This window comes from Bradyrhizobium valentinum (assembly GCF_001440405.1).
Taxonomy (GTDB): domain Bacteria; phylum Pseudomonadota; class Alphaproteobacteria; order Rhizobiales; family Xanthobacteraceae; genus Bradyrhizobium; species Bradyrhizobium valentinum.
Genome location: NZ_LLXX01000029.1, coordinates 28,753 through 86,423 on the forward strand (window position 1 = coordinate 28,753; position 57,671 = coordinate 86,423).

At 61.5% G+C, this 57,671-nt stretch carries 51 protein-coding genes and 1 pseudogene (1 of these 52 running past the window's edge); 22 read left to right on the plus strand and 30 right to left on the minus strand.

The window, feature by feature from the left end; translation table 11 throughout:
* The 7 genes from CP49_RS46945 to rpsL form a co-directional block, all read right to left on the minus strand.
* The coding region (locus CP49_RS46945) for a 50S ribosomal protein L4 (protein ID WP_245310496.1) at positions 1–298 on the minus strand (298 nt) is incomplete at its 3' end.
* Between the two features lies 1 nt (position 299).
* A complete protein-coding gene (gene rplC / locus CP49_RS04655) occupies positions 300–1,019 on the minus strand; it encodes a 50S ribosomal protein L3 (RefSeq protein ID WP_057849128.1) in 720 nt (239 codons plus the stop codon).
* 50 nt (positions 1,020–1,069) lie between these two features.
* A complete protein-coding gene (gene rpsJ, locus CP49_RS04660; protein ID WP_002712302.1) occupies positions 1,070–1,378 on the minus strand; it encodes a 30S ribosomal protein S10 in 309 nt (102 codons plus the stop codon).
* Positions 1,379–1,471: 93 nt separating this feature from the next.
* A complete protein-coding gene (gene tuf / locus CP49_RS04665; RefSeq protein WP_057849129.1) occupies positions 1,472–2,662 on the minus strand; it encodes an elongation factor Tu in 1,191 nt (396 codons plus the stop codon).
* 39 nt (positions 2,663–2,701) lie between these two features.
* On the minus strand, positions 2,702–4,774 hold the full coding sequence (fusA, locus tag CP49_RS04670; protein WP_057849130.1) for an elongation factor G: 2,073 nt from the start codon (positions 4,772–4,774) through the stop codon (positions 2,702–2,704).
* Between the two features lie 30 nt (positions 4,775–4,804).
* Complete coding sequence (rpsG, locus tag CP49_RS04675; protein WP_057849131.1) at positions 4,805–5,275, minus strand: 30S ribosomal protein S7; 471 nt, start codon at positions 5,273–5,275, stop codon at positions 4,805–4,807.
* Between the two features lie 15 nt (positions 5,276–5,290).
* On the minus strand, positions 5,291–5,662 hold the full coding sequence (gene rpsL / locus CP49_RS04680) for a 30S ribosomal protein S12 (RefSeq protein ID WP_057849132.1): 372 nt from the start codon (positions 5,660–5,662) through the stop codon (positions 5,291–5,293).
* A gap of 666 nt (positions 5,663–6,328) precedes the next feature.
* Here rpsL and CP49_RS04685 point away from each other — a divergent pair.
* A pseudogene (locus CP49_RS04685) lies at positions 6,329–6,663 on the plus strand (FAD-dependent oxidoreductase); the annotation flags it as partial.
* 25 nt (positions 6,664–6,688) lie between these two features.
* Here the strand turns inward: CP49_RS04685 and CP49_RS04690 are convergent.
* From CP49_RS04690 to rplJ, 7 genes are all read right to left on the minus strand, one after another.
* On the minus strand, positions 6,689–8,722 hold the full coding sequence (locus CP49_RS04690; RefSeq protein WP_057849134.1) for an ABC transporter ATP-binding protein: 2,034 nt from the start codon (positions 8,720–8,722) through the stop codon (positions 6,689–6,691).
* A gap of 164 nt (positions 8,723–8,886) precedes the next feature.
* On the minus strand, positions 8,887–10,941 hold the full coding sequence (locus CP49_RS04695; RefSeq protein WP_057849135.1) for an FAD-dependent oxidoreductase: 2,055 nt from the start codon (positions 10,939–10,941) through the stop codon (positions 8,887–8,889).
* Positions 10,942–11,189: 248 nt separating this feature from the next.
* On the minus strand, positions 11,190–12,287 hold the full coding sequence (locus CP49_RS04700) for a helix-turn-helix transcriptional regulator (protein ID WP_057849136.1): 1,098 nt from the start codon (positions 12,285–12,287) through the stop codon (positions 11,190–11,192).
* A 172-nt stretch (positions 12,288–12,459) separates the two neighbouring features.
* Positions 12,460–16,659 (minus strand): DNA-directed RNA polymerase subunit beta', encoded by a 4,200-nt coding sequence (gene rpoC, locus CP49_RS04705; protein ID WP_057849137.1) that lies wholly within the window; start codon positions 16,657–16,659, stop codon positions 12,460–12,462.
* A gap of 147 nt (positions 16,660–16,806) precedes the next feature.
* Complete coding sequence (gene rpoB, locus CP49_RS04710; RefSeq protein ID WP_057849138.1) at positions 16,807–20,925, minus strand: DNA-directed RNA polymerase subunit beta; 4,119 nt, start codon at positions 20,923–20,925, stop codon at positions 16,807–16,809.
* 367 nt (positions 20,926–21,292) lie between these two features.
* Positions 21,293–21,670 (minus strand): 50S ribosomal protein L7/L12, encoded by a 378-nt coding sequence (gene rplL / locus CP49_RS04715; RefSeq protein WP_057849139.1) that lies wholly within the window; start codon positions 21,668–21,670, stop codon positions 21,293–21,295.
* A 54-nt stretch (positions 21,671–21,724) separates the two neighbouring features.
* A complete protein-coding gene (gene rplJ, locus CP49_RS04720) occupies positions 21,725–22,243 on the minus strand; it encodes a 50S ribosomal protein L10 (protein WP_057849140.1) in 519 nt (172 codons plus the stop codon).
* A gap of 644 nt (positions 22,244–22,887) precedes the next feature.
* On the opposite strand from rplJ, the gene CP49_RS04725 reads away from it, so the two are divergent.
* The 4 genes from CP49_RS04725 (at position 22,888) to CP49_RS04740 (ending at position 25,812) form a co-directional block, all read left to right on the plus strand.
* Positions 22,888–23,265, plus strand: coding sequence for a hypothetical protein (locus CP49_RS04725; protein WP_057849141.1), 378 nt, complete (start codon positions 22,888–22,890; stop codon positions 23,263–23,265).
* Entirely contained in the window at positions 23,258–23,803 is a 546-nt protein-coding gene (locus CP49_RS04730) for a carboxymuconolactone decarboxylase family protein (RefSeq protein ID WP_057849142.1), read from the plus strand. Before CP49_RS04725 ends, CP49_RS04730 begins: the two co-directional genes overlap by 8 nt.
* Positions 23,781–24,668 (plus strand): sigma-70 family RNA polymerase sigma factor, encoded by an 888-nt coding sequence (locus CP49_RS04735; protein WP_156438047.1) that lies wholly within the window; start codon positions 23,781–23,783, stop codon positions 24,666–24,668. The genes CP49_RS04730 and CP49_RS04735 overlap by 23 nt, the downstream gene beginning before the upstream one ends.
* A 145-nt stretch (positions 24,669–24,813) precedes the next feature.
* Entirely contained in the window at positions 24,814–25,812 is a 999-nt protein-coding gene (locus CP49_RS04740) for a hypothetical protein (protein ID WP_057849144.1), read from the plus strand.
* A gap of 18 nt (positions 25,813–25,830) precedes the next feature.
* On the opposite strand, the gene CP49_RS04745 is transcribed toward CP49_RS04740, so the two are convergent.
* The 5 genes from CP49_RS04745 to secE all read right to left on the minus strand — a co-directional run bounded on the left by CP49_RS04745 (position 25,831) and on the right by secE (position 28,911).
* Positions 25,831–26,778, minus strand: a complete 948-nt coding sequence (locus tag CP49_RS04745; RefSeq protein ID WP_057849145.1) for a 2-hydroxyacid dehydrogenase — start codon at positions 26,776–26,778, stop codon at positions 25,831–25,833.
* Positions 26,779–26,910: 132 nt separating this feature from the next.
* Positions 26,911–27,603 carry a 50S ribosomal protein L1 gene (gene rplA, locus CP49_RS04750; RefSeq protein ID WP_057849146.1) on the minus strand — a complete coding sequence of 231 codons (693 nt, stop codon included), beginning with the start codon at positions 27,601–27,603 and terminating at the stop codon, positions 26,911–26,913.
* Positions 27,604–27,609: 6 nt separating this feature from the next.
* Positions 27,610–28,038, minus strand: coding sequence for a 50S ribosomal protein L11 (gene rplK / locus CP49_RS04755; protein WP_057849147.1), 429 nt, complete (start codon positions 28,036–28,038; stop codon positions 27,610–27,612).
* A 130-nt stretch (positions 28,039–28,168) separates the two neighbouring features.
* Entirely contained in the window at positions 28,169–28,699 is a 531-nt protein-coding gene (gene nusG / locus CP49_RS04760) for a transcription termination/antitermination protein NusG (RefSeq protein WP_057849226.1), read from the minus strand.
* 20 nt (positions 28,700–28,719) lie between these two features.
* Positions 28,720–28,911: a preprotein translocase subunit SecE gene (gene secE / locus CP49_RS04765; RefSeq protein ID WP_057849148.1), complete on the minus strand. Its 192-nt coding sequence runs from the start codon at positions 28,909–28,911 to the stop codon at positions 28,720–28,722.
* A gap of 369 nt (positions 28,912–29,280) precedes the next feature.
* Between secE and CP49_RS04770 the strand changes: the two genes are divergently transcribed.
* Positions 29,281–29,472, plus strand: coding sequence for a hypothetical protein (locus CP49_RS04770; protein WP_057849149.1), 192 nt, complete (start codon positions 29,281–29,283; stop codon positions 29,470–29,472).
* Between the two features lie 67 nt (positions 29,473–29,539).
* Here CP49_RS04770 and CP49_RS04775 read toward each other — a convergent pair whose 3' ends face one another.
* From CP49_RS04775 to CP49_RS04795, 5 genes are read right to left on the minus strand one after another with little or no spacing between them, the layout of a single operon-like run.
* Positions 29,540–30,277, minus strand: a complete 738-nt coding sequence (locus tag CP49_RS04775; RefSeq protein ID WP_057849150.1) for a hypothetical protein — start codon at positions 30,275–30,277, stop codon at positions 29,540–29,542.
* The gene (locus CP49_RS04780; RefSeq protein ID WP_057849151.1) at positions 30,274–30,669 is read right to left on the minus strand and encodes a phage holin family protein; all 396 of its coding nucleotides are present in this window, start codon (positions 30,667–30,669) and stop codon (positions 30,274–30,276) included. Before CP49_RS04780 ends, CP49_RS04775 begins: the two co-directional genes overlap by 4 nt.
* Positions 30,666–31,208, minus strand: coding sequence for a hypothetical protein (locus CP49_RS04785; RefSeq protein ID WP_057849152.1), 543 nt, complete (start codon positions 31,206–31,208; stop codon positions 30,666–30,668). Before CP49_RS04785 ends, CP49_RS04780 begins: the two co-directional genes overlap by 4 nt.
* A complete protein-coding gene (locus tag CP49_RS04790) occupies positions 31,205–32,248 on the minus strand; it encodes a DUF3618 domain-containing protein (protein ID WP_057849153.1) in 1,044 nt (347 codons plus the stop codon). Before CP49_RS04790 ends, CP49_RS04785 begins: the two co-directional genes overlap by 4 nt.
* A 42-nt stretch (positions 32,249–32,290) precedes the next feature.
* Positions 32,291–33,145 carry a YihY/virulence factor BrkB family protein gene (locus tag CP49_RS04795; protein ID WP_057849154.1) on the minus strand — a complete coding sequence of 285 codons (855 nt, stop codon included), beginning with the start codon at positions 33,143–33,145 and terminating at the stop codon, positions 32,291–32,293.
* A 1,719-nt stretch (positions 33,146–34,864) separates the two neighbouring features.
* On the opposite strand from CP49_RS04795, the gene CP49_RS49130 reads away from it, so the two are divergent.
* The 8 genes from CP49_RS49130 (at position 34,865) to CP49_RS04835 (ending at position 41,799) form a co-directional block, all read left to right on the plus strand.
* Entirely contained in the window at positions 34,865–35,215 is a 351-nt protein-coding gene (locus tag CP49_RS49130) for a DUF2946 family protein (RefSeq protein ID WP_420807590.1), read from the plus strand.
* A 46-nt stretch (positions 35,216–35,261) separates the two neighbouring features.
* Entirely contained in the window at positions 35,262–37,481 is a 2,220-nt protein-coding gene (locus tag CP49_RS04805) for a TonB-dependent receptor family protein (protein WP_057849156.1), read from the plus strand.
* The gene (locus tag CP49_RS04810) at positions 37,475–37,984 is read left to right on the plus strand and encodes a copper uptake system-associated protein (RefSeq protein ID WP_245310498.1); all 510 of its coding nucleotides are present in this window, start codon (positions 37,475–37,477) and stop codon (positions 37,982–37,984) included. The genes CP49_RS04805 and CP49_RS04810 overlap by 7 nt, the downstream gene beginning before the upstream one ends.
* A 66-nt stretch (positions 37,985–38,050) precedes the next feature.
* On the plus strand, positions 38,051–38,551 hold the full coding sequence (locus CP49_RS04815; protein ID WP_057849157.1) for a copper chaperone PCu(A)C: 501 nt from the start codon (positions 38,051–38,053) through the stop codon (positions 38,549–38,551).
* A 10-nt stretch (positions 38,552–38,561) separates the two neighbouring features.
* A complete protein-coding gene (locus CP49_RS04820) occupies positions 38,562–39,083 on the plus strand; it encodes a YcnI family copper-binding membrane protein (RefSeq protein WP_057849158.1) in 522 nt (173 codons plus the stop codon).
* Between the two features lie 8 nt (positions 39,084–39,091).
* A complete protein-coding gene (locus CP49_RS04825) occupies positions 39,092–40,657 on the plus strand; it encodes a copper resistance CopC/CopD family protein (protein ID WP_057849159.1) in 1,566 nt (521 codons plus the stop codon).
* Between the two features lie 487 nt (positions 40,658–41,144).
* Positions 41,145–41,507, plus strand: coding sequence for a DUF6876 family protein (locus tag CP49_RS04830; protein WP_057849160.1), 363 nt, complete (start codon positions 41,145–41,147; stop codon positions 41,505–41,507).
* A 25-nt stretch (positions 41,508–41,532) separates the two neighbouring features.
* Complete coding sequence (locus CP49_RS04835; RefSeq protein WP_057849161.1) at positions 41,533–41,799, plus strand: hypothetical protein; 267 nt, start codon at positions 41,533–41,535, stop codon at positions 41,797–41,799.
* 182 nt (positions 41,800–41,981) lie between these two features.
* Here the strand turns inward: CP49_RS04835 and CP49_RS04840 are convergent, their stop codons facing one another.
* Positions 41,982–42,392, minus strand: coding sequence for a MerR family transcriptional regulator (locus tag CP49_RS04840; protein WP_057849162.1), 411 nt, complete (start codon positions 42,390–42,392; stop codon positions 41,982–41,984).
* 66 nt (positions 42,393–42,458) lie between these two features.
* Here CP49_RS04840 and CP49_RS04845 point away from each other — a divergent pair, with 66 nt between their 5' ends.
* The 4 genes from CP49_RS04845 (at position 42,459) to CP49_RS04860 (ending at position 48,130) form a co-directional block, all read left to right on the plus strand.
* Positions 42,459–43,139, plus strand: a complete 681-nt coding sequence (locus CP49_RS04845; protein ID WP_057849228.1) for a cation efflux transmembrane domain-containing protein — start codon at positions 42,459–42,461, stop codon at positions 43,137–43,139.
* Positions 43,140–43,162: 23 nt separating this feature from the next.
* Positions 43,163–43,549, plus strand: a complete 387-nt coding sequence (locus CP49_RS04850; protein WP_057849163.1) for a hypothetical protein — start codon at positions 43,163–43,165, stop codon at positions 43,547–43,549.
* A 61-nt stretch (positions 43,550–43,610) separates the two neighbouring features.
* On the plus strand, positions 43,611–44,846 hold the full coding sequence (locus CP49_RS04855) for an efflux RND transporter periplasmic adaptor subunit (protein WP_057849164.1): 1,236 nt from the start codon (positions 43,611–43,613) through the stop codon (positions 44,844–44,846).
* A gap of 38 nt (positions 44,847–44,884) precedes the next feature.
* A complete protein-coding gene (locus CP49_RS04860; RefSeq protein WP_057849165.1) occupies positions 44,885–48,130 on the plus strand; it encodes an efflux RND transporter permease subunit in 3,246 nt (1,081 codons plus the stop codon).
* A gap of 63 nt (positions 48,131–48,193) precedes the next feature.
* Here the strand turns inward: CP49_RS04860 and CP49_RS04865 are convergent, their stop codons facing one another.
* The gene (locus CP49_RS04865) at positions 48,194–48,931 is read right to left on the minus strand and encodes a Mom family adenine methylcarbamoylation protein (RefSeq protein ID WP_063791626.1); all 738 of its coding nucleotides are present in this window, start codon (positions 48,929–48,931) and stop codon (positions 48,194–48,196) included.
* Between the two features lie 964 nt (positions 48,932–49,895).
* Between CP49_RS04865 and CP49_RS04870 the strand changes: the two genes are divergently transcribed.
* Together CP49_RS04870 and CP49_RS04875 are read left to right on the plus strand one after the other, a co-directional pair.
* Positions 49,896–50,822 carry a formylglycine-generating enzyme family protein gene (locus tag CP49_RS04870; protein ID WP_057849229.1) on the plus strand — a complete coding sequence of 309 codons (927 nt, stop codon included), beginning with the start codon at positions 49,896–49,898 and terminating at the stop codon, positions 50,820–50,822.
* A 128-nt stretch (positions 50,823–50,950) separates the two neighbouring features.
* A complete protein-coding gene (locus CP49_RS04875) occupies positions 50,951–52,624 on the plus strand; it encodes an arylsulfatase (protein ID WP_156438059.1) in 1,674 nt (557 codons plus the stop codon).
* A gap of 509 nt (positions 52,625–53,133) precedes the next feature.
* Here CP49_RS04875 and CP49_RS04880 read toward each other — a convergent pair.
* The 3 genes from CP49_RS04880 to CP49_RS04895 form a co-directional block, all read right to left on the minus strand.
* Positions 53,134–54,612 carry an arylsulfatase gene (locus CP49_RS04880; protein ID WP_082645868.1) on the minus strand — a complete coding sequence of 493 codons (1,479 nt, stop codon included), beginning with the start codon at positions 54,610–54,612 and terminating at the stop codon, positions 53,134–53,136.
* Between the two features lie 358 nt (positions 54,613–54,970).
* Positions 54,971–55,612 (minus strand): ParB/Srx family N-terminal domain-containing protein, encoded by a 642-nt coding sequence (locus CP49_RS04890; RefSeq protein ID WP_057849167.1) that lies wholly within the window; start codon positions 55,610–55,612, stop codon positions 54,971–54,973.
* A 463-nt stretch (positions 55,613–56,075) separates the two neighbouring features.
* A complete protein-coding gene (locus CP49_RS04895; RefSeq protein WP_057849168.1) occupies positions 56,076–56,561 on the minus strand; it encodes an endo-1,4-beta-xylanase in 486 nt (161 codons plus the stop codon).
* 17 nt (positions 56,562–56,578) lie between these two features.
* Between CP49_RS04895 and CP49_RS44310 the strand changes: the two genes are divergently transcribed.
* Positions 56,579–56,731, plus strand: a complete 153-nt coding sequence (locus tag CP49_RS44310; protein ID WP_156438051.1) for a hypothetical protein — start codon at positions 56,579–56,581, stop codon at positions 56,729–56,731.
* 155 nt (positions 56,732–56,886) lie between these two features.
* Positions 56,887–57,390, plus strand: coding sequence for a hypothetical protein (locus CP49_RS04900; RefSeq protein ID WP_057849169.1), 504 nt, complete (start codon positions 56,887–56,889; stop codon positions 57,388–57,390).
* Between the two features lie 72 nt (positions 57,391–57,462).
* Here CP49_RS04900 and CP49_RS04905 read toward each other — a convergent pair whose 3' ends face one another.
* Positions 57,463–57,671 carry the 3' portion of a hypothetical protein gene (locus CP49_RS04905; RefSeq protein ID WP_156438053.1) on the minus strand. It continues 67 nt past the right edge of the window, so 209 of the gene's 276 nt are visible here — the last part of the coding sequence; its start codon lies off the right edge, out of view; it ends in the stop codon at positions 57,463–57,465.

Sequence of the window (57,671 nt, forward strand, 5' to 3'; positions counted from 1 at the left end):
GGTCGGTCGCGTGCGAGCGGACCACCGGGCCGAACGCACGGCCACCGCCGCGGAACTGCGGCACGCGGGCCGAGCCGTGACGGGCGCCGCCGGTGCCCTTCTGCTTGTACATCTTCTTGCCGGTGCGCCAGACATCGGCGCGGCCCTGCGTCTTGTGCGTTCCGGCCTGGCGCTTGTTGAGCTGCCATTGCACGCAACGCTGGATGATGTCGGCGCGCGGCTCGAGACCGAAGATCGCGTCCGAGAGCTGGACGGATCCAGCTTCCTTGCCTTCAAGGGTCGTGACTTTCAGTTCCATCTCACGCGCCCTCCTGCTCGGCCGGAGCCTGAGCCTGCTCGCCGCCGGCGACCTTGAACTTGCCTGGCTTCGGAGCTTCCTTCGGCAACGGCTTCTTCACAGCGTCGCGCACCGAGATCCAGCCGCCCTTGGAACCGGGAACGGCGCCTTCGACGAGGATCAGGCCGCGCTCGACGTCGGTCTGCACCACACGCAGGTTGAGCGTGGTGATGCGATCGACACCCATGTGACCGGGCATCTTCTTGTTCTTGAAGGTCTTGCCGGGATCCTGACGTCCACCGGTCGAACCGATCGAACGATGCGAAACCGATACGCCGTGGGTGGCGCGCAGACCGCCGAAATTCCAGCGCTTCATGCCGCCGGCAAAACCCTTACCGACCGAGGTGCCGGTGACGTCGACGAACTGGCCGACGACGAAATGGTCGGCCTGAATCTCGGCGCCAACCGGGATCAGCGCGTCCTCGGACACGCGAAACTCGGTGACCTTCCGCTTGGGCTCGACCTTGGCGACCGCAAACTGGCCGCGCTCTGCCTTCGGCAGATAGACGGTCTTGCGGCTACCGGCACCGAGCTGCAGCGCGACGTAACCGTTCTTCTCGGTCGTGCGGTGGCCCAGCACCTGGCAATTGCCCAGCTTCAGCACGGTCACAGGGATATGTTCGCCGGTCTCCGTAAAGACCCGCGTCATCCCGACCTTTTGTGCGATCACTCCGGAGCGCATCGGCGTGCTTCCTGTTCTTTCTGTCCGCTAACTTCGGACGATCCTGAAATTTAGAGCTTGATCTCGACGTCGACACCAGCGGCCAGGTCGAGCTTCATGAGAGCATCGACGGTCTGCGGGGTCGGGTCGACAATATCGAGAAGGCGCTTGTGGGTGCGCATCTCGAATTGCTCGCGGCTCTTCTTGTCGACGTGCGGTGAACGGTTGACGGTGAACTTCTCGATGCGGGTGGGCAGCGGAATAGGTCCGCGAACCTGGGCACCGGTACGTTTCGCCGTGTTCACGATCTCGCGGGTCGACGTATCGAGAATACGATGGTCGAACGCCTTGAGACGGATGCGAATATTTTGGCCGTTCATTGCCGTTTGTCTTTCTTTGTCGCGTAGGGCGAGTGGTGAGTAGCGAATAGCGAATGGATTAAATCCACTCGCTACTCGCCATTACCTGTTCGCTTATTCGATGATGGCGGCGACGACGCCGGCGCCGACGGTGCGGCCGCCTTCGCGGATCGCGAAGCGCAGCTTCTCTTCCATCGCGATCGGCACGATCAGGTGCACTTCCATCGCGATGTTGTCGCCCGGCATCACCATCTCGGTGCCTTCGGGCAGATGCACGACGCCGGTCACGTCGGTGGTGCGGAAGTAGAACTGGGGCCGGTAGTTGGTGAAGAACGGGGTGTGACGACCGCCCTCCTCCTTGGTCAGGATGTAGGCCTCAGCCTTGAACTTGGTGTGCGGCTTGACCGAACCCGGCTTGCACAGCACCTGGCCACGCTCGACTTCCTCGCGCTTGGTGCCGCGGAGCAGCGCACCGATGTTGTCGCCGGCCTGGCCCTGGTCGAGCAGCTTGCGGAACATTTCGACGCCCGTGACGATGGTCTTCTGGGTGTCGCGCAGACCGACGATTTCGATTTCCTCGCCGACCTTGACGATGCCGCGCTCAACACGGCCGGTGACGACGGTGCCGCGGCCCGAGATCGAGAACACGTCTTCCACCGGCATCAGGAACGGCTGGTCGATCGGACGCTCCGGCTGCGGAATGTAGGAGTCGACATTCTTCATCAGCTCGAGGATCGCGTCGTGACCGAGCGCCTTGTCCTTGTCTTCAAGAGCGGCCAGCGCCGAGCCCTTGATGATCGGGATGGTGTCGCCCGGGAATTCATACTTCGAGAGCAGTTCGCGGACTTCGAGCTCGACGAGCTCGAGCAATTCCGGATCGTCGACCATGTCGCACTTGTTCAGGAACACGACGAGCGCGGGAACGCCGACCTGACGGGCGAGCAGGATGTGCTCGCGGGTCTGCGGCATCGGGCCGTCGGCGGCCGACACGACCAGGATCGCGCCGTCCATCTGCGCGGCACCGGTGATCATGTTCTTCACGTAGTCGGCATGGCCGGGGCAGTCGACGTGGGCATAGTGACGATTGGTCGTCTCATACTCGACGTGAGCGGTCGAGATCGTGATGCCGCGCGCCTTCTCTTCCGGCGCCTTGTCGATCTGGTCGTACGCCGTGAACGTCGCACCGCCGGTTTCAGCCAGCACCTTGGTGATCGCTGCGGTCAGCGAGGTCTTGCCATGGTCGACGTGACCGATGGTTCCGATGTTGCAGTGCGGTTTAGTACGTTCAAACTTTGCTTTGGCCATTTGACTCTCCGTTCAGTCGTTAGCTTGAACCAACGACAATCAGGCAAACTTCTTCTGGACTTCTGCCGACACGTTCGCCGGCGCTTCAGCGTAGTGATCGAATTGCATCGTGAAGGTCGCGCGTCCCTGGCTCATCGAGCGCAGGTTATTCACGTACCCGAACATGTTCATGAGCGGCACCATCGCGTTGATGACGTTGGCATTGCCGCGCATGTCCTGACCCTGGATCTGGCCGCGCCGAGAATTCAGGTCGCCGATGACCGACCCGGTATAGTCTTCCGGGGTCACCACTTCGACCTTCATGATCGGCTCGAGCAGAACGGACTTGCCCTTCTGCAGCGCTTCGCGGAAAGCCGCGCGCGATGCGATTTCGAAGGCCAGCGCCGAGGAGTCGACGTCGTGATACTTGCCGTCGACGAGCTGGACCTTGACGTCCACCACCGGGAAGCCGGCGACCACGCCCGAGCCCATCACGCTGTTGAGGCCCTTTTCGACGCCGGGGATATATTCCTTCGGCACCGCGCCGCCGACGATCTTCGATTCGAACTCGTAACCCTTGCCGGGCTCGTTCGGCTCGACGATGATCGACACTTCGGCGAACTGACCGGTACCACCGGTCTGCTTCTTGTGGGTGTACTTGACTTCAGCGCGCTTGGTGACCCGCTCGCGGAACGCCACCTGCGGCGCGCCGATGTTGGCGTCGACCTTGTAGGTGCGGCGAAGGATGTCGACCTTGATGTCGAGATGGAGTTCGCCCATGCCCTTGAGAATGGTCTGGCCGGACTCCTGGTCGGTCGACACGCGGAACGACGGATCTTCGGCAGCGAGCTTCGCCAGCGCGACGCCGAGCTTTTCCTGGTCGGCCTTCGACTTCGGCTCGATCGCGATTTCGATCACCGGCTCCGGGAATTCCATCTTTTCCAGAATCACCGGCTTGTCGGGATCGCACAGCGTGTCACCGGTGCGCGCTTCCTTCAGGCCAGCCAGCGCGACGATGTCGCCCGCATAGGCTTCCTTGATGTCTTCGCGGTTGTTCGCATGCATCAGCAGCATGCGGCCGATACGTTCTTTCTTCTCGCGGGTCGAGTTCACGACGCCGGTGCCCGACGCCAGGATGCCCGAATAGATGCGGCAGAAGGTGATGGTGCCGACGAAGGGGTCGTCCATGATCTTGAACGCGAGCAGCGACAGCGGCTCCTTGTCGTCCGCCTTGCGCACGACTTCGTTGCCGTCCTCGTCCATACCCTTGATCGCGGGCACGTCGATCGGCGACGGCAGATAGTCGACGACGGCGTCGAGCAGCGGCTGCACGCCCTTGTTCTTGAAGGCCGAACCGCACAGCACGGGATAGAACGCGCCGGTCAGCACTGCTTTACGGATCAGGCGCTTCAGCGTCGCCTCGTCCGGCTCCTTGCCGTCGAGATAGGCGGCCATGGCATCGTCGTCGAGCTCGACGGCGGCTTCCACCATCTTCTCGCGGTATTCCTTGGCCTGATCGACCATGTCGGCCGGGATATCGACGTAGTCGAACTTCGCGCCGAGCGATTCATCGTTCCAGATGATGCCCTTCATGACGACGAGGTCGACGAGGCCCTTGAAGTTGTTCTCGGCGCCGATCGGAAGCTGGATCGCGATCGGCTTGGCGCCGAGGCGGTCGACGATGTCGGCGAGACACTTGAAGAAGTCGGCGCCGGTCTTGTCCATCTTGTTGGCGAAGACGATGCGAGGAACCTTGTACTTGTCGCCCTGGCGCCAGACGGTTTCGGTCTGCGGCTCAACGCCCTGGTTGGAATCGAGCACGCATACCGCGCCGTCGAGCACGCGCAAGGAGCGCTCGACTTCGATGGTGAAGTCGACGTGGCCGGGCGTGTCGATGATGTTCAGGCGCTTGCCGTTCCAGAATGCGGTGGTCGCAGCCGAGGTGATCGTGATGCCACGCTCCTGCTCCTGCTCCATCCAGTCCATCGTCGCGGCACCTTCGTGCACTTCGCCGATCTTGTGGCTCTTGCCGGTGTAATAGAGGATGCGCTCGGTGGTCGTGGTCTTGCCGGCATCGATGTGCGCCATAATACCGAAGTTGCGGTAGTTCTCTATGGCATGAACGCGGGGCATGGGCTGTTCCTTAAAATCCGTGTTTCGCCGTTACCAGCGATAGTGCGAGAAGGCGCGGTTGGCTTCCGCCATCCGGTGCACATCTTCACGCTTCTTGACGGCATTTCCCCGGTTGTTCGACGCGTCGAGCAACTCGGCCGAGAGCCGCTCCGTCATCGTCTTTTCATTGCGCTCGCGCGCTGCAGTGATGATCCAGCGAATGCCCAGCGCCTGACGGCGGACCGAGCGGACTTCGACCGGCACCTGGTAGGTGGCGCCACCGACGCGACGCGACCGCACTTCGATGGTCGGCATGACGTTTTCCAGCGCCTGCTCGAACACCGGCAGCGGACCCTGCTTGGTCTTGGTTTCGATCATGGCGAGCGCGCCGTAGACGATGCTCTCGGCGGCAGACTTCTTGCCGTCGTACATGATCGAGTTCATGAACTTCGTGATGATGACGTTCCCGAATTTCGGATCCGGGTTCACTTCACGCTTTTCAGCAGAATGGCGACGAGACATCGATTCTGTTCCTGATTACTTCGGACGCTTCGCGCCGTACTTCGAACGACGCTGCTTACGGTTCTTGACGCCCTGGGTATCGAGGACGCCGCGGAGGATGTGGTAGCGCACGCCGGGCAAGTCCTTGACGCGGCCGCCGCGGATCATCACCACCGAGTGCTCCTGAAGGTTATGGCCCTCACCCGGGATGTAGCCGATCACTTCGAAGCCGTTGGTCAGGCGCACCTTGGCGACCTTACGAAGCGCCGAGTTCGGCTTCTTCGGGGTCGTGGTGTAGACGCGCGTGCAAACGCCGCGCTTCTGCGGCGACTGTTGCAGCGCCGGCACCTTCTTGCGCGACTTCTGCACCGTACGCGGTTTTGCGATCAGCTGGTTGATCGTCGGCATGTCAGCCTTCACCCTTTAGTTCGCGCGAAACCTTGGAATGGCCCCGCAAATTCTTCTCGGAACTAGCCGTTCCGTTCGGCCCGCCTTGCGTGAAAAAACATCCACGCAAAACGAAATCGCGCCAACCACTCATCGCTGAGCGGAAAGCGCTTCGACGCCACAGAGGACCGCGAGTGAAGACCGATCAGCGGTTGCTGTCCGGCCTGCTTTCGAGGTCATGCATCCGAGTTCACTCTCAAGAGGACGTGCTCAAGAGAACTAAAATCGTCCTGGCATTGCCTAGCAATATGATCGACAGCGTTTGAGCGGCATTCGTCGAGGTTGGTGCCCGTCTCAGTCCAGAAGGATTTGAAAGGGTGTTCCGTTCCGACGCTGGCGTTGCTCACCGCCTGTCGTTAAGTGGCCGTCTTCTATAAGCGGTGGATAGCTAAGTCAAGCGAAACGAGAACGCTGGAAACGCCTATGGCGTCTGCGGATTCAGCGTTTCGCGTGAGCTCGGGAGGTGCGAAACGGCGATGCCCTGCCCTCCGGCGGTGTGCCGAGTCGACTTATTTTTACCCGGATAAATAGGCCCAGAAGGTACCGATCTCCGGTTCCAGCTTTCCCGGCTAGGCCTTTATTTGCCTTTCCGAGCGCAAAACTGCCGCAACATGGCCGGGATTGCCCATGAAATGCACCGACATCGCGATCATCGGCGGCGGCCTTGCCGGCTCGACCACGGCCGCCATGCTCGGACGCGCGGGCATTCCGACTGTTCTGATCGATCCGCATCAGGCCTATACATTCGACTTCGGCGTCGAAAAAATCAGCGGCGACGAGCAACTCGGTCGCTTCTACCAGACCGGAATCGCCGATTCGGTGCTTCGCTCGGCCACCCATGACGGCGAAAACTGGATCTCGCGATTCGGCTACCTGCTCGACAGAAGCCCAGCCGCCAATACGGCATCATGTATGACGCGCTGATCGGCGCGGTCCGGGCGGAGATCGTAGCCCCGACCGAACTCGCGCAGTGGCAAATCGCCCTGCTCACTCCTCGTCATCATCCTCTTCCTCGTCATCGTCTTCATTATCATCGTCGGCCTGAGCGGCGGCGTTGTGCGGTGTGTGGCGGCCCTGGTCGTCCCAGAGCTTGCGGTAGACGCCGTTGGCTGCGAGCAACTGCGCATGCGAGCCGCGCTCGATCGCCTTGCCGCCTGAAATCACGATGATCTCGTCCATCTCGACCACCGACGTCAGGCGGTGTGTCGACCAGATCATGGTGCGCCCCTCCGCCACGTTCAGAAGCGTGCGGTTGATCGCGGCTTCCGTGGTCTGGTCGAGCGCCGACGTCGCTTCATCGAGCAGCAGCAGCGAGGGATTGCGGATGATCGCGCGCGCGATCGCGATGCGCTGGCGCTGGCCACCCGACAGCGTGTCGCCGCGCTCGCCGACCGGCGTGTCGTATTTCTGCGGCAGGCTCATGATGTAGCGGTGAATCTCCGCCTTGCGCGCCGCTTCCTCGACCTCCGCGTCGCTGGCGCCTTCCTTGCCGAGCCGGATGTTCTCCCGGATCGACATGTTGAACAGCATGTTCTCCTGGAACACGATCGCCATGCCCGCCCGCAAGGATTCGCGGGTCACGCGGCGGATGTCGACGCCGTCGATCGCCACCCGCCCCTCGTCCGGCGTATAAAGACGCAGGATCAGGTTGAGCAGCGTGCTCTTGCCCGAGCCGCTGGGACCGACGATTGCGATACGCTTGCCGACGCCAAGCTTGAGGCTGAAATTGTCAAGCACCGGCGTCTCGCTGCCTTCGTATGCGAAAGTGACGCGGTCGAAGGTGATGTCGTTGGTGATGCGTGGCAGATCGGGCGCGCCCGGACGATCAGCACCGCGCGTCGGCTCATCCAGCAGTTCCTGCATATGCCGCACGGCCGCCGCCGACTGGATCGACACCGGAATGAAATGCATCAGATGGGCGATGTTGTAGGATACCTCCCAAAACGCGCTTTCGAACGTGACGAAGGTGCCGATGGTGATCTGGCCCTTGGTGGCGAGATAGGCGCCAATCGCCAGCACCACGAGGTGCAGCAGCAATACTGAAATGGTGACGGTGCGTTCCACCATCGTGGAGAGGAAGACAGCGGACGCGGTCTTGATGCGCACTTCCTGGTTGCGCATGGTGAACCAGCCGAGCGTGCGGCGCTGCAGGCTGAACGCCTTGATCACCGCCTGCGCCGCCACGTTTTCCTGCACGGTGCCGAGCAGCGCCGATTCGTTGAGCTTCTGCTCGTAATTCGCCTGCACCGCCTTCGGCGTCAGGATCCGCGGCCCGATCAGCGTGATCGGAAACACCAGGAGCGCCACGGCCGCAAGCTGCCAGTTCAAAAACAGCATCAGGATGATGCCGGCGATCAGTTCCAGGAACGGCAAGGCAGCGCTGTTGGCGAAGGTCTTGATCGAACCTTCAAAGGCAGCAAGGTCAATCGAGAAGCGCGAGAGGATTTCACCGCGCTTGGTCCGGGCGAAATACGACGCCGGCAGGTTCTGGACGTGCTCGAACAGCCGCGTCCGCACATCGGCAATGATGCACGCCGCCAGCCGCGCATCCCAGCGCTCGTACCAGACCGCAATGATCGAGGTGATGATGCCAGCGACCGCAAGCACGCCAAGGATCTTGTAGAGCGCCTGAAAATCCTCTTCGCCGAGAGCGTCGTCGATCAGGAATTTCAGGCTGAGCGGCATGATGACGTTGAACAGCGTCTCAACGAGAACGCCGAAGGTCACGAAGACGAGCAGCTTCCTGTAATTGCCCAGATACGGCTTGACGAAGCCGTAGATGGTGGCCATCGCGCCGGCGGCTTCCTTGGCGGTGAAGACGACGAGGTCCTCGTCATCATCATCGTCGTCGAGCTCCAGCTCGTCCTCTTCGTCGTCCCGGTCATCATCCTGGGGCACGGCGGTCGCCTTGCCCCCAGCCAGGGGCGCAGCGGCAGCCCCGACAGCGAGCTTCTTCGCAAGCTCAGGATCGTCCGCCGGCGCAGGATTCTGATCATCCGAGGAAGGAGGCTTGGGCGCCATGAAACCAACCGATGCTGCACGGCCGGCATGACCGCAAATCGAACGCGGCAGCGGCGGCCGCTACCGCAAAGGATTCTATGCGATCGGGATGAATTCGGCAAACATTTGGCCGACAGGCTCTGATTCATCAGAGCCTGTCGCGCCGTAATACAACCGGCCGGAGCTCAATCGTCCGATTCGACCTTGTCAAAAAACGAATAGCGCAGGCTGTCGGAGTCGGCGTACCACTGGCCCGGCCCCTTGTTGGCGGCCAGCGTCGCCGCCCACACCGCATCGGTGCAGTCCCGGCGGTGCATCGAGAGGTCGAACCCGTTGCCGAAGAACAATTCAGACCACTCCCACCAGGTGCCGAGCTTCTTCACGCCGCGCAACAGGTCGTAGCGGTCGATCAGCGCGGGCGCCATGTCCGACGTCACCGACCCGAACACGAGTCCGGTCTTCACGACGCGGTTGAGCTCGCGCACCGCCCGCGGGACCTGCTTTTCGGAAATGTGACACAGGCTGGTCTCGAACACGAAATCGAACTCATCGTCCTTGAACGGCATGTCGACGATCGAACCGAGCTTGTTGAACTTCCGCAGCGCCTTCGGCGTTTTGGCGTGGATCGCCCGGTTGTTCTCGATGCCCCAGGCGTCGATGCCGCGCTCGCGCAGCGCGCCGACCAGTTCGCCGCTGGCGGAGCCTGCAACAAGCAGCTTGTAGCCCTTGGCCCTATCCCAGACGATCTTGATCAGGTCAGTGAGATAAGCCGGATCGGTAAACTGGCTCCAGACTTCGCTGTACGGGCCAAGGCCACGGTAATTCTCGAAATAGCCGCGGTCGATCTTGTCGGACGACACCTCGCCCTGCTGTGCACGCGCACGGCGCAACCGCATCATCTCGGTCAGAATGATATCGGTGGCGGCGTCGGAGGAGTCGAGCAGACCGTTTAGCGTCGAATCGAACAGGTAGTCGCCGACCACGACGATCCCCGGATGCTGCTTCGGCTCCGGGCGGTGGTTGGTCATGACGTCACGCACCGGCAGGCCGCCCGGAATCGCGTTGACCGAAGACAACCAGCGGTGGATCTTGCCTTCCAGGAAATGATCGCGCGCATCGCCGAATGAAGCCGGCAGCGACTTGAGCGCGGCATCGATCAGTTCCTGGTCGCTGAGATTGGCAAATGCCAGCGCGTCCGACCCGGCGATCAGCCAGTTGAGCACTCCGTGCTTGCCGACGTCGTGGCGGGCGCCCTCGTTGTAGACGCAGCAGCCGCCGAACGCTTCCGACATGAACCAGGCGCCGGGGATCTTCTCGCCCCAGAACGGTTCGTCGAACAGGATCGAAACCCTCAGATAATGCGCCGGTCGGTCGAAATAGGCGACGTGCTTGACCATCGATTTGCGCAGGTCTTCGCCATCCCAGCGCATGGTGGCGAGCCAGGAATGCGGCAGGCACATTAGGACCAGATCGAAATCCCGTGTTTCCGGCCCCTTCCCGTTCATCATGTTGAGCTGATAGCGGCCGGAGGAGGTCTTTCCGACCTTGAGCACGCGGTGATTGAGCTGGATGTCGGCATCGACTTCCGAGCGCAGGCAGTCGATCAACTGCTCGTTGCCGTTCTGGATCGAGTACAGGCTGATATAGCCGTCGATATCCATCACGAAATTCTTCAGCGCGTTCAGCCCGTTAGTGTTGTGGCTCTCGGTCGCGATATCCGATCGCGCCATCACCTTGAAGAACCGCTTGGCCGTGGGATCGTCGACTTCCTTGTCCAGCACTTCCTCGCAGGTCATGTAGGCCCAAGGATGCTCGTTGTCGTGAGCGCCAACGCCTTCATAATATTCGATTGGCGACACCATATCGCTGCAGCGCTTGCGGAACGCCTCAATCGCAGCCGCGGTCTTCTCGCCATATTTGCGGCGCATGCCCGGCACGTCGTGGAGCAGTTCGCCGTCGATATGCACCTGCTCGGCGTCCATCGGTATCGTCTGCAGGCCGAAATGCTGGATCAGTTCCCGCAGCGGATCCGGGCCAGTCATCGAATAATCGTAGATCTCGGCGACGCCTGCCTCGTACATCGCCGGCGCGGTATCGAATTTGCGCGAAACGATCTTACCCCCGACGCGGTCGGACGCCTCGTAGATCGTGATGCGGCAGAGATCGCCGAGCTTTTTCTTCAAGTACCAGGCGCTCATCAGCCCGCCCGGGCCACCGCCTACGATTGCAAGATCCAACATTTCTTTCCGTCGCCCCCCGGTGCTCCCTGCCTTTAAGAAAGCAACCGGTCTAAATCACAAGCAAAAGCGCTTTTCACCCTGAAGGGAAGATGAACAAAGCAGGTCCCCCGCAACGCAGCAATGAAAGAAAGCAGCAAGAAGGCCGGCTTGCGCCAGCTGTTTGTCTTCGCACCCGTATTCTTGCGGGGGCCGTATTCCGCCGGCGGGAGGGCCAGCGATTTCGCCTCCGGAGGCATGGACATGGCTATCTAGCCGCCTCGGAACGCCTTGCCGGCGAGCAGGCTGACCAATTCCTGCTGGCGCGAGAGGCCGGTCTTTGACAGCACGGCCTTGAGCTGGCTGCGCACCGTTTCTCGATTGACGCCGGTCGCGTCGGCAAGTGCATCAACGGTTTCAGCCTGGCCGATGCCTCGCGCCACGCGCGCTTCCGCCGGCGTCAGGTCGAACAGGCCCTGCAGGACCTCCGCGGTCGGCACCGTAGCGCGATCGACCGGCGTCACCACCACCAGCGCGGTGGCCTGCGTGAAGACATCCCGTGCGGAACCGCGTACGGGGATGATATGCAGCACCATCGGCACGCGGTGTGTCGTCGCAGCGATCGGTATCGACTTCACGGTCCGGCCGCCGGCAAGCGGCAGCGTACCCAGCGCTTCGGCGAGCAGCGCGTCCGCGGCAACGTCCGTGATCATCACGCGCTGGGCGCGATCCTGAAACAGCGAAGGCATCAGCGCATCGAACAGGCCGTTTGCCACGAACACCTGGCCGGGCCCGCGCAGCACCGCGCCCGGCAAGTCCAGCGCCTGCAGTGCGTCAACCTGAGCATGCGCGCGCTCGAAGCCAAGACGGTTTGCTGCGAGGGAAGCCCGGGCCAGATGCGGCCGCAGTCCATCGAGCAGATTGACGACCTCTCGCGGCACCGGACCGTGATCCTGATGCCGTGGCACGACGATTGCGATTGAATCGCCGCTCGGTATCGGGATGATCGTCCCGGCCCGGTAGCCGAGGCCGTGTTTGCGGTAAAAGTTGCAATAGACTTCGTTGGTCGCGATCTCCTCATCCGAGAGAAGATCCTGGTCAGTGACGAAGCCTGCATGATTCAGGGCAATGGCGCGCGGCAGATTGGGATCGCGCTCGCTCCATCCGTCTCCCAAGAAAACCGGCATGAGCTGGTCGTATTCGGGAGAATTGACCGCGCTGGTGTATCCGTCCCGCACGCCGAACAGAAAGCCGCCGTTGCCGCCGACCGCAGCACCGAGTTCGCCAAGCAGGACTGGCCAAAGCGAAGGAACCAGTCCAGCCTCATAAATGCGGTCGATCAGACGTTCTGAATCAATTGATGCGTTCATGGGGAATCGAAGGGACTGTCAACATGGCCAGACATCATGCGGTGATTTGCTAGCACGTATCACCCTTATGGGTGAAGCACGCGTCACCGCCGTTGAAAAAAGGAAAAGCCGGCTTTGCAGCCGGCTTTTTTGTTGATCGGAACTTCTTGTTGGGCAGTTCTTGGCGGAGCCCTTACTCCGCCGGCGGCAAGGCCAGCGGTTCCGCTTCCGGAGCGGTCGGCACGATCGCAGCCTGCTTCTCGCGCTCGTCGAGGATCAGCTTGTCGCGCTTGACCGCGACTTCGCGGATCTTCGCCATCGAGGCGCCGGTGCCCGCCGGGATCAGCCGGCCGACAATGACGTTCTCCTTGAGGCCTTCCAGCGGGTCCACCTTGCCGTTGACGGCAGCTTCGGTGAGCACGCGGGTGGTCTCCTGGAACGAGGCCGCCGAGAAGAACGAGCGGGTCTGCAGGCTCGCCTTGGTGATGCCGAGCAGAACCGGCGTTCCCGTGGCGGGCTTCTTGCCCTCTTCCTTGGCCTTCACGTTGAGCGCGTCGAACTCGATCTTGTCGACCTGCTCGCCCGAGATCATGTCGGTGTCGCCCTGATCGGTGACCTCGACCTTCTGCAGCATCTGACGGACAATCACCTCGATGTGCTTGTCGTTGATGAGCACGCCCTGCAGCCGGTAGACCTCCTGGATTTCGTTGACCAGATAGGCAGCGAGTTCCTCGATGCCCTTGATCGCCAGGATGTCGTGCGGTGCCGGATTGCCTTCGACGATGAAATCGCCCTTTTCGACGATGTCGCCGTCCTGCAGATGGATGTGCTTGCCCTTCGGGATCAGGTACTCGCGCGGCTCCTCGGTCTTGTCCATCGGCTCGATCGAGATGCGGCGCTTGTTCTTGTAGTCGCGGCCGAAGCGAATAGTGCCGGCGATTTCAGCGATGATCGCCGCGTCCTTTGGCTTGCGGGCCTCGAACAGTTCGGCCACCCGCGGCAGACCGCCGGTGATGTCGCGCGTCTTGGCGCTTTCCGTGGAGATACGCGCCAGAATGTCGCCAGCCTTGACCTTGGCACCGACGTCGACCGACAGAATGCCGTCGACCGACAGCATGTAGCGGGCATCGCCGCCACGTGCGAGCTTCAGCACCTTGCCGTCCTTGCCCTTGACGACGATCGCCGGACGCAGATCCGCCCCGCCCCGCGACGCGCGCCAATCGATGACGACGCGCTTGGCGATACCGGTGGATTCGTCCAGCGTTTCCGAGATCGACTGGCCTTCGACCAGATCCTCAAATCCGATGGTACCTTCGACTTCGGTGAGAACCGGACGTGAGTACGGATCCCATTCCGCGATGCGCTGGCCGCGCTTGACCATGTCGCCCTCGTCGACGTGCATGCGCGCGCCGTACTGGATGCGGTGGGTCGCACGCTCGGTTCCGTCGGCATCGGTGATCGCAACGACCATGTTGCGGACCATCGCGATCAAGTGACCTTCGCTGTTCCTGGCGATGGCCTTGTTCTTGATGGTGACCTTGCCTTCGAAATTCGACTCGACGAACGACTGCTCGTTGATCTGCGCCGCGCCGCCGATGTGGAACGTGCGCATCGTGAGCTGCGTGCCCGGTTCACCGATCGATTGGGCGGCAATGACGCCGACCGCCTCGCCGTGGTTGACCGGCGTGCCGCGGGCCAGGTCGCGGCCGTAGCACTTGCCGCAGATGCCGTTGACGAGTTCGCAGGTCAGCGCCGAGCGGATCTTCACTTCCTGGATGCCGGCCTGCTGGATGGCGTCGACATGCGTCTCCTCCATCAGCGTGCCACGCTTGACCACGACCTTGTTGGTCGCGGGATCGCGCAGATCCTCGCCCGCGGTGCGGCCGAGAATACGCGAGGCCAGCGACGCGACGACCGTGCCGGCATCGACGATGGCGCGCATCTTGATGCCGAGCTTGGTGCCGCAATCGTCCTGCGTAATGATGCAGTCCTGCGCCACGTCGACCAGACGGCGGGTCAGGTAACCGGAGTTAGCGGTCTTCAACGCAGTGTCCGCGAGACCCTTGCGGGCGCCGTGGGTCGAGTTGAAGTACTCGAGCACCGACAAACCTTCCTTGAAGTTGGAAATGATCGGCGTCTCGATGATCTCACCCGACGGCTTCGCCATCAGGCCGCGCATACCGGCAAGCTGACGCATCTGGGCCGGCGAACCGCGCGCACCCGAATGCGCCATCATGTAGATCGAGTTGATGTCGGCGTCGGCGCCCTTCGGCGTCTTCTTGGTCGAGGAGATTTCCTTCATCATCTCCTTGGCGATTTCTTCGGTCGCCTTCGACCAGGCGTCGACCACCTTGTTGTACTTCTCGCCATGGGTGATCAGGCCGTCATTGTACTGCTGCTCGAAATCCTTCGCCAGCGTACGGGTGGTGTCGACGATCTTCCACTTTGAGTGCGGCACGACCATGTCGTCCTTGCCGAACGAGATGCCAGCCTTGAACGCATTGTAGAAGCCGAGCGCCATGATGCGGTCGCAGAAGATCACCGTCTCCTTCTGACCGCAGTGACGGTAGACCTGGTCGATCACGCCGGAGATTTCGCGCTTGGTCATCAGCTTGTTGATGATGTCGTACGAAATCTTCGAGTTCTTCGGCAGCAAGGTTCCGAGCATGACACGGCCGGCGGTGGTCTCGATCCAGCGCTTGGTGGCCTTGCCGCTCTCGTCGGTGCCCTCCCACCGGTACTTGATCTTGGTGTGCAGGTGGATGACCTTCGAATGCAGGGCGTGCTCGAGCTCGGCCATGTCGCCGAAGATCTTGCCTTCGCCGGGCAGGCCTTCGCGCATGATCGACACGTAATAGAGGCCGAGCACGATGTCCTGCGACGGCACGATGATCGGCTGGCCGTTCGCGGGGTGCAGGATGTTGTTGGTCGACATCATCAAGACGCGCGCTTCGAGCTGCGCTTCGAGCGACAGCGGGACGTGCACGGCCATCTGGTCGCCGTCGAAGTCGGCGTTGAACGCGGCGCAAACCAGCGGATGGAGCTGGATCGCCTTGCCCTCGATCAGCACCGGCTCGAACGCCTGAATGCCGAGGCGATGCAGCGTCGGCGCGCGGTTGAGCAGCACCGGATGCTCGCGGATCACCTCGTCGAGAATATCCCAGACCTCGGGACGCTCCTTTTCGACAAGCTTCTTCGCCTGCTTCACGGTGGTGGACAGGCCCTTGGCGTCGAGCCGCGAATAGATGAACGGCTTGAACAGTTCGAGCGCCATCTTCTTCGGCAGGCCGCACTGATGCAGGCGCAATTCGGGACCGACCACGATCACCGAGCGGCCCGAATAGTCGACGCGCTTGCCGAGCAGGTTCTGCCGGAAACGGCCCTGCTTGCCCTTGAGCATGTCGGCCAGCGACTTCAGCGGACGCTTGTTGGCGCCGGTGATGACGCGACCGCGGCGGCCGTTGTCGAACAATGCGTCGACGGCCTCCTGCAGCATGCGCTTTTCGTTGCGGATGATGATGTCCGGCGCGCGCAGCTCCATCAGCCGCTTCAGGCGGTTGTTGCGGTTGATCACGCGACGGTAGAGGTCGTTGAGATCCGAGGTCGCAAAGCGGCCGCCGTCGAGCGGCACCAGCGGACGCAGGTCCGGCGGAATCACCGGCACCACGGTCAGGATCATCCACTCCGGCTTGTTGCCGGAATAGCGGAAGGCCTCGACGATCTTCAGGCGCTTGGCCAGCTTCTTGTGCTTGATGTCGGACTCGGTCTCGTGCATCTCGGCGCGCAGGGACTGCTCGAGCTTTTCGAGCTCAAGCCCCTTCAACAGCTCGCGGATCGCTTCCGCGCCGATCATGGCGGTGAAGCTGTCCTGGCCGTATTCGTCCTGCGCCTTCAGATACTCGTCTTCCGACAGGAGCTGACGGTCCTTGAGCGCGGTCAGGCCCGGCTCCAGCACGACGTAATATTCGAAGTACAGGATCCGCTCGAGATCCTTTAGCGTCATGTCGAGCAGCAGGCCGATGCGGGACGGCAGCGACTTCAAGAACCAGATGTGGGCAACCGGCGCGGCCAGTTCGATATGGCCCATGCGCTCGCGCCGGACGCGCGACAGCGTCACTTCGACCGAGCACTTTTCGCAGATGATGCCCTTGTACTTCATCCGCTTGTACTTGCCGCACAAGCACTCGTAATCCTTGATCGGCCCGAAGATGCGGGCGCAGAACAGGCCGTCGCGCTCCGGCTTGAAGGTCCGGTAGTTGATGGTCTCCGGCTTCTTGATCTCGCCGTAAGACCAGGACAGAATCTTCTCCGGAGATGCAATCGAGATCCGGATCTGGTCGAAGACCTGAGCCGGGGTCGTCGGATTGAAGAGATTCATAATTTCTTGGTTCATCGTCTTCTCCTCGCGTGCCGATCGTCACCGGCAGCAAATTCGAAATTCTTCTTTGCGCGCGCCCCGCTCAACGTCCGAGCGAAGCGCGAATATCCGGCCCATGTGCGAAGTTGCCTTCGCGCCGGGCCGGACATGGAATCTTTGACGTTACTCGGCCGCCTCGGACGTCGGCGCCGGTCCCATCTTGGAATTGTGCAGGTCGACGTTGAGGCCGAGCGAGCGCATTTCCTTGACCAGCACGTTGAACGATTCCGGAATACCCGCCTCGAACGTGTCGTCGCCGCGCACGATCGCCTCGTACACCTTGGTACGGCCGGCGACGTCGTCCGACTTCACGGTCAGCATTTCCTGCAGCGTGTAGGCCGCGCCATAAGCTTCCAGCGCCCACACCTCCATTTCGCCGAAACGCTGGCCGCCGAACTGCGCCTTGCCGCCCAGCGGCTGCTGAGTGACGAGCGAGTACGGACCGATCGAACGCGCGTGGATCTTGTCGTCGACCAGATGGTGCAGCTTGAGCATGTAGATGTAGCCCACCGTCACCTTGCGATCGAAGGCGTCGCCGGTGCGGCCGTCATAGACGGTCGACTGGCCGGAGGCGTCGAAGCCCGCGAGCTTCAGCATCTCCTCGATGTCGGCTTCCTTGGCGCCGTCGAACACCGGCGTCGCGATCGGCACGCCGTGGCTCAGGTTCTTGCCAAGCTCCATCAGCTCGTTGTCGTTCAGCGTCTTGATGGTTTCATCGTCGCCATAGATCTTCTTCAGGGTCTCGCGCAGCGGCTTGAGGTCCTGCTTCTGATAATAGCTGTCGATGGTCTGGCCGATGCGCTTGCCGAGGCCTGCGCAGGCCCAGCCGAGATGCGTCTCCAGAATCTGGCCGACGTTCATGCGCGAAGGCACGCCGAGCGGATTGAGCACGATGTCCGCGTGCGTACCGTCCTCGAGGAACGGCATGTCCTCGATCGGAACGATCTTGGACACCACGCCCTTGTTGCCGTGACGGCCGGCCATCTTGTCGCCGGGCTGGATCTTGCGCTTCACCGCGACGAAGACCTTGACCATCTTCATCACGCCGGGCGGCAATTCGTCGCCACGCTGCAGCTTTTCGACCTTGTCGAGGAAGCGCTGTTCAAGGCCCTTCTTTGATTCGTCGTACTGCTTCCGCATCGCCTCGATTTCGGCCATCAGCTTGTCGTTCGGGGACGCAAACATCCACCACTGCGACTTCGGATACTCCTCGAGCACGGCGCGCGTGATCTTGGTGTCCTTCTTGAAGCCCTTCGGACCGGCGATGCCCTGGCGGTTTTCCAGGAGCTCGGCGAGGCGGCCGTAGACGTTGCGGTCGAGGATCGCCTGTTCGTCGTCGCGGTCCTTGGCCAGACGCTCGATCTCTTCCCGCTCGATCGCCAGCGCACGCTCGTCCTTGTCGACGCCGTGACGGTTGAACACGCGCACTTCCACGATCGTGCCCTGCACGCCCGGGGGCACGCGGAGCGAGGTATCGCGGACGTCGGAAGCCTTTTCGCCGAAGATGGCGCGCAGGAGCTTTTCTTCCGGCGTCATCGGGCTTTCGCCCTTCGGCGTGATCTTGCCGACCAGGATGTCGCCGGCGCGAACTTCTGCGCCGATATAGACGATGCCGGCTTCGTCGAGGTTCTTCAGCGCTTCTTCCGAGACGTTCGGAATGTCGCGGGTGATTTCCTCAGGGCCGAGCTTGGTGTCGCGGGCCATCACCTCGAACTCCTCGATGTGGATCGAGGTGAAGACGTCATCCTTCACGATCCGCTCGGAGAGCAGGATCGAGTCTTCGAAGTTGTAGCCGTTCCATGGCATGAACGCGACCAGCACGTTGCGGCCGAGCGCGAGCTCGCCGAGGTCGGTCGAGGGACCGTCGGCGATGATGTCGCCCTTCTTGACGATGTCGCCGACCTTCACCAGCGGACGCTGGTTGATGCAGGTCGACTGGTTGGAGCGCTGGTACTTCATCAGCCGGTAGATATCGACGCCCGACTTGGTGGGGTCGAGATCTTCGGTGGCGCGGATCACGACGCGGGTGGCGTCGATCTGGTCGATCACGCCAGAACGGCGGGCCGCGATCGCAGCCCCCGAGTCACGGGCGACCACGCCTTCCATGCCGGTGCCGACGAACGGCGCCTCGGCGCGAACCAGCGGCACCGCCTGGCGCTGCATGTTCGAGCCCATCAGCGCGCGGTTGGCGTCGTCGTTCTCGAGGAACGGGATCAGGGCTGCGGCAACCGAAACGAGCTGCTTCGGCGACACGTCCATATAGTCGACCTTGTCAGGCGTGATCGGCAGCACTTCGCCGGCGTGACGGCAGACGATCAGGTCCTCGGTGAAGCGGCCCTTGGCGTCGAGCGGCACGTTGGCCTGCGCCACGCGATAACGGCCCTCCTCCATCGCCGAGAGGTACACGACCTCGTCGGTGACGCGGCCGTCCTTGACCTTGCGATAGGGCGTCTCGACGAAGCCGTACTTGTTGACGCGCGCGAACGTCGCCAGCGAGTTGATCAGGCCGATGTTCGGACCTTCCGGCGTTTCGATCGGGCAGATGCGGCCGTAGTGGGTCGGATGCACGTCGCGCACCTCGAAGCCGGCGCGCTCGCGGGTCAGGCCGCCCGGACCAAGCGCCGAGAGACGGCGCTTGTGGGTGATCTCCGACAGCGGGTTGGTCTGGTCCATGAACTGCGAGAGCTGCGAGGAGCCGAAGAACTCGCGCACCGCGGCAGCCGCCGGCTTGGCGTTGATCAGGTCCTGCGGCATGACGGTGTCGATATCGACGCTCGACATGCGCTCCTTGATCGCGCGCTCCATGCGGAGCAGGCCGATGCGGTACTGGTTCTCCATCAACTCGCCGACCGAACGCACACGGCGGTTGCCGAGATGATCGATGTCGTCGATCTCGCCCTTGCCGTCGCGCAGGTCCACGAGCGTCTTGATGACGGCCAGGATGTCTTCCTTGCGCAGCGTGCGATGGGTGTCGGGCGCGTCGAGTTCGAGGCGCATGTTCATCTTGACCCGGCCGACCGCGGACAGGTCGTAGCGCTCACTGTCGAAAAACAGCGACTGGAACATGGTCTGGGCCGAGTCGATGGTCGGCGGCTCGCCCGGACGCATCACGCGATAGATGTCGAACAGCGCGTCTTCACGCGTCATGTTCTTGTCGGCATGCAGCGTGTTGCGGATGTAGGCGCCGACATTGACGTGGTCGATGTCGAGCAGCGGCAGCTCCTTGTAGCCCTGCTCGTTGAGCGCCTTCAGCGACTTCTCGGTGAGCTCCTCGCCGGCTTCGGCGTAGATTTCACCGGTCTTCGGATTGACGAGATCCTCGGCAAGATAGTTGCCGACCAGCTCTTCATCCGACAGGCGCAGCGCCTTGAGCCCCTTTTCCTGCAGCTGGCGCGCCGCGCGCACCGTCAGCTTCTTGCCGGCCTCGAGCACGACCTTGCCGGTATCGGCGTCGATCAGATCGTTGATGGTCGAGTAGCCGCGGAAGCGGGCGGCGTCGAACGGCACGCGCCAGCCTTCCTTGGCGCGCTTGAAATTGATCTTCTTGTAGAACGTCGACAGGATCGTCTCGCCGTCGAGACCGAGCGCGTACATCAGCGAAGTCACGGGAATCTTGCGGCGGCGGTCGATGCGCGCGAACACGATGTCCTTGGCGTCGAACTCGATGTCGAGCCAGGAACCGCGATATGGAATCACGCGCGCGGCAAACAACAGCTTGCCGGACGAATGGGTCTTGCCCTTGTCGTGGTCGAAGAACACACCGGGCGAACGGTGCATCTGGGAGACGATGACGCGCTCGGTGCCGTTGACGACGAAGGTGCCGTTCATGGTCATGAGCGGGATATCGCCCATGTAGACGTCCTGCTCCTTGATGTCCTTCACCGACTTGGCGCCGGTTTCCTCATCGATATCGAACACGATCAGGCGCAGCGTCACCTTCAGCGGCGCAGCATAGGTCATGCCGCGCTGGCGGCACTCGTCGACGTCATATTTCGGCGGCTCGAATTCGTAGCGGACGAATTCCAGCATCGAGGTGCCCGAGAAGTCCGAGATCGGGAACACCGAGCGGAACACCGCCTGCAGGCCTTCGTCCAGCCGGCCGCCCGGGGGTTCGTCAACCATCAGGAACTGGTCGTAGGACGCCTTCTGAACCTCGATGAGGTTCGGCATCTCGGCGACTTCCTTGATGTGTCCAAAGAACTTGCGAACACGTTTGCGACCGGTGAATGTCTGCTGCGCCATCGTGGCCTCTCATTTTCGTCGCCCTTGTGGGCGAACCTTCCGAAGCGCGACTGCCATCGCCCCCGGGTTGAATTTCGAATCGCTCAAAGGAACAAAGCCCACTTTCAGGAATTAAGTCCTGAACCCGTTCTTTAGACCCTCAAAACGCAAAACGACGCGCGGGCGCATGACTGCACCCGCCCGTCACAACTGGTCGCTTCACGGACTGAAAAAGCCCGAAATCTGACTGTCTCCCAACGGCTTACGCCGGGAACCCTGCCGTCCCGCCGCCTACCGTGTTTTCCTGCTGCCGCCCCGATATGGGGCAGAACCGTGGAGATTCGAGGGGCTAACCCCGCGAATCCCCACACTTTTCTGTGTAGTAGGCTTACTTCAACTCGACCTTCGCGCCAGCCTTTTCGAGCTGGGCCTTGAGCTTGTCGGCCTCGTCCTTGTTCACGCCTTCCTTGACCGGCTTGGGCGCGCCTTCGACGAGGTCCTTGGCTTCCTTGAGGCCCAGGCCGGTGATGGCGCGGACTTCCTTGATGACTTCGATCTTCTTGTCGCCGGCAGCGGCGAGAACGACCGTGAAGTCGGTCTTTTCTTCAGCCGGAGCAGCGGCGGCGCCGCCAGCGGCGGGACCGGCAACCGCAACGGCGGCAGCGGCGGAAACGCCCCACTTTTCTTCGAGGAGCTTCGCGAGTTCGGCGGCTTCGAGCACGGTCAGGCTCGAGAGGTCGTCGACGATTTTCTGCAAGTCAGCCATTGATCTATTTCCTTAAACGTTTGGTTTCGAACCAGTTTTGAGATTAGCGAAGGGTCAGGCCGCTTCGCCCTTTGAGGCATAGGCCTGGACGACGCGCGCGAGCTTGGCCGCGGGCGCAGTCGAGAGCTGAGCGATCTTGGTCGCCGGCGCCACCAGGAGGCCGACAAGCTTTCCGCGCAGTTCATCGAGTGACGGCAGCGAGGCAAGCGCCTTCACACCGTTCACGTCCAGGACGGTTTTACCCATCGAGCCGCCGAGAATGACGAACTTTTCGTTCGTCTTGGCGAACTCCATGGCAACCTTCGGCGCCGCTACCGGATCGTTTGAAGTCGCGATCACGGTCGGCCCCTTCAGCAGGGAACCGATGGCAACGACATCCGTGCCTTCAAGAGCAATTTTGGCGAGACGGTTCTTCGAGACCTTCACCGACGCGCCCGCCTGCTTCATCTGCGTACGCAGTTTCTGCATCTGGGCCACGGTGAGGCCGGAATAGTGGGCGACGACTGCGACGCTCGTGGTCTTGAAGACCTCGTTCAGCGCCTCAACCGCGTCCTTTTTTGCCGCTCTTTCCACAGCAAGCTCTCTCCGGTTGGCGGCCTTCGTAAGAAGTGAGACCGCCGGGTTGCACCCATCGTCTCACCCAAAACCTGACCTCTAGACACCAGTCTCAAGGACACGTCGGGCAAGACGACATTGATAAGCCTGCCCTCCCGAACCAGATGGCGCGGGGTGTCGAGGTTCGAACCAAATCAGCTACGGCGCCGCAAAGGGCGGCGTTAAAGCAAAATCCGGTCTTCACCCGTCTATGCAGGCTGTAAGATTAAGCCGTTGAAGAAATTTGCATTTCAGTACAAATTTCGACTTGGGCGCCTGCAGTCTCGGACAGGATCGAGGTCATCCGGCAAGCCGAAAGACCCCTGCCGCATTCCACCGAAGCGATGAGTTTTCCTTCCTTTCGAGCAATCCATGCGGATGTCCTGAAAGGAATGATCTCCTACCGTGCCGGGTTTTCGGAATGCGCGCACGGACGTGCCAGCAACGGCCAGCACGCCCGGAAGCCGGTTGTTTACCGAGTCTCACCCGACTTGCCAAGGGCAAAATTCACACCAGTTCGCTGACTGGCCGGAACAAAAATTTTCGCCCCGAATCCTGGAAATTCTTTGACGGGCTCCGTCACACCGGGGTCATCAGGCTCGTCTTGGCCGCAGGAGGTTCCCATGCGGCGTCAGTTAGCGGCCTTTCTTGCGATACTTACGGTTCTGAACGGGCTGATCATGCTCGTGGCCGGCCCGCTTTGGTACCAAACCGTGCCAGGCGTGCCGGACACCGGCCCGTTCAACCCACATTTCGTTCAGGACATCGGCGCCGCGTTCCTCGTGGCCGGTCTGGCGCTGGCCGCGCGGGCATGGCGGCCACGGTACTGGCCGGCGGCTGTCGCGGGCGCCGGATTCCTCGCCGTCCACGCCCTGCTCCATGTGGTGATCATGGCGGGCGGCCACGCCCATCACCCCGCCTTCGACCTCCTCGCCATCGTGCTGCCGTCGGCAGCCGCCCTTTATTCCGCCTTCCCCAGCCAAGGAGAACATCATGCGTAGTTGGATCGCGCGCCGCAGCTTGCGCGCATTTGCCAAGCGTTACGGGTACGACATCAGCTATCTCGAAATGATGCTGAACGTATCCCCTTCCGCCTTCTTCAAATTCGCACCCCTCATGAAGGCGGCCGCCCACCGCGAGGCGGTCCCGATCGACGCGAGTTTCGCGGCCAAGATCGTCGGCGCGTTGGCCGAGGATTGCGGCCCTTGCACCCAACTGGTCGTCGACATGGCGCTGGAAGCCGGCATGGCCAAGGACCAGATTGAAGCGGTTCTCCGCCGCGATCCACGCGCAATGAACGACGCGACCACGCTGGGTTTCAGGTTTGCCGACGCCGTAGTGCGCCGCTCCGGCGAGGATGACGAGTTTCGCGACGCCGTCCGGGCCCAATGGGGCACGAAAGGCGTGATAGATCTGACCCTGGCGCTGCAAATGGGCCGCATGTTCCCGATGGTGAAGGCCGGACTCGGCTATGCCAAGGAGTGCCGCCGCGTCACTGTCCGTGGACACAATGTCGATGTCGTCAAACAGGCCGCATGACCACGACCCGCTGGCGCCCCATCGCGGGCGCCTGCTCGGGCTCGCCTATCGCATGCTCGGCAGCCGCAGCGACGCGGAAGACGTCGTGCAGGACGCCTATTTTCGCTTTGCCGGCGCGCAGGACGTCCACAACGCGGAGGCTTTTCTCGTTACCGTGGTGACCCGGCTTTGTCTCGATCGCCTGAAAAGCGCGAGGGCGCAGCGGGAGGTCTATGTCGGGCCATGGCTGCCGGAGCCGGTGTTCGATGCGGAGAGCCTGTCGGCCGACGCCGCCACCGAGCTGGCCGACGACCTATCGTTCGCATTGCTGCTGGCGCTGGACCGGCTGTCGCCAATGGAACGCGCGGCCTTCCTGCTCCACGACGTGTTCGATACGCCGTTTTCCGAGATCGCCGCGATGCTCGGTCGCACCGAGGCGTCCTGCCGGCAACTGGCATCACGGGCGCGCCGTGCGGTGCGCGACAATCGCCCGGCGCCGGCGCGAGCGCCCGACAATCACGCCCGTCTGCTGCAGGCTTTCAGTGAAGCGGTCGCCAGCGGCAACGTTGCGCAGCTCGCCGCGCTGCTACGCGAGGATGCGGTGGCGCTCACCGATGGCGGTGGCCGCAAGACGGCAGCGCGCAATCCGATCATCGGCGCCGACAAGATCGCGCGTTTCTTCATCGGTATTGCCGCCAAGAACGCCGGCCACGACATGCGCATCGAGCCTGCCATGATCAACGGCGCCTTCGGCGCCCTGCTCTACCTGGACGGCGAACTCGACAACACCATGAGCATGGCGATCGACGGCGAGAAAATCGCCGCGATCTATATCGTCCGCAATCCAGACAAGCTGCGCCATCTGTCGTCTGCCGGGTTGCACTGATCCAAGTTGAACAATCGCGCTAACGGCCTCCTAACCTCATCGTTCAGATTTGCCACGCTCAGGTCGTGCATTAACCGCCGCACAACCGCCAGCCGGCAGTTTCAGGCCGGAGCTGCGCCGGCCGTGGCGCCAGGGGAGCGCTGTCATGCCTGTTATCCGCAATTCCGCCCGAGCATTCATTGCGGCACTGATCGTGCTTGTCATATTCCACGGCATCATGTCGGTGCTTGGTCTCGGCGTATTCCTCGCCAACAAGATCGAGCCGCCCTCGCCGGACCGCGCATTTCAGATTTTCGTGACGCGCGTCGCAATCGATGCCGCCCTGCTTGCCGCCGGCCACTGGCTGCTGCGTTCGTTCGGCCTCGCCACGCGCATGATCTATGGGCTGATGGGCGGAACGGCCGCCGCAGTCGGCTATGCCTTTGCGTTGTCGCAAGACCTCAACATCGCTCCGCCCCTGGACGGCACTCTTCTGACGGCAGCGGTATTGCCGACCCTGGTCGGCATGATCAGCGCGACCCTATACGCCCAGTTTGCCGGCCGCGAGATGCTGGGAGCCCATCGCGGCAGTACCGCAATTCCCGACGCCGCCCCCGTGCCCGCCATTCCCGCAAATTTCGATGGGCCGGTTCAAGTCCGCACCTCGATGGCTGCAACCACCATCGCGGCGATGGTGCCGGCTGCCATGGTGGCGCTGATCACAATCCCCTTCGTGACGTTCTTTCTGACAGAATGGGACACCGATGGTTCGCAAAATCCGGCCTGGGCCAATCAGATTTCGCGAATGGCGCTACCGGCGTATTTTTTCATGGCAACCTTGTTAGCGACAGCCATTCCATCGGCCATCATTGTCAGCGTCACACACGCTGCAGCGCGCGCTTTCCGGCGCACGCGCGGAACTGACTACGCCGTCATCGGTGCCCTTGTTGGCATAGTCGCCTCCGTTGCCTTGGCGATGTTGGTTCCCACACCCCTGTTAGCGCTGGTCGTCGTTGCCGCGGCCATCATGGGACCTGCCTATCGCCGCTTCGCAGGCCTCGAGCCGCTGCCCTTGCCCGAAGCGGTGATGGCGACCGACCCTGCCACTCTGGTCGGCGAGCACGATCCCGCGCGACGAACTCGCGCCGTGATCATGAACGGCTGAACCAGCCGGCCAGTAGCGCTATCCCACCTTGTAGGGCAGCGGCTTGCCGGCGAAGAACGCATCCAGATTGGCCAGCACGCAGTTCTGCATGGCCACATGCGACTCCAGTGTATGGCCGCCGATATGCGGAGAGAGCACGACGTTAGGCAGCGCCGTCAGCGTATCAGGCGCATGCGGCTCCTTCGCGTAGACGTCGAGACCGGCGCCGGCGATGGTCTGATCCGTCAGTGCTGCGATCAGCGCCGGCTGGTCGATGACCGAGCCGCGCGAGATGTTGACGACGTAACCGTCCTTGCCGAGCTTGCGCAGGATATCGGCATCGACAGCGTGATTGGTATCCGCTCCCGCCCGCACCGCGATCATCAAGACGCTGCACCATTCGGCCAGCGCATCCAGGCTCGGAAAATATCGGTACGGCACGTCGTGCTGGCTGCGGCTGAAATAGCCGACCTCGGTCTCGAAGGCGGCGACGCGCGCGGCAATCTTGCGGCCGATCTCGCCCATGCCGTAGACGCCTATTCTGCGGCCGAGCATGCCCGCCTGCGGACGCATCATCGGCGACGGTTTTGCAGCCGCCCAGCTTCCGCCCCGCACGTAATCGTCCGCCGCGAGCAGTCGCCGTGTGGCCGCCAGCATTAAAGTAACCGCGATGTCGGCGACCGACGCCGCGTTCGCCCCCGGGCTGTGACCGACCGCGATGCTGCGTTTCGCCGCCGCAGCCAGATCGACGCCGTCATAGCCGGTGCCGTAGCAGATGATCGCGCCGAGCTTGGGCAGCATGTCCATGGCGCCAGCGCCGAGCGGCGTGCCGCCCGCCGTAATCATCGCGCGAATGTCCGCGAGCTGTTCGGCAGAAAACACTTCACTGGGCGGCTTGCCAGCGGCGTTCAGGAGTTCAAACCGTTCGCCGAAACGCTCCATCTGGGCCTTTGGAAAACGCGAATAGATCAGGACCTTCTCGGGCATTGTTCTTCCTTCTTGCCAAGTCCTTCTTGTCGAGTCCGGCATAGGCGACGATTACGCAAAGCGTCGTCAAACGCAAAGGGCGGAATCGGTTTCCCGATTCCGCCCTTTTCTATTCACGTAAACTGAAATGAACTAGCCAAGCAGCGTGCCCGGCTCGACCTTGACGCCCGGGCCCATGGTGGAGGAAACCGCCACGCGCTGGATATAGGTGCCCTTGGCGCCGGCGGGCTTTGCTTTCGACACCGCATCAGCAAGCGCCTTCACATTCTGCACGAGCTTTTCCTCGGAGAACGACGCCTTGCCGACACCGGCCTGCACAATGCCGGCCTTCTCGACGCGGAACTCGACCGACCCGCCCTTGGCGCCCTTTACGGCGGACGTGACGTCCATCGTCACGGTGCCGATCTTCGGGTTCGGCATCATGCCGCGCGGGCCGAGCACCTTACCGAGGCGACCGACCAGCGGCATCATGTCGGGGGTGGCGATACAGCGATCGAAATCGATGTTGCCGCCCTGCACCTTCTCGACCAGATCTTCGGCGCCGACGACGTCAGCGCCCGCCGCCTTGGCTTCCTCAGCCTTGGCACCGCGGGCGAACACGCCGACGCGCAGCGTGCGGCCGGTGCCGTTCGGCAGGTTGACGACGCCACGAACCATCTGGTCAGCGTGACGCGGATCGACGCCGAGATTGATCGCAATTTCGATCGTCTCGTCGAACTTCGACGTGGCGCGTTCCTTGACCATTTTGATGGCATCCGCGAGCGGGTAGAGCTTCTCGCGGTCGATGCCCTCGCGGACCTTCTTCAAACGTTTTCCGATTGCCATGGTCCGTTACCCCGCAACTTCCAGACCCATCGAACGGGCGGAGCCCTCGACCATCTTCATGGCCGATTCGATGGATTCGCAATTGAGATCCTTCATCTTCTTCTCGGCGATCTCGCGCACCTGCGCTTTGGTCACCTGGCCGGCCTTGTCGCGGCCCGGAGCTTTCGAACCGGACTGGATCTTGGCGGCCTGCTTGAGGAAGTGGGACATCGGCGGCGTCTTCATCTCGAAGGTGAAGGAACGGTCCGCATAGATGGTGATGATCACCGGGATCGGGGTGTTCTTTTCTTCCTTCTGCGTCTGCGCGTTGAACGCCTTGCAGAATTCCATGATGTTGAGGCCGCGCTGACCAAGCGCGGGACCGATCGGGGGCGAAGGATTCGCCGCACCAGCCGGGACCTGAAGCTTCAGGTATCCGGTCACTTTCTTTGCCATGTATCACTCCTGTTGTGCCGGCCGGGGCCGGCGGTTTCAGGGCCCGTGGTTCGGTTGAAGCGCGGTTGGCGACCGCCCTCTTCCTCCCACGGCCTTAGTTGACGCGAAGACAAGCTTCGCGCCGTTCCAATCAGACCTTCTCGACCTGACCGAATTCCAGTTCGACAGGCGTAGCGCGGCCGAAGATCGACACCGCGACCTTCACGCGCGAACGCGCCTCGTCAATTTCTTCAACCACGCCGGAGAACGACGCGAACGGACCATCGGCCACGCGGACGTTCTCGCCGATTTCGAACGATACCGACGCCTTCGGACGTTCGACGCCTTCCTGCACCTGGTGCAGGATCCGCATCGCCTCGGATTCGGAGATCGGCATCGGCTTGTTTTCGGCGCCGAGGAAGCCAGTCACCTTGGGCGTGTTCTTGATGAGATGGAACGCCTCGTCGGTCAGCTTCATCTTCACCAGCACGTAGCCCGGGAAGAACTTGCGCTCGGCATCGATCTTGCGGCCGCGGCGCACTTCGGTGACCTTTTCGGTCGGCACCAGCACCTGATCGAACAGTTCCTCTAGTCCGCGCTGCTTCGCCTGTTCGCGGATCGATTCCGCGACCTTCTTCTCGAAGTTCGAATAGGCGTGGACGATATACCAGCGCTTGTCCATCGTAAGGGTTCCGGTGCTCATCATTGGACGCCCAGCAGGAAAGTGACGACGTAGCGGATGATCAGATCCGAGATGAAGAAGAAGATCGAAGCCAGTGCAACCATCACGAACACCATGATCGTGGTGATCGTCGTCTCGCGGCGCGTCGGCCAAGTGACCTTGGCGGTCTCTGAGCGCACTTCCTGCAGGAATTTGAACGGGCTGAAAGCCATCGTTGGTTACCGCGTCCTTCGTGAGACGTTTGTGATTTAAAGCGAATCCGAACAGCCCTCTCGCGCCCAGCCCTCTCTCGAAGGATGAGCCGCATAGCGGGCTCGATTGTTCGGGGGAATTCAAAGCCGCGCCGGATATCCGTCAAACGGGCCGGCAGCAGGTAGCGGGTATCTACTGGCAGCCGGGCAAAAGGTCAAGGTACGGGGTGCCGCGGGCCTCCAACGAGCCGTTTCCGGGGGGGGGGCCTGGACGGCGAAAAGCCATTGGTTAATCGCAGGTACCGGCTCCCCCTCAAATCCTCATGAGAGCGCGATCCGGATATTAAAAGCTGGCTGCTATCCTGATGCTCGATCGATGGGCAATGAGGGATGACCATGGCTCAGTTAGGCCACGAATACGATAGACCTTCAGGCGAGACGGCCTGGACCGTTCTCGACGCGGCGAATGACCTCGGCGACATCATGACGGTCGATGCGTGCCGAAGGGTGATCGACGCTGACTTGCGCGGCGAAGTTCCCGCCCGATCGGACATAGCGGTACTTTCCGCATTTTTTAGCTAGTTTCGAGCTGACGGGAAGGAATCCCGCCAAACCACTGATCGACCACCTAATTTTTGCACCCGAGAAGCTACTGCCGCAGTTTCTCCCGACTGGCATCCAGCGCATCCCGGCCGGCCTGCTCCACCCGGTCGGCATATTCGGCACCGGCGTCTGCAAGTTCGGCCTGGAGCGTGTCGGAGGCCTCTCGGACACTTTGCGACACGGCTCCTGCACGCTCCTTCAGGTCTGCCTTCAGGCCATCACTCAGGTCCCCGACCCACTCGTCTTCGAGAGCAGACTTGGCCAAGGCGCCCGCCACCGTGGCACCGATCGCAAGACCTACGGCGCCGAGGACCAGCGGTTGCCTTTCCAGAAGGTCGGAAAGGGAGGATTGGGCCTGCCTGAAGGCTTCCTTCCTTGGCAATGCCCGGCCCAACCGGTCAAACATCTCCCGCGCACTGGTCATGCCTTCGTCGAACCGCTCGCTCGTCGTTTCCGCCGCCCCTGACATCGCATCGGAAGCGGCCGTTCTGCTGTCACTGACCGTTTCGTTGATGCCGCGCGAGGCTTCGTCCTTCATCCGGGAGGCGCGATTCCGCATGGAACCGTAAGTATCCTCCCAAGTGGAGCCGGCCGACCTTTGTGCACGTGCGCCGATGTCAGCGAGCGGCGCGGCCGCTGACGTGACCGAACCGGCGGCGTTCTTCAGCTTGTCGCTACCGATGAGCAGCCACAGCGCGCCACCCCCGATCAGGGCCGCGGCAAGCGGGTTCTCCCGGGCAGCGGCGGTCAGACTATCTATGAAACTTCCTTGTGAACCGCTCATCGCACCATTCCCTTCACCGTGTCCTTGTCTTTTTCGAGCTGGCGCAACGTTTCACGCGGCGCCAGATGGCGTGCGTCGAGCCGGTTCATGCCGATCGCAAACAAGATGCCTGCGAGCACCGCGGCAACGATCGCAGAGATCAGATAAGAGACCGGCTGCGACCATCCGCCCGCTATTAAGGCCGCGGACAGCGCGAACAGCGCCATGACGATTGCGGGAACGACCAGGACTGCGCCGGCCGCGATAAGGCCGACGGCACCACCGATTTGCTGAACCTTCTCGCCGAGCTCGGCCTTGGCAAGATCGACCTCGTTCTGGAACAGTTTTGCGAATTGCGACAGCGCGTCTCCCAGAAGGTGCGAGATCGTTCGAAGATCGGTTTTGGTGTTCATGACGCCTCACCTTTGTAGGATGATGAAGAGCTCTGGCTTCCCGACGCCTTCAGGAAGCGGACAGCCGCGAAACCGGCAAGCACCGACAGACCGAGAAAAGCCGCAGGCTGCCGCTTTGCAAAATCCGTCGCGCCATCGACCAGATCACGGAAGCTTCCGTCGCGGATCTTCTCCGCGGCCTCGTCGACATATTCGGCCGCCGAATTGATGCCGCGGGCAGCGAATGGCACGTCATTTTCAAACGCGCGGGCCGCATTCCTGATGTCGCCGGCCAACCGGCCGACGAAATCCGCGCCGCTGCGCTGTTGTTCGCGAGCCTGATCCTGGAAACGATCCGCAGCTCCGGCTGCAGCGTCCTTGGCCGCATCGGCCGCTTCCTTGAATTTGTCGCGGGCGGTGTCGGTCGATTCCCTCAGAACATCGCCAGCGCGTTGTTTGATTTCAGCGCCGGCATCCGCCACCTGGTCCTTCAGGTTCTGGGACGAGTCGGTATTCTGGTTCTGGGAAAAATTCTTGGTATTAAGATCCATTTCACTCATGACGGCCTCTCATTAGCGTTCGGGGTTCGGGAAGGATCGAAGGCCGTCGTCACGACATCGTCGGCCACCTCTTTGAGCCTGTCGGTCACGCCCTCGGTAATACGGCTGGCGTGTCCACCGAGGTCGGAGTCGGAGATACTTTTTGCTGCAGCCTCGGCAGCAGAGAACACCGCGTCTTTGCCCGCCTCGAATCCGGATTGTGCTGCAGAGCCGGCAGCGCGCTTGACGCGGTCGCTGGCTTTGCCGGCCACGCGCGCCTCGGCCGTAGTGCTCGGAAGAGAAGCGGCAAGGATGGCGCCGATTGCTATGCCGAGGCCGCCGATCAATGCCGCGTTATCCCGGATTACCGTGCTTGCAGTCGCTGGAGCAGCGGTCGCTGTGTCCTTCGCAGTCGAGCGAATGCGCTCCATCCTCTCCTTTGCCATTTCCGAAGCGGCATCCATGCCGGACCTGACCTTGTTGGCGACGGCATCGGCGGCCTGCGTTGCACGGTCCCTCAGGTCACCAGCCATTCCGCCCGCCGTATCCGCCATTCCGGCTGCGCTTTCCTGAGCTTCGTCGGCCATACCGGCGGCCTGCCGCTCGGCGTGCGACGTCGCTTTCCGCATGCCATCACGGAGCGACTGCGCGCGTTCCGCAGTCTCGTCGATAACCTCCCTCGCCCTCTCAATTGCCGGCTCCGCCGCTTCCGCAGCGCGATCGCGAACGGTCTTCGAACTTAGGGCAAGGCCGGCGCCAATCATCAAGAGCGGCAGCGGGAAGCCACGGGCCAGGCGCAGCGCGGGCACGGCAACCGCGGTGCCGGCGGCGATCGCTTGCATCGGATTATCCATAGCCTGCTGCTTCAGCGCGTCCAGCCAGCTATGGGTCTTGTGACTGATGAAGCCGCTCACCTCGGATTTGATGTTTTCGGGCGAGACCTTGTAGCGGATGTCTTCGGCGGTGTCGGCGATCTGTTCCCTCAACCGGTCGACGGTTGCCGCAAGCTGCGCGCGGCTTTGCTCGGAGTCCCGTCGTAGCTCCTCCACGGATCGTGTCATGTCGTCACCGCCCTGTGGGTTCGTGTTGTTTTGAAAACGAACTCAGGCGCTATTGAATCGTTCCTCGCGCGCCTTGCGCGCCGCTGGATTGCGCGCGTCGTCGATCGCCTTCGTCAATTCGGCGCCGAACAGGAATATCTGCGCGGAGTAATAGACCCAGAACATCAGGACGATCAGCGCACCCGCGGCGCCATAGGTCGAGTTCGGGGCTGCCTGACCGAGGTACCATCCGATCAGCGACTTTCCGACGGTGAACAGGAGGGCTGTGACAAAAGCGCCCAGCAGAAGATGACGCCAGTAGATCGTGGTATCCGGCAGCACCCTGTAGATCGCTGCGAACAATAGCGTGAAGATGCCGAGCGACACGACTGTGTTAATCGTGCTGAGCACGACCTGGCCGGCAGACCACTGTTCCAGGGCTGACAGCCCGGCGCTTGCGGCCAGCGAGACTATCAGCATGAAACCCAGCGCGGCCACGAGACCGAGGCTGGCAGCCCGGCTTCGGATCAAGGAGGAGATTGGCTCGTCCGGCGGCTTGGCCTTGAACGTTGCGTTCAATGCCGTGCGCATCTCGCCGAACACACCTGACGCTGTTATCAGCACCGTGACGATGCCGACGGCGGTCGCGGTTGCGCCGGACGTCGGATCGCTTGATCGCGCCAGGATGGATTTAATGAAGTCGGCGCCGGTCGGCCCCAACAGCTTACCGAGTTCCTCACTGATCGCGGCCCGGGCAGCGTCCTGCCCAAACGCCAGGCCGGCGATCGCAACGACGATCAGAAGCACGGGTGCCAGAGAGGTGGCGGCGTAGAAGGCGATGGACGCTCCCCGGCTCAATGCATCGTTAGCAATGAAGCCGGATACCGCAGCCTTCAGGACTCGCCACAAGAGTCCCATGGGTCTTCCCTCGTCTCCCCCTCGAATGCGCAACAAGCTGCGCGCTGTGCCGGCAACGCGGGAGTTCTTGGAAGTTTCCTCCGGATACTGAGGAATTGCAGGGTGCGACGATACGGCTGCGCGCATCGGCGTCCGGCCTCTCGCCGACCGAGTGTTTCCGCTCTGCAATCTGTTCCGTGAATGACGGAGCTGAAGCCGTCCGCTCGCCCGCGGGTGAAAGGGCGGCCACCGGTCCCGTGGAAAGGCGCAGTCCCCCGAATCGGTCGTGCCCCTAGATGGGGTTTAACAGGCCCCCGTCATAGTCAAACAAATTAGAGGTAAGTGCTTGATTTAGCTGGCAGGAGTGGCAGGGCTCGAACCTGCGACCCCCGGTTTTGGAGTTCGAGGACATTCCTCCCCTCCTGTCATTTCCATTTTCAGTTGGTCCCATTCTATAAGGGTTTTCGCCAGTTCTAGATCGTGCTGGTTTCGTTCGATCCCTCCCCATTTCAGGCGGTTTGTTAGCAAACCGTTAGCACGAGTTCGCGGAATGTACCCGGCCCAGCAGCAGGGCCGAGACAGCCCGCCGTGCCCCTTTCCTTTACTGCCCGTCCAGCTCTTGCCCCACCATTGCCCCCAAGGCGCATTCGAGTATGAATGCTGGGATGCTTAACCCCAAATCACCCGAACCGGATGCTCTCGGCCGTGGCGTTTACAGCGCAACGGAGGCGCTTCGATTGCTGAATTTCAGCAGCCGAGGCACGGCACCTTCCGATCGGGTTTCACGCAGCACGGTAGCGCGATGGCTAAAAGGGTACGAGCACGGTTCCGCCGTCGAGGGCGAAGGAACCAAGAAAGGCTAAGCTCCTGCAGAGACGTAAGGCTGCGCCGCAAGCGAGATTTCTCGGTGCGCATCCCAACCTTGAAGTTACCCTTCTGGTTTCGCGTGCAATACAGCGTCATGCCCAGGAAGTAGATGGTCTCCGGGCGTTTTCTACCGCGTTTGCCTGCGTGTCACCGCGACGCTGAGCTTCGATGGAAGTAAGTGTACTTACAACGGGCTTCTTTCCGAGTCGTACCGCGGCTTCATGGATTGTGGTCGTGAGGGGACCCTTCCACTCAGACTTTGGACCAAATGATCCGACTGCAATCCGCTTCGTCCCTCGTCGGCGGCCGCGAGCGACGGTTCGCGCAGAACGCCGATGTGCTCAGGAATATGCCAAAGGAGAACGCAAGCAGCCGGCGTGTTGAAGCCTTTGCGGGCTTTTTTGACTGGGCTCATAGTCAAATTGCAGTTGGCGACCTCATCGTTTTTTGTCGTTCGCGTTGAGGCTTTCGAGTAAATCTAGTGCCGTATCGATCTGCGCTATCTGGCGTTCGATTTCGTCCCGCGCAACGTCTGAAGAGCCGTTATCAAGCTGCCTCAGCAACTTCTCTTTTCGCGCAAGCAGATCGCTATAGCTGTGTGCGCACCGCAGTCCTGAGCGAGCAACGGTTCATGCCATCACCGAGAAGTTGGTTGCAGTCGGTGGCATTCCAGTAGGGCAGCGTCCCGCCTTGCTGCCCCTTCTTCGCCGCGTTCAAGGCGCGTTCAAATCAAGGCTTAGCCGAAGTGCCCAGCCTGCTCAGAGGTCATGCCCTTTCGCCGCTTGCCGCCGGATTTGACTCCCGGACGAGCTGTGATACCCCCGACTTGGGGTCAAGCGGATGACGCGGTTCGTTCTCAGACGACAGGTGGGCATGGTGGCTGCGTTCATCGCGGCCTACGCGCTCGTTTTCAACGTCATTCTGTCCAGCGTCCTTGCCGCCGGACTTGCCCCAACGGCTGCGGCGGCCGCTCACGTGCTTTGCGTCAACAGCGCTGACGCGGATGCGGCCCGGAATGATGCAGGCAAGAGTGGACAGAAGATAGCGATCCACTGCCCCCTGTGTGTCGGGCACCTCATCACAGGCGCGCTGCCTCCGCCGCAACCAACCTTGTGTGATCGTCTTCCCGTTCAGACCTGCGCCGTCTTCGCGTTCGTATCGCGCTTCGTTGCGCATTTCCGATCGTTCGATCACCAGTCCCGCGGACCACCTCGGCTGAGCTGACGATCCCCGGCGCAAGCCATTCGTCTATTCATTCGGGAGTTTCATCATGTCATCCGCTTTCAGGTGGTTGCGCGATTGTGTGCTCGCCAGTGCCGCCGCCGTCATCGTTATTTCACCCGCGAACGCTCAACCAGATTCGCAAAAGCCGTTGCCGCCCGTAACGATCGACGCGCCTCAACAGAAGCGCGATGCGACCGTCCGTCCGCCTCGCGCCGCCGAGCGGTCGGCCCGCGCCCGACGTCTAACCCGAGCGCCAACCGCTCCGGCCCCGTCTGCCGGCGACCAAAGCGGCGCCTCTCGGGTCGCACTGGGCGTTCTGTCGGCGCAGCAGGCGCTTGTGGAAATCAACAACACACCGGGCGGCGTGGCCCTCGTTCCCGCCGAGGCCTACAGAAACTCGACGGTCTCGAACACGATTAAGGACATCCTGGACTACGTCCCGGGCGTCTTCGCTCAGCCGAAATGGGGTGACGACACCCGCCTGTCGATTCGAGGTTCAGGATTATCGCGCAATTTCCATCTGCGCGGCGTCCAGCTCTACATGGACGGCATTCCCATCAACACGGCAGACGGCTACGGCGATTTTCAGGAGATCGATCCGACAGCCTACAAATACGTGGCGGTCTACAAGGGTGGCAACGCACTGCAATATGGCGCCAACTCCCTGGGCGGCGCGATCAATTTCGTCATTCCGACTGGTCGCGATCCCTTTCCAAACGGCGCGTCCTTCGATTTCGGCGCCTTCGGTTTCAAGCGGCTGCAAGCCAATGCCGGCGGTGCGAACGGCCCATGGGATGGCTTTGTCACTGCCTCGACGCAGGCATCCGACGGCTTTCGGGATCACAGCTTCGGATCGAGCAACCGCATCAACGGCAACATCGGCTATCAGATATCGCCGGACGTCGAAACGCGATTCTATTTCAATGCGAATGAGGTACGCCAGCGCATTCCGGGCAGCGTTGACAGAACGACCGCGCTGACTTCGCCTACCACGGCTGCTCCAATCAACGTCGCTAATGACTGGCAGCGCAATATCGACACCGTGCGGGTAGGGAACAAGACGACCATCCGCTTCGAGAATACCCAACTTGAGTTCGGGGCGTTCGGGGTTGATCGGCACTTGATGCATCCGATCTTTCAATGGCTCGACTACCGGTACAAGGACTATGGCGGCTTCGCAAAGGTCACGGATGACCGCTTCATCGGCGGGTTCCGCAATAGATTCGTTGCCGGCTTCAATATCCTGAACGGCACCATTGACGCACAGCAATTCGTCAACGTTGGCGGCTTCAAAGCGACGCCGACCTCGTCACTGTTGCAGAAGCCGCAAAATTACTCCGCCTATGCCGAGAACTCGTTTTATTTCGTACCAGATGTCGCATTCGTTGCGGGCACGCAATATCTGTTCGCGGTACGCGATCAGCAGGTGAACTTCTCCACTAACGGTGACCTCAACGGCCGCAGTTCTTTCAGCCTTTGGAGCCCTAAGGTCGGCCTGCTCTGGCAGGTCGATCCGACCTGGCAGGTATTCGGCAACATCTCGCGTAGCGCAGAGGTCCCTAGCTTTGGCGAGAGCGTCAGCCCGAACTTCCTAAGCCCAACCTTGCCCAACATTCCGTTCTTCTTGATCAAGCCGCAAACCGCCACCACCTACGAAATCGGAACCCGCATGAAGCGGCCCGATTACGCATGGGAGATCGCCCTCTATCGCGCCAACATCCGCAACGAACTGCAATGTCTCTTCAGCACGTTCGGCAATTGCAATGTAACCAACGCCGATCGTACATTTCATCAGGGGATCGAAGCCGGTGCAGGCGCTGCCATTTTCCGCGACATCTTCGTCGGCGGGGCTGCACCGGACAAGATCTGGTTGAACCTTGCCTATACGCTGAACGATTTCCGCTTCGACAACGATCCCACGTTCGGTAACAACATTTTGCCTGGGGCGCCGCGGCACTACCTTCGGGCGGAGCTGTTGTACAAGCATCCCACCGGGGTCTATTTCGGGCCCAATCTGGAATGGGTGCCGCAAGCCTATTTCGTCGACAGTGCCAACACGCTGATAACGTCGGCCTACGCGATCTGGGGTTTCAAGGCAGGTTTCGACAATGGCGGCCCGTTCACGGGCTACATCGAGGCGCGCAATATCGCAAACAAGGCCTATATCGCGAGCGCAAGCATCATCAACCGCGCAACTCCGACGTCACCTCTGTTCGAGCCTGGCAACGGAAGAGCCGTGTATGCCGGTGTGAGGTACCGATGGTAAGCGCGATGGTCTTCAAGCCGCGAGGCCAATTTGCGCTTGTCGGACGCCTCCGTGACAGGCGGCTGATCAAGGCGACCTTACGTGTCGTTTCGCTTCTGGTTGTCCTGTTTTCCAGTGGGTTCGCCCTCGCCGAAACTGCCGGCGAGGCTGAAATTGACACATTGCTGCATGGCATGTTTGACAAGCCAGGGCTGACGCTGAAGGTATCGCCTGTCGTGATCGCAGGCGATTTCGCCATCGCCGGCTGGACCCAAGGCGAGATGGGCGGACGGGCTCTGCTCCGGCGCAAGCAGGGAGCGTGGGTGCTGACGCTCTGCGCCGGCGACGGCATCAAGTCGCATGACGCGCTGCACCAGGCCGGTGTTCCAGCACAGGACGCCATATTGCTGGATGCAAATCTGGCGGTCGCCGAGGCAAAGATTGATCCTCAACGGGTGGCGATGTTCTCGCGCTTTGAGGGCATGGTCACAATGGAAGGAACCTCGGATCACGCACATGACTAGGCAAAACAGTCGAAGTAGCGTGCTCCGCTAGGCAAGGCCCAACCCACTCAGACCAAGAGGCTGACCATGAAAAACACCGCAAGAATGCTCGCGTGCGCTGCCAGCCTTTTTGTCTGGTTCGCGGCCCCCGCGTCCGCCGAAGAGATCAAGGCCGGGGACCTCGTCATCACCCAGGCCTGGAGCCGCGCGACGCCGGCCGGAGCCAAGGTCGCTGGCGGTTATCTCACGATCGAGAACAAGGGCACCGCGCCGGATCGGCTGATCAGCGGTACCGGCGATTTTGCCGGCACGGTCGAGATTCACGAGATGGCCATGAACAATGGCGTGATGACGATGCGGCCGCTCGACAAGGGATTGACGATCGAGCCGGGCAAGACCGTCAAGCTCGCGCCCGGCGGTTACCATCTGATGCTGATGGACCTGAAGAATCCGCTCAAGCAGGGCGAAAAAGTGCCGCTCACGCTCGAATTCGAGAAGGCGGGCAAGGTGACACTGTCGCTCGACGTGCAGGGCGTCGGCGCGCAGGCACCCGCCAGCGGGCACGACCATTCCGGCATGAAAAAGTAGGGGCCAGCCAATGTCGAAAGCCGCTTTTGTCGCCGCGCTGGCGGTGCTCGTCGCCACGGCGGCGAGTGCGCATGTCACCCTGGAAAACAAGCAGTCGTCTGTTAGCTCCTACTACAAGGCCGTGTTCGCCGTGCCTCACGGCTGCGCGGGATCGGCAACGGTCAAGCTTCGCGTCCAGATTCCGGAAGGGGTGATCGGCGTCAAACCGATGCCGAAACCAGGCTGGACCGTCGAGACAGTCAAGGGCAAATACGCCACCGAGTATCAACACCACGGCAGCAAAGTTTCCGAAGGCGTCAAAGAGGTGGTCTGGAGCGGCGGCAAGCTCGCCGACGACAATTACGATGAATTCATCGTCGCAACGTTCCTGACCGGCGGGCTGAAGCCGAATACCACGCTGTATTTTCCCGTCGTGCAGGAATGCGAACAGGGCGTCAGCCGCTGGATCGATATTCCGAAGGAGGGTCAGGGCGCCCACGGGCATGACGGCACGTCGCCGGCGCCGGGCGTCAAGCTGATACCGAAGCCGTAGGAAACGCAATGGCGCGCCTGCTCGCCGGCCTTGCCGCGCTGCTGACGGCGCTCTGCTTTGCGTCTGATGTGTGGGCCCATGCGACGCTCGTCTCCGCGGAGCCGGCCGACGGCAGCGTGCTGGCGCAGCCGCCGAAGATGGTGCAGTTGCACTTCAACGAGAGCGTGACGCCGGCCGTGATCGGCCTGATCGATGCCAGCGGCAAGGCGCGCGAAGTCGCCACGCGCGCCGTCGGCCAATCCGTTCTGATGGTCCTGCCTGACGACTTGCCGCAGGGCACCCAAATCGTCAGCTATCGCGTGGTCTCGCAGGACGGCCATCCCGTGGCGGGATCGCTGGTGTTCTCGATCGGCGCCGTCACCGGCGCGGCGACGCCATCAAGGGACGGTCTGGTCTCGTCCTTGATCTGGCTGGCGCGGATCGGCGTCTATCTTGGATTGTTCGTCGGCGTTGGCGGCGCGTTCTTTGCCGCCTGGATCGAGCAGGGGCCAAGCGGTGGGAAGGCGATCCTTGGTGCGCTTTATGTCGGCCTTATCAGCGCGATTGCCTCCTTGGGGCTGCAGGGCATCGATCTCCTCAACCTGCCGGTCAGCAACCTCCTGACCATAGCGCCCTGGAAGGCCGCGCTCTCCACCAGCCTCGGCCCGTCAGTTCTGATCGCAATCGCGGCGATGGTGATTGCGCGCCTTGGCTGGCAAGGCCCGTCGATCAGGAGCGCTTGGATACGCTCCGCGATCGCGATGGTCGGCGTGGGGCTTTCGCTCGCCGCAAGCGGTCATGCTGCCACGGCGTCGCCGCAATGGCTGACCCGGCCGTTGTTGTTCCTGCACGGGCTCAGTGTGACATTCTGGGTTGGTGCGCTCGCGCCGCTTGCCGCGATGGCATTGCAGCGGGACAGCGCGTTGCTGTGGGCACTGCGGACGTTCTCGTCGCTAGCGGTATGGGTGGTGGGTGTCGTGGTGCTGGCGGGCGTGGTGCTCGCTGTCATTCAGCTCGAGAGTTTTCGCGCGCTGATCGAGACCAAGTACGGCATCATCCTCTCAATCAAACTTGTACTGGTCGCAGGCCTTCTCGCGCTCGCAGCGCTGAACAGATATCGTCTGACGCCTGCCGTCATGCGCAACTATGAGAACACTCGGCCCTTGCTGCAGTCGATCTTGGCTGAGTGCGTACTGGTCGTCGCCATTTTCGCCGTCGTCGCCGGTTGGCGTTTTACGCCGCCGCCACGCGCGCTCGCGGCTGCTGCCAAAGCGCCGCTCGCGGTCCATATCCACACTGATACGGCAATGTTCCAGGTACTGATCTCGCCCGGACGGGTCGGGGTGGACAATTTCGTCCTGCAATTGATGAACGGCGATGCCAGCCCGCTTAACGCAAAGGAGGCGACGTTAACGCTCAGCCTGCCGGAGCGCGGCATCGAGCCGATCGAGCGCAACGCGACGCTCGGGCCCGACGGCTACTGGCATGTGACGAACGTGCCGCTGCCGCTTCGCGGCCGCTGGCATATGCGGATCGAGGCACTCGTCACCGACTTCCGGAAGGTGACGCTGGAAGACGATTTCGAGCTGCGCTGAGTAGGGACCGTCTCGCCTTTCGAAATGTCGCCTTTGGGTCTCGGTTCTGTAAAAACGTCCTAGCGGAAGCATACCCTTGCACGACATCGACCAAATAGAACTGATCGCGCCCTTGCTTCTCTATCCAGCCATCCTTTGACAGTTGCCGGATGCGCTCCGGGCTCACCATGAGGAGCCGCGCGGCAAGGGCCGATGTGATCAGTTGGCCGCGCCCGGCGGCGCCCGTATCCGGCCCCGGGGGCGCGTTTTGGGCACTCGCCCGGCCCGATCCGCCAGCCGAATTCTCGCCCACCAGTGGCGCCCCTATGGGCGCCGTGGGTCCGCCTTTACGCCTTTGATCTTCCGGCATTATTTCCCTCGGGACGGGGCCAAAAGGATCTTCCAACCACCGACCAGTGGCCTAGTTCTGGGCCATTCCCCGGGGCTTTGGCCCATTTCCGCGCCGGCGCCGCCGGGGAGGAAACAAAGAAAATGGAGCGTATGTGAAATGACGAAGCTAACCCCGGCCGATCTGGCCCACTTCACGGGCACCGCCGAATGGTATCGCCACGCTCTCAACCGGCGCATGCTCTACACCGACGGCGTGCAGTATCTGGCCGAGAAGGGCGGCGCGTATTGGCTGCTCGACAAGATCGCTTGCCTGCAACTCGAACCGAAGATTGGGGCCGAGGAATTTCAGGTCTGGCGCTTGCACGTCATGGATGACCGCACCGCGCGTCTCGTTTGCGACGACGGCAACGATAACGGCACCGTCATTCATTCCGAGGACATCGACTTCACCGATTTCCCTCTCGATCAAATCACCATTTGGGTCGAGGGCAATGTCATCCTGCTGCCGACCGAGCGGTAGCCGCGCTTTCGCTGGGGATCGGCCGATGACGCAATTTTCCGACATCGATATGCGCGCGATCGAGGCAATCCGCCGCGCCGCTTATTTCACCGCGACGCTCGCGTTTGGACGCGGCCGATATCGCGTCGAGGAACGGCCCACCGTTCTCGCCGCCATGGATGCCGCCCGCGAGATCGAGCAAGACCCGGCGGCGCATACGCGCCGCGCGCTTGTGTACGCCATCGCGCCCGACGGTCACGCCACGCTGCTGACCAGCGCACTCATCGCAAAACTGCTTTCCCTCGAATCGTAAGGATGTCCGCTTTACACCTACAAACGTGACGTTTTCTAACGAACGCGATGGACAAGTTGCTGACTCTGGCGCCTTCGCCTCGAAGGTCAGCGACCAGTAGCCGATAAAGCGGGACGTGCGAAACTCCTGAACTGGAGTATCAATCTATCCCCCAGACCCTCGGTTGCGATACGTGCACGTCGTCAGTGAGAGAGGGCGTCGATGATGCGGCAGTCGGCGATGCGCCCTCCGCCCTCGCAACAATTGTTCAGGCGATGGAGTTCCGCCGCAAGCCGCTTGAGGTCCGCGATCTTCTTCTCGACTTCTTCGAGATGCGCAGCAGCGAGCCGATCTACGTCCGTGCAATCCTGCTCCTTCCGGGCGGACAGCCTCAACAAGTCGCGAATTTGGTCAAGCGTGAACCCGAGATCGCGGCACCTACGGATGAAGCGCAACCGAAACACCTGCTCGCGATCGTAGGTGCGATAGTTACCGGGGGTCCGTCGCGGCGAGGGCAATAGGCCGATCCGCTCATAGTAGCGGATCGTCACCACTTGGGTCGAAGCGGCTTTTGCCAACTCGCCAATGCTCACTGGCCCATCAATCGTCGTCATGGCTTGACCCTATAGCGGCTATAGGGTGCAGCATAACAGTGTTGTCACCGCTCGGGAAACAAGATGATGAGCGCGCACTGTTGCCACCACCCTGAAAAAGTTGTGCAAAATCAATTGGATATGAAGTATCGGCGGGTGCTCTGGATTGCCCTCGCCATCAATGCCGGCATGTTCCTGTTCGAGGTCGTAGCCGGCCTCGCAGCCGGATCGGTGTCCTTGCAAGCCGATGCACTCGATTTTCTGGGTGACACCGCGAACTATGGGATCAGCCTGTTCGTCATAGGCCTCGCGCTTCGCTACCGGGCGCTGGCGGCCCTGGCCAAGGGTGCGACTATGGGTGCGTTCGGCCTTTGGGTCGTTGGAGCGACGATCTGGCACGCCATGAGCGGAGCCGTGCCTCATGCCATCACGATGGGGGCGGTCGGCATTGCGGCGCTTGCATCCAATGCCGCGGTTTTCGCGCTGCTGTGGGCCTATCGGTCGGGCGACAGCAACATGCGCTCGGTCTGGATCTGTTCGCGTAACGACGTGCTCGGCAACCTCGCGGTGATGCTCGCGGCGCTGGGCGTATTTGGGACCGGCACGGGCTGGCCGGACGTGATCGTGGCGGCGATTATGGCAACGCTCGCCATACAGGGGGCGTGTGCCGTGATCCGGCACGCGCGCTCCGAGTTTGGTCAAACCGACCTCAACATGCGCGCGGGCGTCGGTGCAGCAAAGCCAGAGCCGCGCGGCGGGTTTGGGTAACCAGATATATCAAGGAGCAGGACATGTTAGCCCGATGGGCACTCGCACTCGGAATACTTCTGGCGCCGACGATTGCGGCCGCACAGGGTCATGGCCATTCGCATCGCGGGGGCCAGGAGGTCCGGATCGGGACCTATGAAGTGGAGTTGACGGTCGCCGGGTCCGAAATGACGTTGCATGTCAACGACACGACCGATCAGAAAGTCAATGCCGAAGGATTTAGTGCAACCGCGGTCGTGCTCGCCAAAGGCAACCAGCAAAAGACCGTGGAGCTGGCGCACGCGGGCGACAACAAACTCGTCGGAAAGATCGATTTCGCAACCGATGCGAGGTTTCGTGCAACGGTGACGCTGCGGAATCCGAAAGGCGAAGTCGGCAAGGGCCGCTATAACCTCGACGTGATGCGTTGAGCGCGGCGCGCGACGTCGAATCCGACTTCGAGGAACGTGAGAGGTCCGGAGATCGCAAGCGATGACTTCTGTAAGGCTGGCGGGCGTGATCGTCGGCGTGGCCATCCTGGCGGGCGGCGCTGCGTTCTGGTTTTCGCCAGAGGCCCGGACGACGCTCGCCTCGCTGGTGCCGAAGGGGAGCCCGTCCACAAAGGCTGCCGAACGTCACGGCCATGACCATCGGCCTGCAGGCGCCATCAAGCTTGCTGCCGACCAGATCGCGAAAGCCAGGATCGAACTTGCAGCTGTGGGCAGTTGCACGATCACGCAGCGGGTCACTGCCCCCGGCACCGTAACGCCAAATGCCGATCGCGTTGGTCGGGTCGCCGCCAAGGTCGTGGGAACGGTCGCGGAACTTCGCAAGCGCCTCGGCGATTCCGTTGTCAAGGGCGAGGTCGTCGCCGTGCTGGAAAGCCGCGAGGTCGCCGACGCCAAAAGCGAATACCTTGCCGCTCGGCTTTCCAATGAATTGCAGCAGGATCTCACCGCGCGCGACAAATCGCTGTGGGAAGGACGCGCCGTTCCGGAACAGCAGTATCTAAAATCGCGCACCGCCGCAGCGCAGTCCGAGATGCGACTCAATATCGCTCGTCAGAAACTGCTCGCCTTGGGCGTGGAAGCGGACGACATCGCCGGCCTGCCGAAATCTCCTGAAGGGCTGTTGCGTAACCAGAACGTTCGCGCGCCCATTGACGGGCAGATCGTCGAGCGCCGCGTTGATCTCGGAGCACCTGTCGGCCGCGAAGGGCAGGAAAGCGAGATTTACGTCATCGCCGACCTGTCCTCGCTCTGGGTGGAGCTGTCCGTGCCGACTTCCGAGCTGGCAAATATCGCAGTAGGGCAACCTGTCGCTGTTATGGCCCGTCAAGCCGGGCTACGAGCCGTCGCTAAAGTCATCTTCGTTGGTCCCCTCCTCCAGGCCGATACGCGCAATGCACGGGTGATCGCTGCAATGGACAACGCCTCGATGGCATGGCGGCCGGGCGTGTTCGTGACGGCGCAGATCTCCATTGCGGAGCAGCCTGGCGAGCTTTGCGTGCCGCGCGCGGCGCTTCAAACGATCGAAGGCGAGCAAAACCTGTTTGTCCGCACGGATGAGGGATTCGAGAAGCGGGAGGTCGTGATCGGCCGGAGCGACGACACCAATGTCGAGATTGTATTCGGCCTCGATCCGGGCGAGGTCATCGCCACGACACGGACCTTCGTGCTCAAGGCCGAGTTGGGCAAAGGCGAAGCAGGTCACGGCCATGATCACTAAGGTCCCGGCCCAAGGCGCACGGCGGAGGCGATCCGCCGATGATTGAGCGTGTCCTCACGTTTTCGGTCCAGTATCGATGGCTTGTCGTCATGCTAACGGCTATGGCTGCCGCATTGGGCATCTGGTCGCTGGCCAAACTCCCCATCGACGCTGTTCCCGACATCACCAACAATCAGGTTCAGATCAATACCGTCGCGACGGCGCTGTCGCCATCAGAGATCGAGAAACAGGTCACGTTTCCGGTTGAATCCTCACTCGCCGGAATTCCGGGACTTGAATACACGCGATCGATGTCGCGCAATGGCTTTTCCCAAGTCACCGCCGTGTTCAGCGATCGGACGGACATCTACTTCGCGCGCCAGCAGGTCGGCGAGCGTTTGACCGAGGTGCGGAGGACATTGCCGCCTGGCATCGAGCCGCACATGGGCCCGATCACGACCGGATTGGGCGAAATCTATTGGTGGCTTGTTCACTACTTGCCGGCCGGCGAAAAGATTCCCGTCCGCGACGGACAGCCGGGCTGGCAGACGGACGGTACCTATCTGACGCCTGAAGGCCAACGGCTTCGCAACGACTTCGAGCGGGCCGCCTACCTGCGCACGGTCCAGGATTGGATCATCCGTCCACAGTTGCGTCACGTAAGCGGCGTCGCGGGCGTCGATGCGATCGGCGGATACGTCAAGCAGTATCATGTGCAGCCGGACCCGACACGGCTCAACGCATTGGGCATCTCGTTCGGCGAGCTCGCCGAAGCCATCGAGCGCAACAACACCAGTCGCGGAGCGGGATATCTGGACCGGTTCGGTGAAGGCTACGTCGTCCGTACGGGCGGTCGCATCGAGAGCATGCAGGAGCTTGGCGAGATCGTCGTGGTCACGCGCGACGGCGTACCGGTACGCGTAAAGGATGTTGCTAACGTTGCAATCGGCGGTGAGCTTCGCAGCGGCACCGCCAGCCAGGACGGCCAGGAAGTCGTGGCCGGCACGGCCTTGATGCGGATCGGCGCGAACTCACGCGCCGTCTCCGCGGCGGTCGACGCCAAGATGCGGGATGTCAATCGTACCCTGCCGCCGGGCATCGAAGCCAAGACCGTGCTCGACCGAACGGGGCTGGTCGATGCGACGATCCGGACGGTTGCGACCAATCTTGCGGAGGGGGCGCTGCTGGTTATCCTCGTCCTCTTTCTCCTGCTGGGAAATTTCCGCGCGGCACTGATCACCGCGCTTGTCATCCCGCTTGCCATGCTGCTGACGGCAACCGGCATGCTCCAGGGACGCATCAGCGCCAATCTGATGAGTCTCGGTGCGCTGGACTTCGGCCTGATCGTGGACGGTGCGGTGGTGATCGGCGAGAACTGCCTTCGGCGGATCGCTGAACGTCAGCATGGTCTGAATCGTCCGCTGGAGCTCAATGAACGGCTCGCAACCGTAGTTTCGGCCTCAAAGGAGATGATCCAGCCCACTGTCTACGGTCAGGCAATCATCATCCTGGTCTATGTCCCGCTGCTCACCTTCAGCGGTGTCGAAGGCAAGATGTTCGAGCCGATGGCGCTCACGGTGATTCTGGCCCTTGTCTCGGCGTTCATCCTTTCGCTTACCACGGTGCCTGCGCTCATCGCGATCCTAATCACCGGCCGCGTCAGGGAGGTGGAGAACGGTATCGTGCGCGCCTTGAAGCGCTGCTACGCTCCGGCGCTCGCCTGGGCCATCCGCTCGCCGATACCGGCGATCTCAATATCTATAGTGCTATTCACCGCCTCCTTGCTGTTGTTCGCGCGGCTCGGACAGGAATTCATCCCGACCCTCGACGAAAAGGACATCCTGCTCCATGCGATTCGCATTCCCAGCACGTCGCTGGACCAATCTCAGGCGATGCAGTTCGACGTCGAGAAGACGGTGAGCGCATTGCCGGAAGTGGCTTATGTCTTCTCGAAGACCGGCACCGGCGAGAGCGCCTTGGACCCGATGCCGCCAAACATTTCGGACACCTACGTCATGCTGAAGCCGCGCGACCGGTGGCCCGATCCCACCATGCCGAAGGGCCGCCTCATCGAACGGATTGAAGAGACCGTCCGCGGTCTTCCCGGAAACAGCTACGAGTTCACGCAGCCCATCCAAATGCGTTTCAACGAACTGCTTGCGGGCGTGCGCGGCGACGTCGCCATCAAGGTCTTTGGCGATGAATTCGAGCCGATGCTGCGATCCGCGAACCAGATCGCAGCCATCCTGCGGCTGCTGGAGGGCGCGGCCGATGTGCGCGTCGAACAGGCGACCGGGCTTCCCTTCCTCGAGATCGCGGTCGACAAGGCTGAGATCGCACGGCGGGGGTTGAGCCTGTCGGCTGTCCAGGACCTGATCGGGGCCGCTGTCGGCGGCCGTGAGGCAGGTGTGATCTTCGAAGGCGATCGGCGCTTCGAGATTGCAGTGAGGCTTGCCGATCCGCTGCGCACCAACATCGAGGCCTTGAAAAACATTCCAGTGCCGCTGCCGCAGCCGAACGGGCGGCCGGGCTTCGCAACGATCCCGCTCAAGGAGGTTGCGGTGTTCACAATGGGCGAAGGCCCCAATCAGATCACGCGCGAGAATGGCAAGCGGAGAGTGGTGGTAACGGCGAACGTGAGGGGGCGCGATATCGCCTCGCTGGTCGCCGAGGCGCAGGACAAGATTGCTGAGCAGGTGCAGATCCCGCCCGGATATTGGATCTCCTGGGGCGGCCAATTCGAGAACCTTGCAGCGGCGCGCCAGCGGCTCATGATTGTCGTGCCCGTCTGCTTCCTCCTGATCTTCCTGCTCTTGTACACGGCGCTGGGTTCGTCGCGTGACGCCCTCCTGGTCTTCAGCGCGGTGCCGCTGGCGCTGACTGGCGGCATCGCTGCGCTCTGGCTGCGCGACATGCCGTTCTCGGTTTCGGCGGCCGTCGGCTTCATTGCGCTTTCGGGTGTCGCTGTGCTCAATGGATTGGTGATGTTGACCTATGTCAGACAGTTGATTGCCTTCGGGCGCTCGCCGCTTGAGGCGATCCACGAGGGCGCGATGACCCGCTTCCGTCCAGTCGCCATAACCGCGCTTGTCGCCTCGCTCGGTTTTGTGCCGATGGCACTTGCCACAGGCACGGGTGCCGAAGTGCAAAAGCCACTGGCAACTGTGGTTATCGGCGGATTGTTCTCGGCAACGCTGCTCACGCTCTTGGTCCTGCCCGCTCTATACGTGATCTGTCAGAGGGGCTATGCCTCTTCCAAGACGGATTCCTCGAAGAGCAGGTCAGTCACGTTATCGGCAGAGTAGTGCCCGATCCAGACCCAGGCTTACGAGTACTTGACTTCTGCTTCTCTTCCAAAACCTATCGGCTCAAACTGGAGCGTGGTGGTCGCTGCTGCCGCGCCGCTGTGCCGAGGGGGCCTCGGCCATCGCCTGCTTACCACGCGCAATTCCGCGATACATGCGCGCCCCGCGTCGTTCGATTTCCGAGTAAGGGATTTCCGGGCACGTCAGTCGCGCCCGCGCCGCCGGCTTGAGAAAATAGATATAGCGCATCTGGTAGCCGTCGAGCGGCACGCCCTGGCCGGACCATGAGCCGCCAGTTTTGGCGAAATGCGCCGCGCGATTTTTGCCGGTCACTTGCGTCATCTTGTGCGTGACCGTGCCATCGGGCAGTCGCAGCAAGCTTTTGTTCAACTTGATCCCGGTGAGCACCGCGCCGGCCGCGCGATAGATCGTCCCGTCGCCGCATTGGCAACCGTCGGCGAACGAGATGATCCATTCAATGTGCGGGTAGTGCTTGCGGATCATCCGCATCGCGATGGCGAGCGCGCGGCTTTCGGAATTCCTCGGCAGCGCTTCCGAGAACGCCAGCCGGTTCAATTCGAGAAAGCCATTCCATTTCGTATCGCGCACCAACCCGAGAATATTACTCTTGTCCATCGACGGGCCGAACGTCATCGCGCCTTCGAGCCGATCGTTGAAGAAAACGCCCAGCGATAGGAAAGCATTGTTGACCGTCTTGTGGCTGTAATGCAGCCGAATGATCAGCGCGTCCGCGTCTTTCTTCGAGATCGGCGCGACGCGGATTTCTTTAGCCTGTCCCATGGCGCTCCTAGGGCGTGGGCTCGTAAGCATGTAGCCAGATGCGGATAGCTGCCAGCTTGATGAAGGCGAGGCCGCCAATGGTCTGAATTCACTTCCGCTTTCGGGGCATAGCGGATATGGCCGGACTTGCTGCTGGCTCAACCCGGTCGCGAATGACCCAACTGAGACATTGGGGTCACTAGTTTTGAGGTCACTAGTTTTGGCCGTGGCTAGTGAGCGCGTCGACCGCGTTGCGTCGGATGCGCGGGCGGATACTGCCGAAGCCAAGCCTTATTGCGGGATGCGGCACACCCAAAGCAACATAGGCGGCTCGAAAAAATCCGAAGCCGCCTATGCTTGCCGAGCCTACGGAGAGCGACTTCTATAGCCTCAGCTAGTAACCCGCGCGCCTGCCATATATGGCGGAGGATTAATGTTTGACCAAGGGTTCTCCATTGGCCCAAAGGGCAATGATGCTGCAGGACCTGCTGCAATTGTACGGAGTCGCTGGATACGTCGGAAGACCGGATGCCAGATCGGTCTCCACCGTTATACGGCGATTAGCTCATGACGGAGCAAACGCGTCGTCGAACCGATCAGTTGATTGAGATCGATGAATTCTAGCCGATTCCCATCTTTCCTGAGCAAACCGCGCAGCCCCGTTGAATAACCTCATCGACACGATTGTCTCTCTGCACTGTATCTCTCAGGGCGTCACGAATCTCGAGGAAGTTTGGTGATTTCGGTGCCAGCAGATAAAGCGCGGCCTGCGCTTTTTAACAGAATTGTCACAATCAGACGCATTGATTTAGATCAAGATCGCCGATTTTGCCGCGGGTGAAGTAGCCGTGCTCGCGGGAATGGCCCTTGACCAGCATCCCGCCATGATCACCGGGGGGTGATACGTGACATGACGGCGATATTCTCTGCCTCCACTGCCAAGGCTGATGTCACAGTTGATGACTGCCTCTCGCAGCCTGACGGGATGATCTGGATACCCGGTGGCACTTTCCGCATGGGATCGGACAAGCACTATCCGGAAGAAGCTCCGGCGCACCGCGTCGCCGTGGACGGTTTCTGGATGGACCGCTATCCCGTGACGAACGGTCAATTCAGGGAATTCGTAAGAGCGACCAAACACGTCACCGTCGCCGAAATTCCACCCGACCCCAAGGATTATCCGGGAATGCTCCCGCATATGATCTACGCGGGCTCATTGATGTTCTCTCCGCCCGCGCATCCGGTCAGTCTCCGGGACTTCAGCCAGTGGTGGACCTTCGCCAAGGGCGCGCAATGGCGGCATCCCTACGGACCCGGAAGCAACATCCGTGGGCTTGACGATCATCCCGTCGTGCATGTGGCATTCAACGATGCGCTCGCCTACGCGAAATGGGCTGGCAAGGATTTGCCAACCGAAGCGGAATGGGAATTTGCAGCGCGCGGCGGGCTCGACGGTGCCGAATTTGCCTGGGGCGATGAATTCACACCGCACGACCGTCACATGGCCAATACCTGGCAGGGTGAATTTCCGCGGCAGAACGTCAATGCCGATGGCTTCGAGCGCACCTCGCCGGTCAGCGCGTTCCCGCCGAACGGTTACGGACTTTACGACATGATCGGCAACGTCTGGGAATGGACGGCCGATTGGTATTCGCCAAAGCATCAGGCGGATGCTCTGAAGGCTTGCTGCATTCCGGAGAACCCGCGCGGCGGCCGCGAGGCCGACAGCTATGACCCGAGAACCACCAATGTGAAAATTCCACGAAAGGTCATCAAGGGCGGCTCGCATTTGTGCGCGCCGAACTACTGCCGACGCTACCGGCCGGCAGCGCGCCATGCGGAGCCGGTCGATACTTCCACCAGTCACCTTGGATTTCGATGCATCAGGCGAGGAGCCACTGACGCATCATAAAAAGGGAGAGCGACGCCATGTTGGATTTCATATTCAATGACAAGCCGCCTTCTGCCGCAACGCCGCCAAGCAAGTCGTCCGGTTGTCTCAAGCGATCCTGCGCCGCCTTGTTGAGCGCATCGATGTTGATGCCACTGTCCGGACTGGTCAGTACGCCGGCGGTGGCGCAGCAACCGCCGCAGAAACCCAATATCCTCTTCATCATGGGTGACGACATCGGCCTCTACCAGCCGAGCATCTATCATCGCGGGTTTATGGTCGGCGAGACGCCCAACATCGATCGCATCGGCAATGAAGGCGCGATATTCACGCATTACTATGCCGAGCAGAGCTGCACGGCCGGTCGCAACGCCTTCTTCACCGGCATGCATCCGCTGCGCACCGGCATGATTCCTCCGCAACTTCCGGGCAGCCCGTCCTATCTGCGGCCCGGTACGCCGGCGCTTGCCAAATTCCTGCTCGATCTCGGCTACAACACCGGCGAGTTCGGCAAGAACCATCTCGGCGACCACACCGACGCGCTGCCGACCGCGCATGGCTTCCAGGAATACTGGGGCTACCTGTATCACCTCGATGCGATGCAGGGCGTGAGTTTCCCGGACATCAACAAGTCCCCCACCCAGCAGGAGGTTGCCCCGCCATGCAGGAATACGCCGATCCCCGGCATCCCGGAGGTGCCGGGCGCGGTCGATCCGAAAACGACGATTTGCCTGACGCCTCCGCGCAACGTCCTGTCGTGCAAGTCGGATGGTACAGCCAGGACTCAGCAGTGCATCGACCAGGGCCCGCTGACGCTCGAGCGATCAAAGGGTGTCGACGAGGAAATCTCGGCCAAGGTCATCGACTTCATCGACCGCAACGATCCGAAGACGACGGGCAAGCCTTTCTTCGTCTGGTACAACCCTGCGCGCATGCACATCACGACCGTGCTGAATGACAAATACTCGGCCATGATCGGCACGCCGGGTGGCAAGGACTGGGGCCTCAACGAGGCCGGCATGAAGCAGATGGATGACAACATTGGCTATGTGCTCAAAAAGCTCCAGGACATGGGACAGCTCGACAACACAATCGTCGTGTTCACGACCGACAACGGCGCCGAAACCATCACCTTTCCGGACGGCGGCACCACTCCGTTCAAGGGCGGCAAGCTGAGCACCTGGGAAGGCGGCATGCGCGCTCCGGCGGTTATTCGCTGGCCGGGCGTCATCAAGCCAGGCACCGTCAAGAACGACATCTTCGCGGCGCTCGACTGGCTGCCCACGTTTGTCAACGTCGCGGGTGGCGCAAAGGGAGACGCGCTGAAGAGGCGCATCGAGGCCGGCCAATATCCCGGCATCGTGAAGACAACGCTCGATGGCGTCGATCAGACCGAGTATCTTTCCGGGCGTTCGGAAAAGTCGGCGCGCGATACCTTCTTCTACTATTCGGGCAAGGATCCGTCGGCGGTCCGCTACAAGAACTGGAAGATCTACTTCACGATGGTGTCCGACGCCCCACAGGGCTTTATTGCCGGAGCGCTTCCCTATCACTGGGCCCAGGTCGTCAATATCAAGCGAGACCCGTTCGAGACCTCGATCGGTTCACAATACAAGACGCTCATGGGCATGGGTGGCGTAATCGGGTCCCCTTCTACAGCCTACGTCTACGACTGGAACATGCTGCCCATCGGCCAGGCGCTCTGGCTGAAGGAACTCGAGACCTATACTTTGTACCCGCCGCTTCAGGACCCGGCGAGCTACAACCTCGACCAGGTGCTGCAACAGATCAAGCAGGCCAAAACTGCTGGTCGCAGCGACTAGTCGCGACCGTCAGAGCGGATTGCAGCTCAAAAGAAAGAGGAGAAGTGGCCGGTCGGAAAGGACCGGCCACTTGTTCGGGGAACGGGAGCTGAGCCATGAAATGCACGAAGCGGTCGTTTGCCGTCATCTGCGTACTCTTAGCGGTGCATCTGTACTTGAGTATTGGAAGACTCAGTGCTCGCGATGCCGATCGCGGCTCTGATACCTTGGCACGCGCTGAGACAGCTAAAAAACAATGCATAAACAGCTGTCGTGCACGCTATCGCGACTGTCGTCGTCTGAACCAATTGCCGTCGTTCGAGTGTCGGGGTGTTTACCAGGACTGCACCCGATACACCTGCACCGGCTCAGGACCAGGATGACCGACGAGCGTTTTTCCGCCATAAGCGGCAACGCCAGCCCGCGCTATACCTTCAGGGAAGGTAAACTCGCTACCAAAGACGTTTATCGCAAGCCGATCACGCTCTAATTCGCCGTTGCTAGCCTCTTATCCAGACCTGCCTGCGAACTCACCTCGCAGCGGCCTCGGGCGGCCTGTAAGGGTCTGGGGTACCGAGTTTGATCGGAGGGTACTTCCTGAGGCTCGCCTCGAACTCGCCAATGATCCTAACTGCGGGATCGGCAACCCACGAATGGGAGGCCGCGACGTCGCGTTCTTCCTTCCGGTCGGTCAGCAGGTTGATGATCTTCGGCAACGGCAGTTTCTGCGGCGGCGCGTACATATTTTCCTGCCAGATCAAATGCACTTTCCAGTTTCGCCTTTTGACCGCTGAGAGGCGGTCGGCGACGTAGGCCGGGAAACCCTCGCGGTTGGAGGTCTCCTGTTTGCCAAAAAAGAAGTCCTGCTGATCTACGCCGTCAATCGGACGATCCGTGGGGACCTTCGCGCCCCCAACATGCGCAAGCGTCGTGAAGAGGTCCACGATGTGAACGATTTCGTTGCTGACGCGGCCCGCTGGCACCTTGCCCGGCCAGCGGATGATGAACGGCGCTCGCAGTGAACCTTCCATCGCCGTGAAATACGTCCCCCGCCAAGGTCCGTTGTCACCCTCCCACGGGTGGGTCGCCTCCGGGCCATTATCGCTGCCGAATACGACGAGTGTGTCGTTTTCAATGCCCGCTTGCTTGATGGCGTCAAGGATTTGCCCGGTGCGGTGATCCATTTCGGCGAGGCAATCGGCCCAATCGCCGTTGCCCGTTCTGCCCGCGAATTCCAGATTTGGAAGCGTCGGCATGTGAACCTGCGCGAATGGAACGTAAGCGTAGAATGGCTTGCCTGCGCTCGCATTGCGCTTGATGAACTCCACCGCACGGCTTGTAATCTCCGCGTCCATGGTGCGGCGACGATCCACGTCCAGCACCGCGACCTGCCGGGGTTTTTCGCCCTTGCGGGCTTCATAGATATGTTGGGGGTGAACCACCTTTTCATTCCAGCCCTGCTTGTTGCCCACCGATGGCCACATGCTTTTCGTCTCGTTCAGGGATGGCCACATCGCTTCGTCGTAGGTGCGCGGGATGCCATACCACTCGTCAAATCCCTGATTTGTCGGCATCCGATCCTCGGCGCTGCCGAGATGCCATTTACCCCACATACCAGTTGCGTAGCCCTGCACTGACAACAGCTCCGCGGTGGTGACTTCCCACTGTGTCAGCCCGTCTGGTTCGCCACCAATCGGGACTTCGTAGGTGCCGGAACGGATGGCAAAACGGCCGGTCAAAAGTGCCGACCGAGATGGTGTGCATTGTGCTTCGACGTTGAAGTTGAGCAGACGCGTGCCCTCATCGGCGAGCGCATCAATCCGTGGGGTGGGCGCGCCGCGAAGGATACCGCCGCCATAGACGCCCAACTCCCCATAACCCAAGTTGTCTGCGAGGATAACAACAATGTTGGGCTTCTTCGGCTGTTGCGAAGCCGCGGGGACACTTGCAACCGTCACTGCGACGAGCGAAGCTAACGAACCGAGCCAGATGCCTTTGTTCGTATGCATTTTCCAACCCCCTTTGTAGCGCTTTGGCGCGCTGCCCCACTATGCGCAAAAGCTTGTCGCGTTAGCCCATAATCAATCAGATATTGCGGCGAGGCAATCAGGGCGCTTTGGAATTTGAGCGTGACTTACTGGGAAGTTTTCAAGCTAATCGCACTGGCATTTCTGATTTCAACCCCCACTACCGCCGCCGGCGCTGCGTTGTTATGGTGGTTCATGAAACAGCCGCCTCACTTGGTCGCGCCTAATGATACCAAAGCCAAGCGTGTGGACGTCGGCTGTTGGCACATCGCGTCATTTCGCTGCGCTGCGGTATTTGGTCGGTATCGGGGCATAGCGGACATCGAGTAAGCCGCACCAATCAATCTCGATGTGTGAGTACGCGCCCTAGATATTCGGCGCAGATCGCGGTGAGCGCATTGCCTTGCGGCGATCGATTGGGATTGTCCGGGTCACGTGGCTTGGTCGCACTGGCGATGGCGCGCTCGACGATCCCGAATTGCTCGCCGTAGAGAATGAACGTCATGTCGCGAAACGGCGACCGCTCGCTGTCGGGCAATTCGGGCATCTGCTCTAACTCGCCGACCCCGACGGACAGCTTCGATAGCTCGTCCTCGCTGATGCCGGTCAGGCCGATCTCGAAACCGCCTTCCAGCAAGTCGCTCAATTCAAGCCGCAGCATCTCGTCATCCCAATCGCTCGCGTCGGTGAGCCGATTGTCCGCGATGACATAGGCGCGCTTCTGGTTCTCGGTCCACCCGCGCGCAACGAGGACCGGCACCTCGGCGATGCCGAGCAACTTGCCCGCCGCCAACCGGCCATGACCGGCCAGCACCATTCCGTCATCGGCGGCGAGGATTGGCATGGTCCAACCCCACTCGCGAATAGACGCCGCGATCTGCTCAATCTGCTCAGGCGAATGCCGCCGCGAATTGCGCTCATAGGGCCGCAGCCGCTCTATCGGCCACATTTCCACCGCGCGCGATTGCGCCAGATCATCCATTGCGATGCCATCCCTCGGTCGTCGGTGACGCCCGGCGGTAACCCAAACAAAGGGGCAAAAAGCCGGGCAGAAATATGCGGATTTTTTGCGCGCGGCGGCCGCGCGGACCCAGGGAGCCGCGATACGGTCCCTAAATTTTCGCGCGAAAATCGCGATGCATGGCCCATTGCGGGCCGCGCAGGGCGATGGCATGGCCTCAATCGATCAGGCCGCCCCTCCTCCCCTCGGGGCAGACCCGCCAACCGGCAGCCATTGCAAGCCACGCTGATGCGGCGATGTGAGCCCGGGGGCTTGCGAGGGCGGGCAGGCGCATGACTCGCCGAGGCGGGAGACAGGCCCGGCAAGAGGATGCCCCTGCCCGAGGGGAGGAGGGGCTATTCGCTCAGAGATGAAGGGGAAGGGTCTCCCCCCTTACCCCCTCCTCCCCCTGTACCTTTCGATGCGCTGCATGTCGATGTTCGGATCATGGCGCGGCGGCGCGTGGCGGCGCGTTCATGATCGCGCGCTCAATCTCGAACGCGAGCGACTTCGCTTGATAGGCGCTGTCGAATGGCAGCGGTCGCGGTGCGGTGTTGACCAGCCATGAATACCTATCGGCCAACTGCCACGTCATCAGCGCCTTGACGTTGGGGAACAACAGCACGTCAGCGAGGAATGGACGGACGAAGGTAGCGACTGCCGTGTCGATGGTAGCCGCAGCGGTGCCGGTCGGCAGCGCGGGCGCGGTGCTGCCAGCGTGGTGCACGTCCAGTTCGGAAATGTGGACTTCCAGACCCCGGCCCTGCAACTCCTGCATCAACCACATGACGCCTTCATGCGTGGCCCTCGCCCACATGATCATCAGATGGCTCTCAAGTCCGACACCATGGATCGGGCAGCCCTGATCGAGCAGCCGGTCGATCAGGGTGAGGAAGGCAACCCGGGTCCGCCCCTCCCCCCACGTCGACATCCTGTCTCTGCTGCCAGATGACGTATTCGGGCGTTACCAATCTCGTACCGGAAACCGTCAATCTGACCTTTCTGCAAAAGGTAAAAAACGCGCTGCTGGTCACCTATCCGCAGACAGCTTTGCGAGGCGATGGCCAGGTGGTCGTGACCCCCTTCAACCAAACCCCGTAGAGGTCTCGCCGGGGTTTCTCTGCATCGATGAGAGTGTTCTTGTATGCGACACGAGCAATGGTGGTCGTTACACCCTGTCCAGCGCTGCGGCCGAGGAGGCTAGCCTTTCCGCGTCGGACGCTTATTGCAACGGCAATACTCGGGCACTGACCCGGATGATGAAGCAGTGGCAGCGCGAAAACAACGTTTCCTTGAAGTCGTTTCAGCTTGAACGTTTGTCTGTGGAGTTCTTGTCGAATTGGGAAAGCAATCAGCGCGACCACTTTTGGTACGATTGGATGGTGCGCGACTTCCTTGGTTACCTGATCGGCCGCGCCAACACATTCGGATGCACGCATACCGGCGGCGATCTTCACGCTACTAGGCGACAGTTCTCCCGCCGGTATCGGGCGATTAGGCTGGATGAGACGATTAAGGACTACGAGCTACTCGCAGGCGAATTTACCAACCTTCGAGATCGCTTTCGACAGGCGAAGCTGATTGGCTCACAGAGGCCAGCGGCAGAGTTCGAGGCCGAGGTGAAAGCGCTGATCCCAAGGCTAGAGAAAGCGCGAAGCCGGGTATTGGCACCGCCCGAGCGCTACTTCCGCAAGGCTCAAAAAAATCGGTACCGGAGACTACGTACACGATCGGGATCTCAAAGCGCGCTAGAACTTTAAGCGCGCTAGGACTTTCCGATTTAGAACTCGTGGAGCATTGATCAGACGAAAGCCAAGGCCCGTTGGCCGCGCCTACGATAAGGTAATCTGCCCAAGTCGCACAAACTTGGTGACGTCATATTCGATGGAAATGACGTTCGACATATTTTTCGCACCCATGGCCGCAAGCTGCTGACCTGAGAATTCAATGGTGTACTCCGGTTGCGTCCAACTCACACCGTTCAACGTGGCCACCCCAAGCTGCTTAGATTGGCCGACGTAGCGGCCAGGCGACATCATCA

Bases quoted from the DNA above. Each gene is read 5' to 3' on its own strand.
- rplC (WP_057849128.1), bottom strand. From the start codon at position 1,019: ATGCGCTCCGGAGTGATCGCACAAAAGGTCGGGATGACGCGGGTCTTT.
- rpsJ (WP_002712302.1), bottom strand. From the start codon at position 1,378: ATGAACGGCCAAAATATTCGCATCCGTCTCAAGGCGTTCGACCATCGT.
- tuf (WP_057849129.1), bottom strand. From the start codon at position 2,662: ATGGCCAAAGCAAAGTTTGAACGTACTAAACCGCACTGCAACATCGGA.
- fusA (WP_057849130.1), bottom strand. From the start codon at position 4,774: ATGCCCCGCGTTCATGCCATAGAGAACTACCGCAACTTCGGTATTATG.
- rpsG (WP_057849131.1), bottom strand. From the start codon at position 5,275: ATGTCTCGTCGCCATTCTGCTGAAAAGCGTGAAGTGAACCCGGATCCG.
- rpsL (WP_057849132.1), bottom strand. From the start codon at position 5,662: ATGCCGACGATCAACCAGCTGATCGCAAAACCGCGTACGGTGCAGAAG.
- CP49_RS04690 (WP_057849134.1), bottom strand. From the start codon at position 8,722: ATGGCGCCCAAGCCTCCTTCCTCGGATGATCAGAATCCTGCGCCGGCG.
- CP49_RS04695 (WP_057849135.1), bottom strand. From the start codon at position 10,941: ATGTTGGATCTTGCAATCGTAGGCGGTGGCCCGGGCGGGCTGATGAGC.
- CP49_RS04700 (WP_057849136.1), bottom strand. From the start codon at position 12,287: ATGAACGCATCAATTGATTCAGAACGTCTGATCGACCGCATTTATGAG.
- rpoC (WP_057849137.1), bottom strand. From the start codon at position 16,659: ATGAACCAAGAAATTATGAATCTCTTCAATCCGACGACCCCGGCTCAG.
- rpoB (WP_057849138.1), bottom strand. From the start codon at position 20,925: ATGGCGCAGCAGACATTCACCGGTCGCAAACGTGTTCGCAAGTTCTTT.
- rplL (WP_057849139.1), bottom strand. From the start codon at position 21,670: ATGGCTGACTTGCAGAAAATCGTCGACGACCTCTCGAGCCTGACCGTG.
- CP49_RS04725 (WP_057849141.1), top strand. From the start codon at position 22,888: ATGCGGCGTCAGTTAGCGGCCTTTCTTGCGATACTTACGGTTCTGAAC.
- CP49_RS04730 (WP_057849142.1), top strand. From the start codon at position 23,258: ATGCGTAGTTGGATCGCGCGCCGCAGCTTGCGCGCATTTGCCAAGCGT.
- CP49_RS04735 (WP_156438047.1), top strand. From the start codon at position 23,781: ATGTCGTCAAACAGGCCGCATGACCACGACCCGCTGGCGCCCCATCGC.
- CP49_RS04740 (WP_057849144.1), top strand. From the start codon at position 24,814: ATGCCTGTTATCCGCAATTCCGCCCGAGCATTCATTGCGGCACTGATC.
- CP49_RS04745 (WP_057849145.1), bottom strand. From the start codon at position 26,778: ATGCCCGAGAAGGTCCTGATCTATTCGCGTTTTCCAAAGGCCCAGATG.
- rplA (WP_057849146.1), bottom strand. From the start codon at position 27,603: ATGGCAATCGGAAAACGTTTGAAGAAGGTCCGCGAGGGCATCGACCGC.
- rplK (WP_057849147.1), bottom strand. From the start codon at position 28,038: ATGGCAAAGAAAGTGACCGGATACCTGAAGCTTCAGGTCCCGGCTGGT.
- nusG (WP_057849226.1), bottom strand. From the start codon at position 28,699: ATGGACAAGCGCTGGTATATCGTCCACGCCTATTCGAACTTCGAGAAG.
- secE (WP_057849148.1), bottom strand. From the start codon at position 28,911: ATGGCTTTCAGCCCGTTCAAATTCCTGCAGGAAGTGCGCTCAGAGACC.
- CP49_RS04770 (WP_057849149.1), top strand. From the start codon at position 29,281: ATGACCATGGCTCAGTTAGGCCACGAATACGATAGACCTTCAGGCGAG.
- CP49_RS04775 (WP_057849150.1), bottom strand. From the start codon at position 30,277: ATGAGCGGTTCACAAGGAAGTTTCATAGATAGTCTGACCGCCGCTGCC.
- CP49_RS04780 (WP_057849151.1), bottom strand. From the start codon at position 30,669: ATGAACACCAAAACCGATCTTCGAACGATCTCGCACCTTCTGGGAGAC.
- CP49_RS04785 (WP_057849152.1), bottom strand. From the start codon at position 31,208: ATGAGTGAAATGGATCTTAATACCAAGAATTTTTCCCAGAACCAGAAT.
- CP49_RS04790 (WP_057849153.1), bottom strand. From the start codon at position 32,248: ATGACACGATCCGTGGAGGAGCTACGACGGGACTCCGAGCAAAGCCGC.
- CP49_RS04795 (WP_057849154.1), bottom strand. From the start codon at position 33,145: ATGGGACTCTTGTGGCGAGTCCTGAAGGCTGCGGTATCCGGCTTCATT.
- CP49_RS49130 (WP_420807590.1), top strand. From the start codon at position 34,865: ATGGTGGCTGCGTTCATCGCGGCCTACGCGCTCGTTTTCAACGTCATT.
- CP49_RS04805 (WP_057849156.1), top strand. From the start codon at position 35,262: ATGTCATCCGCTTTCAGGTGGTTGCGCGATTGTGTGCTCGCCAGTGCC.
- CP49_RS04810 (WP_245310498.1), top strand. From the start codon at position 37,475: ATGGTAAGCGCGATGGTCTTCAAGCCGCGAGGCCAATTTGCGCTTGTC.
- CP49_RS04815 (WP_057849157.1), top strand. From the start codon at position 38,051: ATGAAAAACACCGCAAGAATGCTCGCGTGCGCTGCCAGCCTTTTTGTC.
- CP49_RS04820 (WP_057849158.1), top strand. From the start codon at position 38,562: ATGTCGAAAGCCGCTTTTGTCGCCGCGCTGGCGGTGCTCGTCGCCACG.
- CP49_RS04825 (WP_057849159.1), top strand. From the start codon at position 39,092: ATGGCGCGCCTGCTCGCCGGCCTTGCCGCGCTGCTGACGGCGCTCTGC.
- CP49_RS04830 (WP_057849160.1), top strand. From the start codon at position 41,145: ATGACGAAGCTAACCCCGGCCGATCTGGCCCACTTCACGGGCACCGCC.
- CP49_RS04835 (WP_057849161.1), top strand. From the start codon at position 41,533: ATGACGCAATTTTCCGACATCGATATGCGCGCGATCGAGGCAATCCGC.
- CP49_RS04840 (WP_057849162.1), bottom strand. From the start codon at position 42,392: ATGACGACGATTGATGGGCCAGTGAGCATTGGCGAGTTGGCAAAAGCC.
- CP49_RS04845 (WP_057849228.1), top strand. From the start codon at position 42,459: ATGAGCGCGCACTGTTGCCACCACCCTGAAAAAGTTGTGCAAAATCAA.
- CP49_RS04850 (WP_057849163.1), top strand. From the start codon at position 43,163: ATGTTAGCCCGATGGGCACTCGCACTCGGAATACTTCTGGCGCCGACG.
- CP49_RS04855 (WP_057849164.1), top strand. From the start codon at position 43,611: ATGACTTCTGTAAGGCTGGCGGGCGTGATCGTCGGCGTGGCCATCCTG.
- CP49_RS04860 (WP_057849165.1), top strand. From the start codon at position 44,885: ATGATTGAGCGTGTCCTCACGTTTTCGGTCCAGTATCGATGGCTTGTC.
- CP49_RS04865 (WP_063791626.1), bottom strand. From the start codon at position 48,931: ATGGGACAGGCTAAAGAAATCCGCGTCGCGCCGATCTCGAAGAAAGAC.
- CP49_RS04870 (WP_057849229.1), top strand. From the start codon at position 49,896: ATGATCTGGATACCCGGTGGCACTTTCCGCATGGGATCGGACAAGCAC.
- CP49_RS04875 (WP_156438059.1), top strand. From the start codon at position 50,951: ATGCCACTGTCCGGACTGGTCAGTACGCCGGCGGTGGCGCAGCAACCG.
- CP49_RS04880 (WP_082645868.1), bottom strand. From the start codon at position 54,612: ATGCATACGAACAAAGGCATCTGGCTCGGTTCGTTAGCTTCGCTCGTC.
- CP49_RS04890 (WP_057849167.1), bottom strand. From the start codon at position 55,612: ATGGATGATCTGGCGCAATCGCGCGCGGTGGAAATGTGGCCGATAGAG.
- CP49_RS04895 (WP_057849168.1), bottom strand. From the start codon at position 56,561: ATGTCGACGTGGGGGGAGGGGCGGACCCGGGTTGCCTTCCTCACCCTG.
- CP49_RS44310 (WP_156438051.1), top strand. From the start codon at position 56,579: ATGACGTATTCGGGCGTTACCAATCTCGTACCGGAAACCGTCAATCTG.
- CP49_RS04900 (WP_057849169.1), top strand. From the start codon at position 56,887: ATGATGAAGCAGTGGCAGCGCGAAAACAACGTTTCCTTGAAGTCGTTT.